The sequence below is a fragment of the Thioclava sp. 'Guangxiensis' genome, from assembly GCF_045348365.1.
GTDB lineage: Bacteria > Pseudomonadota > Alphaproteobacteria > Rhodobacterales > Rhodobacteraceae > Thioclava > Thioclava kandeliae.
The window spans coordinates 1,586,029-1,643,573 of the sequence record NZ_CP155822.1; the positions used below are offsets into that span (position 1 = coordinate 1,586,029).

A 57,545-nucleotide genomic window follows, 5' to 3' on the forward strand; every position below is an offset into this window, starting at 1 on the left:
AGAACCAGATCGAGAGCCGGGATCAGCTCGTCGCTTTTCAGCAGAAGGGGCGCCTCGTCGGGAAGAGGGGTCGTCAGCCTGTCCTCGGCGGCTATGCTCTGGTCCATCATCGTCTCCCTTGCGCCCTGTCGGTAGCGCTTCATGGAAAAGGGGCGGCCCGCAGATGCGTGGCCGCCCCGTTATGCGTTATGTCCTTGTTACCAGCTGGCTGGCACGCGGAAAAGGGCGATCAGAAGCCTGCGCCCGAGAAGCTGCGCGGTGCAGGGTCGATGACCTGAACCTGACCGTTGGCAACCTGAGCCACGGCCAGACCGCGCTCGTTGGTGCCATCCGAGCGCAGACGGAAGACGCCGTTTACGCCCACAAAGCCCGAGCGCTGGGTCAGTCCCGATTTCGACAGCGCATTGGGATTGCCGGATTTCACCAGCGCCCCGATGGCCGCGATCCCGTCATAGGCCAGACCCGAGATGGGCGAGGGAGCCTCGCCGAAGGCTGCCTGATAACGGGCACGGAACTGCGCGTTCAGGTTCGGATCGGGGGTGGCGAACCAGCCGCCCTGCAGACCCGGCAGCGAGAGCGTCGCTTGCGGGATATCCCAGCGGGTCAGACCCATGAATTTCTTCTGGCTGGTGTCCACGCCACGCTCGGGCAGCAGCTGCGACAGGAGCGGCAGCGCGCCTGCGGTATCGGCAGTCATGAAGACGGCATCGACATCATCGGCCTTAGCACGGTCGGCGATCTGGCCTGCGGCATTGATCACGCCCTGCTGCGAGAAGGGATAGCTCATCGTGCCGGCGAGGCTTGCGCCCGAGCCGCTGATCGCGTTCTGGATGGCCTGTGCCCCTGCCTGACCGGCCGTGTTCTGCTCATGCACGACGAGGATGTTGCGCTTGCCCGTGCGGGCGGCATAGCGCACCAGACGGTTGGCGGTATTCTCGAAGGTCGGGCCGAGCACGAACACGTTGCCACCTGCAATCGAGGTATTGTTCGAGAAGGACAGCACATTCACATCGCGCGGGGCCACGGCCCGGCCGACGGCATTGGCCGATTGGGCGAAGACCGGACCAAGGATGATCTTGGCACCTTCGTCCACCGCTTTGGTGGCCATGGCGGCGGCTTGATCGGGGCTAGCGCCGGTATTGTAGACGCGCAGGTCGATCTTCACGCCATCGAGATCGGAGATGGCGAGGTCGGCGGCCTGCTTGAGCGAGCGGGCAAGGGTTTCATCACCGGAATTGCCTGAACCGCCCGGAAGCAGTAGGGCGACAGGCACCGGTTTGGAGGTGTCGATTCGCTGACCCGACCCGCTGCCCGTCATCGCGTTCGGGTCACAGGCGGCGACCCAGAACGCAGACATCACAGCTGCGATACGGATCAGTGGGTTGCGGCGCTTTCGTAAAATCGCGAACATGCGGGGTCCTCTGATCATTCGGCAGGGATTGAATTAGGACGAACCCTAGGTGTTTCCATAGGGGAAGTAAACTTGACGAAAGGTGCGCGATGAGCGGGAATTGGCAGGCCGGACAACCGGCCGTGGTGGGCGCGAAAGCGAGCCCGAGCAAACTGGCTGCGGGGTTGCACTTTATCGCCACCCCGATCGGAGCCGCGCGCGACATCACCTTGCGGGCGCTCGACATCCTCGCGACCGCCGATGTGCTGGTGGCGGAGGATACGCGGTCTTTGCGGCATCTGATGGAAATTCATGGGGTTAGCCTGGATCATCGGCCGCTGATTTCCTATCACGACCAGAATGGCGATCAGGCGCGGCCCAAGGTGATGGCACATCTGGCCGAAGGGAAATCCGTGGTTTATGCCTCTGAAGCCGGGACACCTCTGGTGGCCGATCCGGGCTATCAGCTGGGGCGCGCGGCCATCGAGGCGGATGTGTCCGTTTTTACCGCGCCGGGCCCTTCGGCGGCACTGGCCGCGCTGACCATCTCGGGTCTGCCTTCGGACCGCTTCCTGTTCGCAGGCTTCCCGCCGCGGACCTCGAAGGCAAAGCAGGAGTGGTTCCGCACGATGGATAACGCCTCCGCGACGATGATTTTCTACGAAAGCCCGAAGCGGGTGAAGGACACGCTCGAGGATCTGGGCGCGGCTTACGGGTTCGATCGTCAGGTGGTGATCTGCCGTGAACTGACCAAGCGTTTCGAGGAGGCGTTGCGCGGCACCGTGGCGGAATTGCAGGCGGCTCTGGCCGATCGCGAGATCAAGGGCGAGATCGTGATTCTCGTGGATCGTGCGGGCAAGCGCGAGGCGGTGCCCGAGGATATCGAGGCGGCGCTGCGCAAGCTGTTGCCCGATATGAGCGTGAAGGATGCCTCTGCCGAGGTGGCCCAGCATTTCGGGCTCAAACGCCGTGAGGTCTACCAGATCGCGCTCGGTATGGCCGAGAAATGAGCCAGGCGCCCGGCGATACGCCCGAGGACCGACGCCGTCATGCGCGGGGTCTTCGGGCGCATCTGTCAGGCGAGGTGGCCGAGGCGCAGGTGGCCCGTCACTATGAGGCCCTGGGTTTTGTCTGCCGCGAAACCCGCTGGCGTGGCCCCTATGGCGAGATCGACCTGATCATGGAGGGGTCGTGCCTTGCCTTTGTCGAGGTGAAGCGCGCCCGAACCTTCGCGCAGGCGGCCCCGAGGCTTGCGCCCGCGCAAGTGGCCCGTATCGGGCGGGCGGCGCTTGACTACATTGCCCGCCATCCCGATCTGCGCGTAAAAGCGATGCGCTTCGATCTGGCGCTGGTGGATGGCAAGGGCGAGATCCGGCTGATCCCCGATGCCTTCCGTTTCGATCAAGGGCTGTGATCTGTGGAAATTCGAACATCCCCTCCGATCACAGCAAGATTGCATGTGCTTATCATTTCGGTGCACTAAGTCTGCAAACGAAAGGGGGCGCGTATGGCCTTGAAAGTTGCAATCCAGATGGACCCGATCGGTCCGATCAATATCGACGCGGACAGCACCTTCCGCATTGCCGAGGAAGCGCAGGCGCGCGGGCACGAGCTGTTCTACTACACGCCCGACCAGCTGAGCTACCGCGAGGGCGCGATCTATGCCCGTGGCTGGCCGCTGACCGTGCGTCGCGAGAAGGGCAACCATTTCACGCTTGGCGAGAAGCAGGATGTCGACCTGTCGACCTTCGATGTGGTCTGGCTGCGGCAGGATCCGCCTTTCGACATGGGCTATATCACCACCACCCATCTGCTGGACCGCATCCATCCGAAGACCCTCGTGGTCAACGACCCCTTCTGGGTGCGCAATTCGCCGGAGAAGCTCTTGGTGCTGAACTTCCCCGAGCTGACGCCGCCCACCATGATCGCCCGCGATCTGACCACGCTGCGTGAGTTCAAGCAGAAGCACGGCGATATCATCCTCAAGCCGCTCTATGGCAATGGCGGAGCGGGCGTGTTCCGTCTGGACCCGAACGATCGCAACCTCGCCTCGCTGCACGAGCTGTTCTCGGGCATCAACCGCGAGCCGCTGATCGCGCAGAAATTCCTCCCCGCCGTGTCCAAGGGCGACAAGCGCATCATTCTGGTCGATGGCGAGCCCGTGGGGGCGATCAACCGCGTGCCTGCCGAGGGCGAGACGCGCTCCAACATGCATGTGGGTGGCCGCCCCGAGAAGGTGGAGCTGACCGAGCGTGACCGCGAGATCTGCGCCAAGATCGGCCCCTATCTGCGCGAGAAGGGCCAGATTTTCGTCGGTATCGACGTGATTGGTGACTGGCTGACCGAGATCAATGTGACCTCGCCCACCGGTATTCAGGAACTCGAGCGGTTTGATGGTGTGAATATCACCTGCAAGATCTGGGAGGCCATCGAGGCCCGCCGTTCGCAGACCGGCGCCTGAGGCGCATACCAGAGGAACCGGCGGATGAGCTTGCGCGTGCGGATGTTCAACATGATGCTGCGCCATATGGTCAAACGCCGGTTCCGCAGGATTACAGGCCCCCATGAGGCCCGTGCGGCACTCGAGGGGGGCACCCACCGGCTCCCCATCCCGTCGGGCCTGCTGGTGCAGCGACGCGATCTGGGCGCAGTGCCTGCGCTTTCCGTACGCGCGGGCGTGATCCGCGATTATACTCATGCCGTTCTCTATCTGCATGGCGGGGCCTATCTGGCGGGTTCGGCATGGCATTACCGCGGGCTTGCGGGCGAGATCTCACGCCATCTGGGCGCGGAGGTGATCCTGCCCGAATACCGTCTGGCTCCCGATCATCCGCTGCCTGCCGCCCCCGAGGATGCGCTGGCGGCATGGGACGGGCTGCTGGCCAAGGGCTTCCTGCCGCAGGATATCGCGATTGCGGGAGACAGTGCAGGGGGCGGGCTGGCATTGGGGCTGTTGGCGCGGCTCTGTGCGCGGGGCACGCCGCCTGCCGCGACCTGTGTGATGTCACCATGGACCGATCTGGCGGGGCAGGGCGCCTCGTTGCGCGAGAATGCGGAGGCCGACCCGATCCTGCCCGCCGAGCAGTTCGGCACGCTGGTCGATATGCTGCTGGCGGGGGCTGCGCCGGATGATCCGTTGATCTCGCCGCTCTATTCGCGGTTCGATGGTGCGGGGCCGGTGCTGATCCAGCACAGCCTGACCGAGATCCTATGCGATGACAGCCTGCGCATGGCCGACCGGCTGCGCGGTTTCGGGGTGGATGTCACGGTGCAGAGCTGGCCCGACACGCCGCATGTCTGGCAGATCTTTGCCCGCTACCTGCCCGAGGCCGAAGAGGCGATCGAGGATCTGTCACGCTTTATTCGCCGGGCATGGACTGCGGGGCCGCCAGCAGAAGGCGGTAGCTGACCGCCTCTGAGATATGCGCCTTCTGCACATGCTCGACGCCCGCCAGATCGGCAATGGTGCGCGCAACCCGCAGGATGCGGTGATAGCCCCGCGCCGAGAGCCTCAGCCGCTCGGCAGCGCGGGCCAGCACCGCCTCGCCCTCTGCATCGGGGCGCGCGATCTCGTCCAGAAACTGGCCGGAGACATCGGCGTTGGCGCGGATTTCCGGGTGATCGGCATAGCGCCGCGCCTGTCTGTCGCGTGCGGCAGAGACACGGGCCCGCACCGTGTCACTTGCTTCCCCCGTAGGCAGGGCCGCAAGCTCGCTATAGGCGACGGGGGGCACCTCGATACGCAGATCGAACCGGTCCAGAAGCGGCCCAGACAGCTTGCCCAGATACTCCGCCCCGCAGTCGGGCGCACGCGGGCAGGCGCGGGAGGCCTCCCCCAGATGGCCACAGCGACAAGGATTGGCCGCCGCCACCGCCAGAAACCGCGCCGGATAGGTCAGATGCGCATTGGCGCGCGACACGCTGACCTCGCCGCTCTCGATGGGCTGGCGCAGGGTCTCCAGCACATTACGCTGGAATTCAGGCAGCTCGTCCAGAAACAGCACCCCGTTATGGGCCAGACTGATCTCGCCCGGCCCCGCGCCGCGTCCGCCCCCCACAAGGGCGGCCATGGAGGCGGTGTGATGGGGCGCGCGATAGGGGGCAGTGCGCGAGAGCCCCTCCTCGGGCAGCTGTCCGGCGACCGACTGGATCACCGATGTTTCCAGCGCTTCGGAGGCGGTTAGAAGCGGCATGATGCCGGGCAGACAGCGCGCCAGCATGGATTTTCCCGATCCGGGCGGGCCGACCATCAACAGGTGATGGCGGCCAGCGGCAGCAATTTCCAGCGCCCGGCGGGCGCGGGCCTGCCCTTTGACATCAGCGAGATCATGTCGGCTCTGCGCAATTGCCGCAGGGGAAGGCGTGGCGGGTAACAAAGGGGCAGTGCCGCTCAGATGGCGCACCATCGCATCCAGATGGCTGGCGGCAAAGACCAGATCGCGCCCGGCCCACGCAGCCTCTGCCGCGCAGCCTGCGGGGCACAGAAGGACACGGTCATGGGCTGCGGCACTCATCGCGCTGGGAAGCGCGCCGGGCACGGCGACGAGCCGCCCGTCGAGCGATAGCTCGCCAATTGCCGTCACGCCGATGGTCCGGTCTCCGGGCACGATCCCCATCGCACCCAGCAGGGCCAGCGCGATCGGCAGATCGTAATGCGCACCGGATTTGGGCAGGTCGGCAGGGGCCAGATTGACGGTGATCCGTTCCAGCGGCAGCGCGATCGACAGTGCCGAAAGCGCAGCCCGGATCCGCTCGCGTGCCTCGCTCACGGCTTTGTCGGGCAATCCCACGATGGAGAACCCGGGCAATCCGGGCGACAGGGCGCATTGGATCTCGACCGGCACGGCCTCCACCCCTTCGAATGCGGTGGTATATATCGTTGCAACCATGCTCCGGCCTCTCGGGAAGGGATCTGACGATAGTAGATGAAATCATCATTCACGCAATGGTTGTGTTTATTTGCGGCTTTTTGCCGATGCGGCCCGGTTTTTTGCGCGGCAAGGCTTGACCCGAAAGATTTTTATTAGAGCTATGAATATAAATGATTTTATAGCAACTTTTTGAAAGTACTGCCGCGGTTTTCCGGCAAATATTAAGATTTTCTCGCGGTTTCGCGGAACCGTTCCGCGCGTTGCGCATTGTGTCCGTGTGAAACGGATTTGAATGCGGGCGTCTGCCTTGCTTGAGCCCCGGGAGACGATTTGATGGCACTCGATGGTATGACGGATGAAACCCTACCGCGTCGCGCAATGAAGGCGGAATTCCTTGATGCGGAGACCGAGCTTGCGCTGGCAAAGGCATGGCGCGACAATCGTGACGAGGTTGCCCTGCACCGTCTGATCAATGCTTACATGCGGCTGGCGATCTCGATGGCGGCCAAGTTCCGCCGTTATGGCGCCCCGATGAACGATCTGATCCAGGAAGCGAGCCTCGGCTTGATGAAAGCCGCCGAGAAGTTCGACCCTGAACGTGGCGTTCGTTTCTCGACCTATGCGGTCTGGTGGATCAAGGCTTCGATCCAAGAATTCGTGATGCGCAACTGGTCGATGGTGCGCACCGGTTCGACCTCCTCGCAGAAGGCTTTGTTTTTCAATATGCGCCGTGTGCAAGCCCAGATCGAGCGCGAGGTCGAGGCCGAGGGTGGCAAGATCGACGCGGCGACGCTGCGCAAGCGTGTGGCCGAGGAGATCGGCGTTCCGCTGGCGGATGTGGAAATGATGGAAGGTCGTCTGTCGGGCAGCGATTTCTCGCTGAACGCCACGCAATCTTCCGAAGATGAAGGCCGCGAATGGGTCGACACGCTCGAGGACGAGAATGCCGACACCGAACGCACTGTCTCTGCCGACCAGGATGGTATTACCCTGCGGGCATGGTTGGGCGAAGCGATGGGCCGTCTGACCGAGCGCGAGCGCTACATCATCCGCGAGCGCCGTCTGATCGAGGATCCGCGCACGCTGGAAAGCCTCGGGCAGGAGCTTGGTCTCTCGAAGGAGCGTATCCGCCAGCTCGAGGCACAGGCGTTCGGCAAGATGCGCAAGAGCCTCGAGACGCATGGCTCCGAGGTACAGACCCTCTTCGCCTGAGCGGACCGGTTTCTCCGTCGTAAAAGGTGATACCTATTGTTCTCCCTGTTGGAAGCAGCTTCCAGCTTGTCTCGGCCCGGCGTTCTGCGTCGGGCCATTTTTCATTGATGGGCTCCCGAGACGCTTCGGGGCAGGCGGGGCGCTTGCACGCCCGCCCGCTTGGCCTTAGACCTGAAGATCGTTTCGGGAAGATCGGTTCGAGCGGAGACAGACCATGCTGGACGGCAAACGCATAGCACTGATCATTGGCGGCGGGATCGCGGCATTCAAGGTGCCGGAGCTGATCCGGATGTTGCGCGCGCAGGGCTGTGCAGTGACGCCGATTGTCACGAAGGCGGGAGCCGAGTTTGTAACGCCCCTGACGATTTCGGTCGTGGCGGGCGAGCCTGCGCATGACGATCTCTTTGATGTCAGCCGCGAGGCCGAGATCGGCCATATCCAGATGTCGCGCGATGCCGATTTGCTGGTTGTGGCGCCTGCGACCGCCGATCTGATGGCGAAGATGGCGCAGGGGGTGGCCAATGATCTGGCCTCGACGTTGCTGCTGGCCACCGACAAGCCCGTGCTGATCGCGCCCGCGATGAACGTGCGCATGTGGGACCATCCCGCGACGCAGCGCAATATCCGTCAGCTACAGGCCGACGGGGTGCTGTTTGCGGGGCCGGCCGACGGCTCGATGGCCTGTGGTGAATTCGGTCCGGGCCGGATGAGCGAGCCCGCCGATATTCTGGCCTCGATCCGTGCGGCGCTGGCGCATGGCCCGCTGAAGGGCCGCCATATCGTGGTCACTTCGGGCCCGACCCACGAGCCCATCGATCCGGTGCGCTATATTGCCAACCGCTCCTCGGGGGCGCAGGGCACGGCGCTGGCGGGGGCATTGCGCGATCTGGGTGCGCAGATCACCTTCATCACGGGGCCTGCGAGCGTTCCGCCGCCCATGGGAGTGAAGGTGGTGCGGGTCGAGACCGCGCGACAGATGCAGGCAGCCGTCGAGGCGGCGTTGCCCGCCGATGCGGCCGTTTTTGCTGCGGCCGTAGCCGATTGGCATGTGCTCAATGCAGGTGCGCAGAAGATGAAGAAGGACGGTACGGGCCGTGCGCCCGCGCTCGAATTCGGCGAGAACCCCGATATTCTGGCGCAGGTCGCGCAGATGGAAACGGGGCGGCCCCCCTTGGTGGTGGGCTTTGCAGCCGAGACGGAAAAGGTTATGGAGCACGCGACCGCCAAGCGGGCACGCAAGGGCTGCGACTGGATCGTGGCCAATGATGTGAGCCCCGCGACCGGTATCATGGGTGGCACCGAGAATGCCGTGACGATTATTGATGCGCAGGGTCCCGAGACCTGGCCGCGCCTTGCCAAGGAAGAGGTGGCCCGCCGTCTGGCCGCGCGCATCGCTTCCGCTTTGACGACGAAGGAATGACGATGGAAATCCGCTTCAAACGCGCCGAGGGCAATCTGGATCTGCCTCTGCCGAGCTATGCGACCGCCGGTGCCGCCGGTATGGATCTGCGGGCCTTCCTGCCCGACGGGCCGATCACTTTCGAGCCGATGCAGTTCGAGTTTATCTCGACGGGGTTCCATGTGGAACTGCCCGCAGGCACCGAGATGCAGATCCGCCCGCGCTCGGGCCTGGCGCTGAAGCACGGCTTCATCATTCCCAACAGTCCCGGCACGGTGGATGAGGATTATCGCGGCGTGGTGCAGATCGGGCTGATGCTTCTGGGCAAGGTGCCGTTCCGCATCTCGCATGGCGACCGGATCGCGCAGGCGGTGATCGCGCAGGTGCACCGCTTTGATGTGACCGAGGTGGGAACGCTGTCCGATACCGCCCGTGGTGCAGGTGGCTTCGGCTCGACCGGTATCGGCTGATGACGGGCCTCTCCGACCGCGAGCTAGAACGTTATATGCGCCACATCCTGTTGCGGGAAGTGGGCGGCACCGGCCAGCGGCGGTTGAAAGAGGCGCATGTTGTTGTTGTGGGCGCAGGCGGGCTTGGCGTGCCTGTGCTCATGTATCTGGCCGCAGCCGGTGTGGGGCGGATCACGGTCATCGATGATGACCTCGTGTCGCGGTCGAACCTCCAACGGCAGGTGATCTATACCGAAGCCGATATCGGCCAGCCCAAGGTCGGGGTCGCCGCCCGCTGGTTGGCGGCACAAAACCCCGATGTTGAAATTCTGCCAGTCGAGGCGCGTCTGACGCCCGATATGGCGACGGATATGTTCGGAACCTGCCAGCTCGTGGTGGATGGGTGCGATAATTTTCCGACCCGCTATATGGTCAATCAGGCTTGCGTCACGGCCCGCGTGCCGCTCCTTTCAGGGGCGATCACGCAATGGGAGGGGCAGCTCTCGCTCTATGATCCGGCCCGTGACGCGCCGTGCTTTGCCTGTATCTTCCCCGAAGCTCCCGCCGAGGGGCTGGCACCTACCTGCGCCGAGGCTGGTGTCATTGGCGCATTGCCGGGCGTGGTGGGGGCGCAGATGGCCGCCGAGGCGATCAAGGAGATCACAGGGACGGGACAAAGCCTGCGCGGCCGGTTGCAGCTGATCGATATGCTCTGGGGCGAGAACCGGCGGATCAGCTTGGCGCGGCGTGCCGATTGTGCGGTCTGCGGGGGAATTCACCCGCCCGTGTAAAGCGGCCCCTTTCCATAGCTGCGCCAAGCGCCTAGCTTCATTGGAAAGGAGATCCGCATGACAAATCCGCTTCTGGCCGACTGGACCGGCCCGTTTTCGCTCCCCCCTTTCGCGCAGATGGAGGATGACCAGTTCGGTCCCGCCATCGAGACCGGCCTGACTGTTGCCCGAGCCAATATCGCGGCGATCGCGGCCAATCCCGAACCGCCGACATTCGCCAATGTCATCGAGGCGCTGGAGGAGGCCGAGGCGCTCCTGAACCGAGTCGCGGGGCTGTTTTATACTGTGTCGGGTGCCGATAGCACGCCTGCGCGTGAGGCGCTGATGCGGGATCTGGCGCCCAAAATGGCGGCCTTCTCGTCGGAAATCATCATGAACGAGGCGCTCTACCAGCGGATCGCTGTGCTCTGGCGGGCGCGGGAGGCGCAGGGGTTGACGCCCGAGCAGGACCGGATGCTGGAGCTGTATCACCGTATGTTCATCCGTGCGGGGGCGGCGCTTTCGGGGGCGGAGGCCGCGCGGATGGCCGAGATCAAATCGCGTCTTGCGGTGCTTTATACCCAGTTCTCGCAGAACCTTCTGGCCGATGAACGCGCATGGTCGCATCCCCTGACCGAAGAGGATCTGGCAGGGCTTCCGTCCTCGCTTGCCGCAGCTGCGCGGGCAGCAGGCGAGGAGCGCGGCGAGGCAGGCCCCGTCCTGACGCTCTCGCGCTCGCTGGTGGTGCCCTTCCTGCAGTTCTCCGACAATCGCGAGCTGCGCCGGATCGCCTACGAGGCATGGACCGCGCGCGGGGCCAATGGCAACGAGACCGATAATACCGAACTGCTGAACGAGATCCTCAGCTTGCGCGAGGAACGCGCCAAGCTGCTGGGATACGAGAGTTTTGCGGCCTACAAGCTCGAGACCGAAATGGCGGGCAGCCCAGATAATGTGCGTGGGTTGCTGATGGGCGTCTGGGGGCCTGCCAAGGCGGCGGCCGAGGCCGATGCCGACGTGCTGACCGAGATGCTGCATAAGGATGGCACCAATGGTCCACTCGAGCCGTGGGACTGGCGCTATTATTCGGAAAAACGCCGCGTGGCGGAGTTCGATTTCGACGAGGAGGCACTGAAACCCTATCTCTCGCTCGATGCGATGATCGGCGCGGCCTTCGACGTGGCCAACCGGCTCTTCGGGCTGGAATTCAGCGAGATCGACGGGCCGTTCTACCACGCGGATGTGCGCGGCTGGGAGGTGACCCGCAAGGGCCAGCATATCGCGGTGTTCTTGGGGGATTATCATGCGCGCGGGTCCAAACGCTCGGGCGCGTGGTGCACCGCGATGCGCTCGCAGAAGAAGCTCGGTGGCGAGACCCGGCCCATCGTGATGAATGTGTGCAACTTCGCCAAGGGCGATCCGACGCTTCTGAGCCATGACGATGCGCGGACCCTGTTCCACGAATTCGGCCATGCGCTGCACCAGATGCTGTCGGATGTGACCTACGAGTTCATCTCGGGCACTTCGGTCGCGCGGGACTTCGTGGAGCTGCCGAGTCAGCTTTACGAGCATTGGCTGGATGTGCCGGAGGTGCTGCAGAAACACGCCCGCCATTACAAAACGGGCGAGGCCATCCCGCAGGACCTTCAGGACAAGCTGAAGGCTGCCGCGACCTATGATCAGGGATTCTCGACGGTGGAATATCTGGCCTCGGCGCTGGTGGATCTGGACTTCCACGAGGGGGCCGCGCCCAAGGATGCGCTGGCCCGTCAGGCGGAGGTTCTGGCGGAGATCGGCATGCCCCATGCGATCCGTATGCGCCATGCCGCGCCGCATTTCGGGCATGTCTTCTCGGGCGATGGCTATAGCGCGGGCTATTACAGCTATATGTGGTCCGAGGTGATGGATGCCGATGCCTTCGAGGCGTTCGAGGAAGCGGGCGGGCCGTTTGACCCTGCCATGGCCGAGAAGCTCGAGGACTGGATCCTTTCGAAAGGCGGCTCGCAGGAGGCCGAGACGCTCTATAAGGGCTTCCGTGGACGGATGCCGGGCGTCGAGGCGTTGTTGAAGGGGCGTGGCCTGCTGGACAAGGTCTGAGTAAAGAGCCAGCCCTTCGGGGCTGGTTTTTAATTGGCGGGGCGCCAGACATCCTTGTGGATGATAACATCCGCATTGGGATAGGCGTCGATGATCTCGTGCTTCAGACGGGCGGCGATATCATGCGCCTCCTCGAGGGTCTGCCCGCCCTCCAGCTCCACATGCAGCTGCACGAACATGGTCGCGCCTGCGGTGCGGGTCTTAAGATCGTGGAAGGCCATGACCCCCTCATGCTCGGTGGCGATGCGCTCGATATCGGCGATGATCTCGGGCGCGACCGCCCCGTCCATCAGCGCGTTCCAGCCCCCCGTGCCGATGCTCCATGCGCCCTTGAGCATGACGAGCGCCGCGATCAGTGCCACGATCGGATCGACGCGCTGCCAGCCGAAGGTCTGGGCCGCCCAGAGCGCGAAGATCGCCCCGAGTGCGGGGATCATATCGCCGACATAATGCAGCCGGTCAGCGGCGACGACCTTGTTGCCGGTCTTCTTTGCCACGCGGCCCTGCCAGATCACCAGCGCGAGCGTCAGCACGATCGAGACCACCATGACGGTGATCCCTGCGCCTTCCGAGCCGATATGCTGGGTGCCCGGCGTCAGCAGGCGCTCGATGGAGGTCCAGATGATGATGCCGGCACTGGCCGCGATGAAAAGCGACTGGCCGAGCGAGACGAGATCCTCGGCCGAGCCATGCCCGAAACTATGGTCGTGATCGGCGGGTTTTGCGGCATAGAGGATAGTCAGGAGGCCAAGAACCGAAATCAACAGATCCAGCGCACTATCGGCCAGCGAGGCCCCGATCGAGAGCGACCCCGTTTGCCAGAGCGCCCATGATTTGAGGACCACGAGGATGCTGGCAACCGCGACAGAGGCCAGACCGGCAGAGCTGTTGAGTTTAACGCTTTCGGAATCATACATCCTGAAAGTCCTTCGTTGCGCGCGGATCTCCCTGCGCGAAGACCTAGCCCAACCTCCCCGAGCCGTAAAGGTTCTTAGTCCCTGATCTCGTCGGGATCGACGCCCCAGATCGCGGATTTCTTGACCCAGCCCTCGGCCCCGTCGGCGCGGATGTCGCACCAGTTCAGGCTGCATTTTCCCAGATGCAGGATGGCCCCCGATTCCGCACGCGCCGTAATGGCCGAGGTGTCATCGGGCTTGGCATGCAGATCGGCGACCGCGTCCTGAATGACCACGGTCCGCACGCCGGAAATCAGTGCGTAATGCACCCAGCCGCCCGCACCGTCACGGTCCTCGACGCGGCGCCAGTTGCCATATTCGGCGGTGACCTTCAGGGGCATGCCGCGATGCTTGAACACCCAGTCGATCCGGTGCGAGAGCGAGGGCCCGCGGCGCGCATTGCCCGCCGAGGTCTTTAGCGAGACGAAACGCGGGATCGGCAGGTTGGTATTGGAACCCAGCTTCACCTTGCCCGCGTCCTTGCCCGCCGGTGCCAGATCCATTTCGGGCGCGGGACCACTATCCTCGTCGGATAATATACCACTTTCGTCCGCGCTCTCTTGCGCATGGGAGTAATGGCCATAGACTAGTGTCAGGAATGTGGCCGAAAGTATGGTCATACAAATGGCGCGCAAAAGTGCCTGTTTCGTAATCATGCTGTTACTGCCCATATGGTGGTGGTTTCGGTGCGCAACAAAATTGCGACAATATGGTGTATTTTGCCATTTTCTGCCTCGGTGGGTCTTGTATCTTCAACCCTTGAGGCGCAGTTTGCCCTTAAGCACGGAGAGTTGGAAGAGGGGGAGGAGGCGCCATGCCGAACCAGCGTTTGAGTGTTGTCGTCACGCGACGGTTGCCCGAGGTCGTGGAGACGCGGATGAAGGAACTGTTCGATGTAGAATTGCGCGACACCGATGCGCCGATGACGCGCGACGAGCTGGTCGCGGCGATGAAACGCGCCGATGTTCTGGTCCCGACGCTGACCGACAAGATTGATGCCAATATGCTGGCGCAGGCCGGTGAGGGGTTGAAACTGATCGCGAATTTCGGGGCAGGGATCGACCATATCGATGTGGCCACGGCCCGTCAGCGCGGCATTCTGGTGTCGAACACTCCGGGCGTCGTGACCGAGGACACCGCCGATATGACGATGGCGCTGGTGCTGGCGGTGACGCGGCGCATCCCTGAAGGTCTCGCGATTATGCAGTCGGGCCGCTGGGAGGGCTGGTCGCCTACCGCTTATTTGGGCGGACGAATCGGTGGCAAACGGCTGGGGATTCTGGGCATGGGCCGGATCGGGCAGGCGGTGGCGCGGCGCGCGCGCGCGTTTGGCATGCAGATCCATTACCATAACCGTCGCAGGCTTCGCTCCGAGATCGAGGAGGGGCTGGAGGCCACTTATTGGGAGAGCCTCGACCAAATGGTCAGCCGTGTCGATGTGATCTCGGTGAACTGTCCGCATACGCCCTCGACATTCCATCTGCTCAATGCCCGACGGCTCAAGCTGATGAAACCTTCGGCGGTGGTGGTGAATACCTCGCGCGGCGAGGTGATCGACGAGAATGCCCTGACGCGGATGCTGCGTTCGGGCGAGATCGCCGGTGCTGGGCTTGATGTCTTCGAAGGACGCCACGAGATCAACCCACGCCTGCGTGAGCTGCCCAATGTGGTGCTGCTGCCGCATATGGGCTCTTCGACCATCGAGGGGCGCATCGAGATGGGCGAGAAGGTGCTTCTCAATATCAAGACCTTTGCCGATGGCCACCGGCCACCGGATCAGGTTCTGCCCTCGATGTTGTAACCGGAGCGGCTGCCGTTAATGCGGTAGCGCCTGATACAGGGTGATGGCGTGATCATGCGGCAGCGCGATGGCGTCCATGGGGCTCGGGCGGCGTTGGCAGAATTCGAGATAGGCCATGACCGCCGGATCCTCCGCCAGGCCCAGCAGCCAGAACGGGCCCTCGGGGCAGGGCCGGACCAGCTGTGTCGCAGGGTCATGCCAAGTCAGCTCCGGAAACCGCAGCGCCATATTGCCCGCGATGATCTCCTTGGCCAGCACTGTGCCGGTCAGGTTTTCTGCCGCCAGTGCCTCCTGCAGACCGTCGAGATCAAGGCTCTTGAAGGGCGGGTCGGTTTTCAGCATCACACCCATCGCCACGCAGAGCAGCACGGGCAGACAGAGGGTTGCGGCAACAAGGCCGATGCGCCGTCGGCGCCCGAGCCGGTCCAGCACCCAGAGCGCGGCCATCGGCACGAGTATCACGAGGATCGGCAAGAGCCAGCGCAGTCGCAACTCGGTCGCGCCGCTGAGGAGCCCGCCTGCGAGGATCAGCATCAGGGTCAGCCCCACGATGCCGAGCACGACGCCCAGTTCGGTGCGGCGCAGCGGTCCGCTTTCTCCTGCATCGTGTCTGGTGGGTTTGTGCAGCGTGCTGAGCGCGAAGGCGCCAAGCACGAGCATGGGAAGCGCAAGGAATGTGAGGACGGATGTGGCGGTGCTGCTCAGGAACAGCCCCGCCGAGACGAGCGGCCCTTGTCCTCCCTCGAAATCCAGCTTGTCAGCGGAGGCGAGGGCCACCGCCGCATGACGGGCGATCCAGCTGAAGGTGGGCAGGCAGATCGCCAGCGGCAGCACCAGCCAGAGAAGTGCCTTGCGGTCGTGGAGCAGTCTGCGGCCGCCCGCGCTCAGGAGAAGGCTGCCGAACCCTGCCAGCAGCAGGGGGGCGAACGACCATTTTGTCAGAAGACCCAGTCCCGCAATCAGGCCGAGCGCCGCGTAATTGCCAAGGCTCGGGCGTTCGCGCAGCCGCAAGAGCGCCCAGAAGAAGGCCAGAGCGGCGATGGTGACGGTGACATTATGGGTCCGGATGCGTTGGCTTTCCCAGACCAGCTCGGGTAGCCAGAACAGCATTAGCGTCGCAAGCCCAGCCATCCAGATCCGCGTTGGCGGCACCCAGCGTCGCATCAGCGCGAAGCTCAGAGCGAAGGTGGCCCAGAGGGTCAGCGCCTTGAGGATGGCCAGCCCGGCCACCGAGGGGCCTGTGAGCAGAAACACAAGACGCTGTAACCAGATATATAGCGGGGGCTGGGGGCCGTAGCCCCATGACCATCCCTGAGCCCAGAGAAAGGCCTCGGCCTCGTCGATATTCAACCGGTCTCCGAACAGGATACGGAGTGCTGCCTGCACTGCGAAATACAGCCCGAAAAGGCCCAACCAGATCGGGGATTTGTTCAGCAGTGACACGACAGGCGGGCTCCGGAGCAGAAACGGTTCTGTGATGTTTGAAGCCTAAGCCGCGTGGGCGCAAATGAAAAAGGCCCGGAGAGTGCTCCGGGCCTTGGTCAAATGTGTATACTATCAGCCGGTGTAGGCGGGCATCTGCTCCAGCTCGTCCTGAGTGGCGGCCACATGGATCGAGAGGCCGTCATCGGCTTTCATCACTTCCATCTGGTCGGGCGTCAGCGCGACGGATTTTGCACCCATCCCGAGGAAGCCACCGACACTGACCACCACTTGCGTGACACCATCATTGCTGTCGGTCACAACATCGGTGACCTTGCCGATGGACTCGTCATTCGGGCCGTAGACAGTCTGACCCTCCAGGTCTGCAGCCTTGACGGTGTTCCAGTCGGTCACCGGCGTGCCCTCGGGGTTGGCGGGCGTATCGGCTGCGGTCGTCATATCGGCCTTGGTATCATCGGCTGCATCGGCCATGTCATTGCCGGCCTGATCCATCGCGGTGCCCGCCTCGGCGGTTTTGTCCTTGGTCCAGTCAGCGGCATCTTTGGCAGCCCCCGAAACAGCGGCACCCGCAGCGGCAGCTTTTTCCTTGGTCCAGTCGGCAGCATCGCCTGCCGCGTCGGCTACGTCATTGCCGGCATCGCTGGCCACAGTCGTGGTGTTCTCAGCGGCATTCTCCATGCCGTTTCCAGCGGCATTGGCGGCCTGATCCATGTCATCCATGGCCGGCGAATAAGCTGGAGCGTTTTCCAGCGAAGCTTTGTCGCCCTTCATCACCAGGCGGTAATCCGAGCCCATGCTGCCTTCGGCCGAGACCATCTGCAGCGCATCGAGGTTAACAGCCACGGTTTTCTCGCCAATCCCGAGGAATCCGCCGACATCAACCAGGACAGCTTCGACATCGCCATTATTTCCGACGATCATATCACTGACCTCGCCGATATCATCCATATCGGTATCCGCCGTCACATCCGCATCGGTCGAGGCGGTCGCATAGACGCGCTTACCGATGAAATCGGACGCCATGACGGCATCCGGTACGGACTTGAAGAACGTATCATTGCCTTGGACCTGCGCGGAGGCGGCAGCATTGGTATCGGTCGACTGGGCCATAACCGGCAAAGCGGCCATGACGGTGATTGCGGTGGTTGCAAGAAGCTTTTTCATAGTCTCTTCTCCCTTAAACTCTGCAGGGCCCGGCGAGTGTTTCGCAGCGGGTGTGGCCTGCTGTATCGGGGAAGAAACTGCGACCGGTGCGTTTTGGATCCCTGCAGACCGGTCACAAGATTTTCAGGCATGTGCGGGCGTGTCGGTGGGAACCCGCCGATGCCCGCTTTACCGCAGCGGTGGGTGGACCGGTCAGAACGACATCGCCAGATGGGTGGAGACCAACCCGTTGGCATCGAAGATCTGTGTGCCACCACCGGTGCGCGGCGGGCTGGTCGCGGTGTCGCCGCCGACGCTCCAGACGGGGCCAGTGGCGTTGAGGCTCTGATATGCGCTTTGCGCGCGCAGGCTTGTGGTCCTGTCCTGCAGGTTGCCATCGAGCCCGATGGTGAAGATGTTCTGCGCGGTATTGGTGTTTGCGCCGGAGGGCGTCTCCGTGCGGTTGGCGACCTGTTCGACGGGCACCACCACCGGTGCGGTGTAGGAGGGCGTGCCGGAGCGGGGACGTGTGGCGCTGCCTTTATCCGCGGTGGTCAGCATGCCGCTCAGCGCGGGTTCGACCACAAGCCCCACCTGCGCGGTCTCCGTCTTCACGCTGGTCTGGGCAGGCGTCACCCCCTTGGTCAGCTGCTCGGGGGTGGCACCTGACAGGCTTGCAGGCGCGTCGCTCTCGTCCATCTGGGCGGCAAAGCCCTGCGCGGCATTGCCGCTTTTCTGCTGGTTGAGCCAGAGCTTATGAACGGAGCTGACGAGGCTGGAAAGATAGTGCGACAGCGACATGACGGGCCTTTTGGTTAAAAGGGGGCTAAAGAATTAGGATGTTATTGATATATCCCGATGCGGCTTCCCTTGCGACAGTTTCATGTGCAGTTGGTAAACGCCCGCAGCCACGGCCGCTCCTTTATCACGCGGGACATCACGAGGGGACGCTTTGTCGTTTTTTGCCGCCAAAGGTCGGGCGCGGCGCTCCGCTTCTTTTGGCTTCTGCCAGAAATGGGTGAAAGGCCAACAGGAGATGCCCCCTATGAAAACCCATGTCAAAGCTCTGGTCGTCGGTGGCGGCGCCGTCGGCTGTTCGATCGCCTACCACCTTGCGAAGGCGGGCTGGAAGGATGTGATGCTTGTCGAGCGTGACGAGCTGACCGCAGGTTCCACCTGGCATGCGGCGGGGCTGCTTCCGCTGTTCAACATGGGTTATGCGACGACCCATATCCACAAATATTCGGTGGATTTCTACAAGACGCTGGAGGCCGAGACCGGTCTGAATGCGGGCTTCTCGATCTGCGGCAACCTGCGTATGGCGCAGACCCAGGAGCGGATGGACGAATATCTGCTCTATAGCTCGATCGCCGAGACCGCGGATGTCTACCACGAGTTCCTGACGCCGAAGGAAATGAAGGACCGCTGGCCGCTCCTGAATACCGAAGACCTGATTGGCGCGCTCTTCCACCCGCAGGACGGCTATATCAACCCCGCCGATGTGACGCAGGCCATGGCCAAAGGCGCGCGCCAGCGTGGTGTGGATATTGTCCGTAAACTGCAGGTCAATGCCTATAAGTGGACTGGTTCGGAATGGATCGTGACGCTCGAGAAGATGGTGGACAAGGGCGGTAACCTTGTGGGTTCGGGCGAGATGGTCGATATCCATGCCGAGCATGTCGTCACCGCCACCGGCAACCACGCGCAGCGCACAGCAAAACTTCTGGGCATCAAGATCCCCGCGATTCCCGTGGAACACCAGTTCATCGTGACCGAGCCCGATCCGGCGCTGCTGGCTTACCGTGAGGCGGGCAACCCCGAACACCCGGTGCTGCGGGATTCCGACAGCAAATGGTATGTGCGTGAAGAACGCGGCGGCTGGATCTTGGGCCCCTATGAGCGTGGCGCACCGGCCTGCTTCCGTCATGGCGTGCCCGATAGCTTCCGCGCCGATCTGTTCCCGCTCGATCTGGAGCGGATCGAGGAAGAATATATGTCGATGATCCACCGGATCCCGACCACCGAGACCGCTGGCCTGAAAGACGATTTCAACGGCCCGATCTGCTACACCCCCGATGGCAACCCGCTGGTGGGTCCGGCACCCGGTCTGCGCAATATGTGGCTGGCCGAGGGCTTTAGCTTCGGGATCACTGCCGCAGGCGGCACCGGCTACTATCTGGCGCAAATGATGGTCGAGGGCGAAGCCGAGATCGATATGGCCTCGCTGGACCCCAAACGCTACGGCCAGTGGATGACCAATGAATGGGCGGTGAAGAAGAACGAGGAATGCTACGAGCACGTCTTCATCCTGCACCATCCCGACGAGGAGCGCGAGGCGGCCCGCCCCCTGCGCACCACGCCCAACTACGACGCCCAGATTGCGGAAGGCGCGCAGATGGGTCAGGTCAATGGCTGGGAACGCCCCAACTATTATGGCCCGAAAGATGCGCCCTCGAACTTCGACCATGAAGCGCGTTCGTTCCGCCGTGGCGGCTGGTGGCAATATGCCAAGGACGAGGCCGAGGCGATCCGCAACACGGCCGGTCTGATCGACGCCTCCGCCTTCACCAAGCATCTGGTGCGCGGCCCCGGTGCGACGGCCTTCCTTGATATGTTCACCTGCAACAAACTGCCGAAAGTGGGCCGGATCAACCTGACCTATGCGCTGACGCCTGCAGGCACCACCCGCACCGAATATACCATCGTGCGGATCGCCGAGGACGAATATTACCTGATCTCGGCCGGTGCATGGACGGATTACGACGCCGATTACCTGAAGAAATCGGCCGAGGACTTCCGCGCCAATGGTGGTGACTATCTCGACATCCACGACATCACTACGCAATGGGGTGTCTTCGCGCTGGCAGGGCCCAATGCGCGCGCCATTCTCAACGAGCTGGTCGTGGATGCCGAGCCGGAAACCGTCCTGTCGAACAAGCGCTTCCCGTGGCTCTCGATGCGCAATATCGAGCTGGGCATGTGCCCTGTCCGCGCCGTTCGCGTGGCCTATACCGGCGAGCTGGGTTGGGAGCTGCACTTCCCGATCGAGTTCTCGCGCTATCTTTGGAACGCGCTGCAGGAAGCCGGTGCGGAACATGGCATGAAGCTGGTCGGCGCCCGCGCCCAGAACTGGCTGCGTCAGGAGAAATCCTACCGCGCCTTCGGCAACGAACTGGGCCGCGATGCGACCCCGCTCGAGGCCGGCCTCAACCGCTTCGTGGATCTGGATAAAGAGTTCACCGGCAAGCAGGCGATGCTCGACAAAGGTATCCGTGCGATGTGCGTGACGTTGCTGATCGACGGTCCGGCCGATGCCGATCCGTGGGGCCGCGAGGCGATCAAGCTCGATGGCGAAAAGGTCGGGCGCCTGACCTCGGGTGGCTATTCGGTCGCCTTCGGCAAGCAGATCGGCATGGGCTATGTCCGCCCCGATCTGGCCGAGCCGGGCACCAAGCTGACCGTGCGCATGATGGGGCAGGACTATCCGGCGGAAGTCACCGTCGACAGCCCGCATGACCCCGAGAACACGCGCATCCGCGTGAATGGCTAAAGACAAAGGCCGCCCCTCGGGGCGGCCTTTTCGATTGCGGCGGGTAAGGCTCAGGGCTGCTGGCGGGCGCTATACCAGTTGGCCCAGCCGGTGGGCGATCCTGCAAAGGCGTTCAGATCCACGGTCCCGCCAATCCCCGGCGCGATGCCGGTGCCGGTATATTGCCAGAAAGTCCAGCGCACGCCCGGATAGCGGTCGCGTGGGTGATCTGCCACCGAGCGCAGCCAGAAATCGTAATTCCCCAGCAGTTCCAAATCATTGTCATGCCAGAAATCCACGGTGGAATAGATTACGGGGCGGGTGCCATAATGGGCGGTCACGATATCGAGGAAGGTGCGCATCTCGGCGCGCACCGTCTGCGGATCAGGGAAGCGGCGGCAGGTCTTGGACTGGTGGTTCCATTCGATATCCAGCACGGGCGGCAGATCCCCACGCACACGGGGCACGCGGCTGATATACCATGCGGCCTGTTCCTGCGGGGTGCGGCAGAAGTAATAGAAGTGATACGCGCCCACGGCCACGCCAGCCGCGCGCGCTGCATTGGCGTTCATCCCGTAGCCCGGATCGATATAATCGCCGCCTTCAGTCGCCTTGAGCCACGCGAACCGGATGCCCGAACTGCGAGCGCGGCGCCAGTCGATCAGCCCCTGATAGCGTGCCGCATCGATTCCGTGGATCGGATAATCAGACGGGGATAATTCCCCCCACGGGTGCGGCGACCGGTCTCCGAATTGTAGCGGAATACCGGGCGCGCGATAATTGGCGGCGTCGAGCGAGGACGGATTGGCGAGTTTGCCAACCGTCGGTCCGCTTCCTCCACCACAGCTTGCAAGAGAAAGGGCGAGGCCGCAGGCGGCCAGCAACTTTCGGATAGGGATCATAACCATCTCCATAAGGGATGGCTCAACGTCTCGTATTTTTGTGGAAATGTCATCCCCCGTGAAGGGCGGACATTAATCATATATCGCCGATGCGCATTATTTCGCGAATTCGTCCCATGCCGCGAGTGCATGGCCCGAATACATCACACCCGGACCGCCACTCATCTGGATCGCGACACCGAGAATATCGCCCAGTTCCTCACGCGTGCCGCCGGCTTTGCGGAAGGACTCAACATGCAGGAGGATGCAGGGTTCGCAACGCTGGACAATGGCCATGCCCAGTGCCAGCATCTCTTTCTGTTTCCTGTCAAGAACGCCCGCGCCCTCGACATTTTCAGAGAGCGTACCGAAACCCTGCATCGTTTCGGGAATGGCTTGGACTATGCTGCGCAGCTCCCCGCGCACGGTCGATATCTTGTCTGTATAGCTCATGATGCACCTCACATATTGCATCATGAATATGGCATGGTGAGGCCCTCACTGCGTTGACCTGAGTCAAATGCATATTTTCTAATTTGGAAACGAGGAGGGGTTTGTAAATTAATTGTCCACCAATCCGGCGCAATCTTGGCGATAGAGGAGAGAGCATGGGAGAAACGGATGATTGTGCGACTGGCAGTGATGATACTGGTTCTGGCGAGTGCGACGGGCGCTCGCGCGCAGGATGATCGCACGCAGCAACTTGTGGGCTGCCTCGATGTGCTCTCGGCCTATAGCAGCTGGCTCGAACACGTAGAGGCGATGCGGATGCCCGGCATCTCGAGCGGGTTCTATGGCAATATTGCTCGCGAAATGGCGCGGATCGATAACGGGCGTTACCTGTTACTGACGGATCTCTCCCGCAGCCAGAGCCGCGAGCAGATGGCGGTCTATTTCGACACGCTCGCGACACCGCGCGATGGCGGTTGGATCCTGCTCGCCCCCGAGGACTTCGCTGCGGTAGGGCAGGATATGCGCCACCGCGTCACGCTTTGCGGAGCCATTTTTTTGAGGGAGCAGCGCGAGGCGGCACTGGCCCGATGAAACCGGCCCAATGAAAAAGGCGGCACCAGAGTGCCGCCTTCCTATACCATGTCCTGACGGGTCAGGCCTGTAGCGAGCGCACGATAACATCGCCCTCGGCGCGGCTCTTCATCGCAGCGACAGCTGCGATCGACCCTGCGGCGGTGGTGAAATACGGGATGTGGTCATAGAGCGCGACCGAACGGATTTCACGAGAATCCGAAATCGATTGGTTGCCCTCGGTCGTGTTGAACACGAGTGCGATCTCGCCATTTTTCATGCGGTCCACGATGTTCGGACGGCCTTCATAGACCTTGTTGACCAGCTCCGCTTCAACGCCTTTCTCGGCCAGCCATTTGGCGGTGCCGCGAGTGGCGATAACGGTGAAGCCCATCGAGATGAGATCCTTGGCGGCATCGGCCAGATCTTCCGACTTATCGGCATCCTTGATCGAGATGAATACGCGGCCTTCGACTGGCAGCTGCGTCCCGGCACCCATTTGCGCTTTCAGGAAGGCGCGCGGGAAGTTGCGGTCCCAGCCCATAACCTCGCCGGTCGAGCGCATCTCCGGACCAAGCAGCGTGTCCACACCCGGGAAACGGGCGAAGGGCAGGACCGCTTCTTTCACCGAATACCAAGGGGTAATCGGGTCGGCCAAGGTCATCTCGTCGGCATAGGGCAGGTCGTCTTCGGGGCCGGCATCCGCCGGATAGGGCGCACGCTCGGGGAAGGCCGACATCGGCTCGCCCGCCATCAGGCGCGCCGCGATCGACGCAATCGCCGAGTCGGTTGCTTTGGCCACGAAGGGCACCGTGCGCGAGGCGCGCGGATTGACTTCGAGCACATAGATCACGCCGTCCTTGATCGCGAACTGGACGTTCATCAGACCTTTGACGTTCAGACCAAGCGCAAGCTTGACGGTTTGCTCCTTCAGCTCGGCGATCATCTCTTTCGAGAGCGAATAGGGGGGCAGCGAGCAGGCCGAGTCGCCCGAGTGGACGCCCGCTTCCTCGATATGCTGCATGATCCCCGCAACATGGACGGTCTCGCCATCCGACAGCGCGTCGACATCGATCTCGATAGCGCCGGTCAGATAGCTGTCGAGCAGCACGGGGCTATCACCCGACACCACCACGGCATTGTTGATATAGCGCTTGAGGCTTTCCAGATCGCGCACGATTTCCATCGCGCGGCCACCCAGAACATAGGACGGGCGGATCACCAGCGGATAGCCCACACGGCCTGCGATCTCGTAGGCTTCGGCTTCCGAATGCGCGATGCCGTTGACCGGCTGTTTCAGGCCCAGATCGTTCAGCAGCGCCTGGAACCGCTCGCGGTCTTCGGCCAGATCGATGGCATCCGGCGTGGTGCCGAGGATCGGAATACCTTCCGCTTCGAGCGCATTGGCCAGTTTCAGCGGCGTCTGGCCACCGAACTGCACGATCACGCCGTGCAGAGTGCCCTTGTCCTGTTCGACGCGCAGGATCTCGAGCACATGTTCGAGCGTCAGCGGTTCGAAATAGAGACGGTCCGAAGTGTCATAGTCGGTCGAGACGGTCTCGGGGTTGCAGTTGACCATGATGGTCTCGTAGCCCGCATCCGACAGCGCGAAACACGCATGGCAGCAGCAATAATCGAACTCGATGCCCTGACCGATCCGGTTCGGGCCGCCGCCCAGAATAACCACTTTCTTGCGGTCGGACGGGCGTGCCTCGCATTCCACATCGCCCATCGCGGGCGCTTCATAGGTGGAATACATATAGGGGGTCTGGGCCTCGAACTCGGCCGCGCAGGTATCGATGCGCTTGAAGGCCGCAACGACGCCCAGATTGCGGCGGGCGCGACGGACCTGACCTTCGGTGCGGCCGGTCAGGCGGGCAAGGCGGGCATCGGTGAAGCCCATCATCTTGATCTTGCGCAGACCTTTTTCGTCCATGGGCAGGCCGTGCTTGCGGATCTCAGCCTCGGCGTCGATGATCTCGCGGATACGGTCGAGGAACCACGGATCGAAAGCGGTGGCCGCGATGATCTCGTCATTGGTCAGGCCGTGGCGCATGGCCTGCGCGATCAACAGCAGACGGTCTGGGGTCTGTTTGGAGATTTCCTTGACCACAGCGGCTTTATCAGGGGCGCCGGGGATCTCGATTTCGTCGAAGCCCGACAGGCCGGTCTCCAGCGAGGCTAGTGCCTTTTGCAGCGATTCCTGGAAGGTCCGGCCAATCGCCATTGCTTCGCCTACCGATTTCATTGCGGTGGTCAGCGACGGCTCGGAGCCCGGGAATTTCTCGAAGGCGAAACGCGGGATCTTGGTGACGACATAATCGATGGTCGGCTCGAAGGAAGCCGGCGTGACCTTGGTGATGTCGTTATCCAGCTCGTCGAGCGTATAGCCCACAGCCAGTTTGGCTGCGACCTTGGCGATCGGGAAGCCGGTGGCCTTGGAGGCCAGCGCCGAGGAGCGCGACACGCGCGGGTTCATCTCGATCACGACCATACGGCCATCGGCGGGATTGACCGCCCATTGCACGTTCGAGCCGCCGGTCTCCACACCGATCTCGCGCAGCACGTTGATCGAGTGGGTCCGCATCAGCTGGTATTCTTTATCGGTCAGCGTCAGGGCAGGGGCGATGGTGATACTGTCGCCGGTATGCACGCCCATCGGATCGATATTCTCGATGGCGCAGACGATGATCGCGTTATCCGCCTTGTCGCGGACCACTTCCATCTCGAATTCTTTCCAGCCCAGAAGGCTTTCATCCACGAGGATCTGCGCCACAGGCGAGGCATCCAGACCCGAGCGGCAGATGCGTTCGTAATCATCGCGGTTATAGGCCACGCCGCCGCCGGTGCCGCCCATGGTGAAAGCAGGACGGATAATTGCCGGAAGGCCGATGTTTTCCAGCTCGCCCAAGGCGATCTGCACACCCGCATTGATGTCGAACTTGCCGTTCTCTTTTTTGGGGGCGGTGACGATGGTCGCGCGCGGGTTCTCGATGCCGAGGCGGTCCATCGCCTCGCGGAACAGCTTGCGGTCCTCGGCCATCTCGATGGCCTCGCGGTTGGCGCCGATCAGCTCGACATTGAACTTTTCGAGCACACCCATATCGGCAAGGGCCAGTGCGGTATTCAGGCCGGTCTGGCCACCCATGGTCGGCAGGATCGCATCGGGGCGTTCCTTCTCGACGATCTTGGCGACAACCTCGGGGGTGATCGGCTCGATATAGGTGGCATCGGCCATGTGAGGGTCGGTCATGATCGTGGCAGGGTTCGAGTTCACCAGAATGACCCGGTAGCCCTCTTCGCGCAGAGCCTTACAGGCTTGGGCGCCCGAATAGTCAAACTCGCAAGCTTGCCCGATGATGATGGGCCCTGCACCGATAATGAGGATGGACTTGATGTCAGTTCTCTTCGGCATGGTGCGGTTCCTTCGATTCGGCGCATAACAAAGGGCGCGGGCCTTGGCGGCCTCACGCAAATTGGTGCGGGTTATAGTCAGACTACGCCTCGGCGCAAGTCCTGATCTGGCGCGCGGCGGAGGTTAGACGCAAAAGCCCTGCCTAAATATTAGGCAGGGCATAAACTTTGTCCGAAGGGTCAAAATCCGCAATCTCTACGGGGGTCTCATTCGGCGGCGTGACGAACCTCCTCCCGGAGTTCGGCGTCTTGCGCCTGACCGTTCTGCATCGCAGCAGCAGTGAACGGGGCTACCGCGCGGGTCGGCTCGATGGGGGCGTCATACATATAATCACGGGTCAGCGGCGCATCCTCGACCTTATGGGTCAACTGGTACTGAAACACGACCTGACCGCCGTAGCGGAAGGTCATTTCCGATGCGATCAGATAGTAACGCCACATCCGCGTGAAGGTCTCGTCATAAATGCCTGCGGCGCGGGCCTCGTTGGCCTCGAACCGTTTGCGCCAGTGCAGGAGGGTTTCGGCATAGTGGTTGCGCCAAACCTCCAGATCGGAGACCACGAGGTTCTCGTGTTCGATGGCGGCCGAGGATTCCGACATGGCGGGGCAATAACCACCCGGGAAGATATATTTCGTGATCCAGTTCGAAGTGGTGCCAGGAGGGGTGACCCGACCGATGAAGTGGATGAGCGAGATGCCTTCGGGGTTCAGCATCTGGCGCACATGGCGGAAATATTCGCGATAATGCGGCACGCCCACATGCTCGAACATTCCGACAGACACGATGCGGTCGAATTTTTCCTCGACCTTGCGGTAATCGGTCAGGCGGATATCGACCAGATGCTCGAGCCCCGCCTCCTTCACACGCCGCCGGGCCAGACCGAACTGCTCGCGCGACAAAGTGACGCCCACCACTTTCGCGCCGTAATCGCGCGCGAGCGTCAGCGCCATGCCCCCCCAGCCACATCCGATATCGAGCACGGTCATGCCCGGTTCGATGCGCAGCTTGCGGGCGATATGGTGTTTCTTGGCCGATTGCGCCTCTTCCAGCGTCATGTCGGGGCGGGTGAAATAGGCGCAGCTATATTGCCGGTCCTCATCGAGGAAAAGGTCATAGAGCTTGCCGGACAGATCGTAGTGATGGGCGACATTCTGTTGCGCGCGATTGACCGGATTGAACTGGCTGAGCGAGCGCCCGAGGAATTGCAGGATATTGAGCGGCTTCTCGAACCAGGGCAGCCCTTCTCGGTTGAGATTGAGGATCAGTGTCTTCAGGAAATTCGGAAGATCGTCATCCTCGATGGTGAAATCGCCGTTCATATAGCCTTCGCCCACACCCATATCGGGGTTCATGACGATATGGCGCGACAGATCAGGGCTTTTGATCTGTATCCTGACCGGTTTGCCGGTGCCATCCCCGTAGAGGCGGGTGGTGCCATCGTGGTAAGTGATTTCCAGAACGCCACGATGCATCATGTGGCGGACGATCTGATCCATCATGCGGTCCCAAAGCGTCATGATCGTACCCCTCTAACTGTCTCAAACAAGTTAATGGCCGGAATGAGTGGGCGGCCGTCGGCGGGGCATGAATTTTCCCCGCAGTTTCCTTAACAACTGAAATTTATTGTTAGCGCCCTATGGAAATGAATCGAGGGGATGGGTTGTGTGCTGGTGCAGAATCCAGTGGGCCTATCGGCACAAACCGCCAAAAAATCGGCTTTTGACGTAATTTTAAGCGCGGCTCGGGCCGCTCTGGCTCAAAGGATGCGCGGAGCCGGATGCCTAAAGCCAGCCCTTTGCGGGCTCCGGAGCGTTCCGGCCTTGACTTTCCGGCCCCCAGAATGTGTATCGGCGCAAAGCTGAAAGCCCATGTTTCATGGGCCGATTTCGCGAGCCTAAACACTGAGGGAAGCCACATGCACGCCTATCGTTCCCATAATTGCGCCGGTCTGAGCGCAGCCAATGCCGGTGAAACCGTCCGTCTGTCGGGCTGGGTGCATCGGGTCCGCGATCATGGTGGCGTGCTGTTCATCGACCTGCGCGACCATTACGGCATGACGCAGGTCCTATGCGATGGCGACAGCCCTGCCTTCAAGGCGCTGGAAAAAGTGCGCTCGGAATGGGTGATCCGTATCGACGGCACCGTGAAGCTGCGCGATGCCTCGCTCGTTAATCCCAAAATCCCGACTGGCGAGATCGAGGTCTATGTCCGCGATATCGAAGTGCTGGGGGAGGCTGCCGAGCTGCCGCTTCCGGTCTTCGGCGAGCAGGAATATCCCGAGGAAACGCGCCTGACCTACCGCTTCCTCGACCTGCGCCGCGAGAAGCTGCATAACAACATGATGCTGCGCTCCAACGTTGTGCGCAGCCTGCGGAACCGTATGTGGGACGCAAACTTCAACGAATTCCAGACGCCGATTATCACCGCCTCGAGCCCCGAAGGCGCGCGCGACTTCCTCGTGCCCTCGCGTCTGCACCCGGGTAAGTTCTATGCGCTGCCGCAGGCGCCGCAGCAGTTCAAACAGCTGATCATGGTCGCGGGCTTCGACCGTTACTTCCAGATCGCGCCCTGCTTCCGTGACGAGGATCCGCGCGCCGACCGCTCGCCCACCGATTTCTACCAGCTCGATGTCGAGATGTCCTTTGTAAGCCAGGAAGACGTGTTTGCCGCCGTGCAGCCGGTCATTCAGGGCGTGTTCGAGGAGTTCGGTAAGGGCAAGGCCGTTGACGGCAACTGGCCGCTGATCGCCTATAAGGACGCTCTGCTGAAATACGGCTCCGACAAGCCCGACCTGCGCAACCCGATCGAGATGCAGGTCGTGTCCGAGCATTTCGCAGGCTCGGGCTTCGCGATCTTCGCGAAACTCCTCGAGCAGGACGGCACCGAGATCCGCGCCATCCCCGCGCCGACCGGCGGCTCGCGCAAGTTCTGCGACCGTATGAACAAATTCGCGCAGGAGCAGGGCCTGCCGGGCATGGGCTATATCTTCTGGCGCAAGGCCGAGGATGGCTCGGTCGAGGCCGCCGGTCCGCTGGCGAAGAATATCGGCCCCGAGCGCACCGAAGCGATCCGCACCCAGCTGGGCCTGGGCGAGGGCGATGCGGCCTTCTTCCTGGGTGGTAAGCCCGAGAGCTTCGAGGGCGTAGCGGGCCGTGCCCGCAACGTCATCGGCGAAGAACTGGGCCTGACCCAGAAGGATTGCTTCAAATTCGCCTGGATCGTCGATTTCCCGATGTACGAGAAAGACGACGAGGGCAAGATCGACTTCAGCCACAACCCCTTCTCGATGCCGCAGGGCGGGCTGGAGGCGCTTGATGGCGATCCGCTCGAGGTGCTGGGCTACCAGTATGACCTTGCCTGCAACGGCTACGAGCTGATCTCGGGTGCGATCCGGAACCACGATCTGGCGACCATGTATAAGGCCTTCGAGATTGCGGGCTATGGTCATGACGAAGTTGAGAAGCGCTTTGGCGGTATGGTCAAGGCATTCAAATACGGCGCTCCGCCCCACGGTGGTTGTGCAGCCGGTATCGACCGGATCGTGATGCTTCTGGCCGAAGAGCAGAATATCCGCGAGGTCATCATGTTCCCGATGAACCAGCGCGCCGAAGATCTGATGATGAGCGCACCGTCGGAGCCGATGAACGAGCAGCTACGCGAGCTGAACCTGCGCGTGATCCCGCAGGACTGAGCCTTGCGTCAGATACGGAAAGGGCCCCGTTTCGGGGCCCTTTTTCGTTATCGCTTCATAGCTTACACATGCGCGGCTTTGGGTTCGCGGGCGATCACCCAGACGGCGTGGACGATACCCGGAATATAGCCGAAGATCGTCAGCAGGATGTTGATCCAGAAATGTTTGCCAAGGCCTACCTGCAGGAACACGCCCAGCGGCGGCAGGATGATGGCGAAGATGATGCGGATGAGGTCCATGTCGTTTCCTCCGTTGATTTGGACAAGAAACAACGGCGCGCGGGAAAAGGTTCCCTCAATCCAGCCGAAAGACCTTCTGGCGGCTGGTCTGCCCACGCACAAGCGTCAACCGCGATTTGGCCACGCCTAGCGATTTGGCCAGCAGTTTGGTGACGGCGGCATTGGCCTTGCCATCCTCGGGCACGGTGGTGACATAGGCGCGCAACCCGTCCTCGGCCAGCACGATGGCATTGCGCGAGGCTTTGGGCGTCACGCGCAGGTCTACCTCGGCTCCGCTGGCAAAGAGGTCCGCGATGGTGTCCATCACACCTGTTCCAGCTCGATCAGGCAACCGTTGAAGTCCTTGGGGTGCAGGAACAGGACGGGTTTGCCATGGGCGCCGATCTTCGGCTCGCCCGTGCCCAGCACCCGCGCGCCCTCGGCCTTGAGCCGGTCACGCGCGGCAAGGATGTCCTCGACCTCGAAACACATATGGTGGATGCCGCCCGAGGGGTTCTTCTCCAGAAAGCCGGTGATCGGGCTGTTCTCCCCCAGCGGATAAAGCAGTTCGATCTTGGTATTGGGCAGTTCGATGAAGACGACCGTCACTCCGTGATCGGGCTCGTCCTGCGGGGCGCCCACGGTGGCGCCGAGCGTGCCGCGATACTGGGCACTGGCCGCCTCCAGATCGGGTACCGCAATGGCTACATGGTTAAGTCGACCGATCATCCTGCGTCCTCCTCTGCGCCCCGTCTGATGGGCAAAACGCCTGAAAGAGACGTTGCACCCCTTTGGCCGCGGGGTCAATTGCTCGATCGCGTTGGGAAATTAACCGACTGTTCACTCTATCTCGGCTTAACTCTCTATAGACGCCGATTCACCTGACTGTGGAGACCGAGATGAGTGATGACCTTGCCGGCCTTATCGGCCAGCGCCCCGCAAATGCGTCCCGCCCGCTTCTGGGGCTGACCATTCTGGTTGTCGAGGACAGCCGCTACGCATCCGAGGCGATGCGGCTTCTATGTTTGCGTTCAGGGGCGCGGATCCGCCGTGCGGATTGCCTGCGCTCGGCACATCGCCATCTGCGGACCTACCGCCCTTCGGTGGTGATCGTCGATCTGGGTCTGCCCGATGGCTGTGGCGATGATCTGATCCGCGAAATCAAGAACTCCGACCAATCGTTGCCGGTGGTGCTGGGAACTTCGGGCGATACGGGGATGGAGGCGCTGGCCCTTGCGGCTGGGGCCGACGGGTTCCTGCCCAAGCCTGTGGAAAGTCTCGCGCTTTTCCAGCAGGCCGTGCTGTCTGTCCTGCCGCCGAGCGAACGGCCGAAGACTCCGATGGCGCTGAACGACGCCATGATCAGTCCCGATCCGATTGCGCTGCGCGATGATCTCAACCTTATGGCCGAAGTGCTGTCAGGCGCGCAGGATGCGGCCTCTCTTGGCTATGTCTGCCAGTTCCTGAGCGGTGTGGCCCGGTCCGCACGCGATGACGCGCTCGAGGACGCCGCGAGTGCCTTGGGGCGCGAGGGCGGGCCATCCAGCGCCGATATCTCGCGCCTGTCGGGTATGGTGCAGGAACGTCTGGCGGCGGGCAGCGCCTTCTGATCTCAGCCGGCAAGCTGCGGGTCGGACGAGACCCGCACAAGGCGCGTCAGATCGGATAGCCTCTCGATCTGGTTGCCTTCCGCGTCGAAATTCTTGAGGTCGAGCCATGCCGAATAGGCCTCACGCAGGGCGGGCCAGTCCTTGTCGGTGGCGGCAAACCATGCGGTATCGCGGTTGCGCCCCTTGTAATGGGTCGCCTGCCGGAAGGTGCCCTCGTAGCTGAGGCCCAGCCGTTGCGCCGCACGGCGCGAGGGGAGGTTGCAAGCGTCGCATTTCCACTCGAAACGGCGATAGCCCGCATTGAAAGCCCATTCGATCATGCGGATGAAGCCCTCGCTGGCGGCGCGGCTGCGCTGGAGCTGTGCGCCCAGCGTGATAAAGCCCAGTTCGATGGTGCCGATGGCGGGCGATATCCGCAAAAAGCTCTGCATTCCCGCGGCATGGCCGGTAACAGGGTCGATCACCGCATAGAATAGCGGGTCATTTGATGCGATCTGCTCATTGATCCAGCGGATAAAAGCGGTCTCGGCATGGAATGGGCCGACCGGCATGTAATCCCACAGCTCGTCATGGTTTTCGGCCAATGCTGCATAGAGATCATGGGTATGGGCCGAGGACAGGCGCTCCAGATGCATATACGTTCCCTCGATCCGCTCCGGTCCCGGAGCAGGAGGGGCAACCCAATCGCCAAGTGGCGCACCAAAGGATTTCTGCATGGTCTCTCCTGCATTTTGCGGAACGCTAGCGGGAGTTTGCCGAGCTGGCAATGCGCATCTTGTGCAGGAGTTAGCGCAGGCCCAGTTCGGCCAGCGCGCTCATCAGCTCGCGCGGCAGAGGATCCTCGCGGGTGCGGCCAGCGGGCAGGTCTTTGGGCGCATCCTCCGGTTTGAGATAGCGCCAGCCCTGGAAGGGACGGCGGGTCAACGCCTCCGTGCGGATGATTTCGCGGTCGAGCACGATGGCGCAGCGGGTGATGCCGTCGGCCCCCACGCGCTCCTCCAGCCCGATCACCTTCTGGCGTGCCAGAACCGCGCCCTTGAACACCCAATAGAGCGAACCGCCCTCCAGCACCTCTTCGGCACGTTTGGGCCACATACGGGTGACGTGTTCGGCGGGGCCTGTTCCAAAGCGCGCCTCCTGCCAATTCGCAAGATCCTCGACCTTCTCGGCGCCGACGCAGAGTTTGATGAGATGTTGGGGCATGGGCAAGCGTTCCGACTGTATCTGGTAGGTCTGATATAGGATAGGCGGCTGTGTGTGCAACCGCTCAGGCCCCGCGTGCGAGCGTCAGGGTGACCCGCAGCCCCAGCGGCCCCTGAGCAAAAGCCAGGTGGCCATTATGGCTTTCGGCCACCGTTGCGGCAATGGTCAGGCCCAGCCCGTGGCCCGAAACCTGCGCGTCCTGCCCGCCACGCTCGAACGGGGCGGTGAGGGCGGCCATCAGTTCGGGGCGCGCCGTGCCGCCCTCATCCTCGACGACGATGCGCGCCTCGCGGGAATCCGCTTCAAGGCGCAGATGTGCGCGATGGCCGTATTTCAGGGCATTCTCGACAAGGTTAGAGATCGCGCGTTGCAGCGCCATTGGCCGTGCGGTGACCAGAACCGGCCTGTCGCCCAGATGGAAATGCCCGATCCGTCGGGAGAACAGGGTCTGCCCGCCGGTGCTTTCGAGCTCGGCCATCGGGGCTAGATCGACGGGCTGGCCGGAATCGCGATAATTATCGGCCAGCGCCTCGACCAATGCGCTCAGGCTCAGTTGGCGCGGTGCTTCGATATCCAGCTCCGAGCGGGTATAGGCCAATACCCCGTCGATCATTTCGCTCATCCGCTCGATATCGGCGCTCAGCCTGTCGCGCAGCTGGGCATCCTCGATAAGGGCCGCGCGCAGCCGCAACCGCGTGGCGGGTGCGCCCAAATCGTGGCTGACCCCCGACAGCACCATCAACCGTTTGGCGAGCCGCTGTTTTTCCGTCACCAGATGCTGGTTGACGGCGGTGACGATCGCCGCCAGCTCGGCCGGCCCGTCGTTTTCGTAACTATCGGGACCGCCCTGTATCCGGCGCAGTCCCAGCTGTGTGCCGAAATCGCCAAACCGCTGCGCCACGCGCCCCGAGGTAATGAGGAGCGCCAGCAGCGCGAAGCCTCCGAGCCCGAGCGCAAGCAGCCGGTTGTCACGCGGAGTGGCCGCGCAGCTCCAGATTTCATGGCCTTCAAGGCGGTACCATTGCCCGTCCGAGGCCCGCATGATCACGAGGGGGGCGCCGCAATAGGTGGCCAGCAGCTTCGTGACCTGCCCGAACATCTGTGCCGCCGTGACTTCCGGCCCGCTTTTCAGCCGCGCGACCGGATAGGTCAGATCGGGCGACAGCACCTCGATCACGGTCTGGGGCGCGTTGGTGCCGGTGGGATGGAGGCCGGGGACGGGGATATGGGTGATACGGGCGGGGCGGGGTACACCGGCCAGCGAGAGAAACTGCCCCGCCTCGGCCAGCAGCGCCTGATCGGGGGGCAGGGAGGTGGCATCGAGGCCAAAAGGCCTGTCGGTGCCGCTTTCAATGGCGGCAAAAAGCAGCTGGCCTGTCAGATCCGCCTGCGCCAGATGGGCTCGCCATGCGCTCTGGCTCTGCACCCAGAGCGCCGCTGCCAGCGCACCGGCCAGAAAGCCCGCCACGATCCAAAACGCCGACATCGCCTTCAGACTGGGATGGCGGAACACGTTCATTCCGCCTCACGGGTGACATCGCAGGCCAGCACATAGCCGATACCGCGCTCTGTGCGCAAAAGCGTGGGTGCCTTGGGGTTGCGCTCGATCTTCGAGCGGAGCCGCCCGACCAGCACATCGATGGCCCGCCCTGCGCCATCGGCATCGGGCTGGTCGCTGAGCGCCGCGGCGATCTCCTCGCGCGACAGCGGGATGCGCGGATTGGCCAGTAGTGTTTTCAAAAGCGCGGTCTCGCGGGTCGAGAGGATCACCTGATAGCCGTCGGGGGCGTGGACCTCGTCGCGCTGCCCGTCATAACGCCAGCCGTCAAAATGCCAGATACCGCTCGAGCGGCGATAGCTGAGCGAAGGAGTGCGCCGGACACGCCTCAGCACTGCCTTCACCCGCGCGATCAGCAGATCGGGGTTGAAGGGCTTGGCGATATAGTCATCGGCCCCCACCTCGTAGCCCGCCATGCGCTGGTGATCCGCCGACAGCGCCGAGACCAATATGATCGGCAGCTCCAGCTCGCTGCGCAGACGGGCGCAGATCTCCACACCGTTCTCGTCGGCCAGCATCACATCCAGAAGGATCAGATCGACGCGATGCGTCTGCATATGAGCGCGGATCTCGGCCTCGGTGCTGGCCGGATGGGCGGCAAATCCGTTACGCTGCAGGAAGGTCACCATCATCTGCTGCATATCGGCATCATCATCGACGACCAGAAGATGCGGTATCGCCATGGTTGTTCCTCCCTCATGCGGCCTTCTTGGTAACAAGTTGTAACAAAGCGGGCAAGAATCCCGTGCCGCAGCGCAGAAGGGGGGCGCTAACAGCATTGCGCAAACCATTAAGGGTCGCGCTATACTGTGGGCGATATGCGCTTGGGGAGAAGCGCATGTATTTGGGAGGATTACCAATGAAACATATGACTGCATTCGCGGCGCTGTCTGCTGCTGCCCTGACCGCAGGGGCCGCGTGGGCCGAGCCGCAGGCCGAGGTTCTGCACTGGTGGACGTCGGGTGGCGAGGCCAAGGCCGTGGCCGTTCTGCAGAAACAGTTCTCCGACCGTGGCGGCGTCTGGACCGATATGCCGGTGGCCGGCGGTGGTGGCGATGCGGCCATGAGTGCGCTTCGGGCCCGTGTCCTGTCGGGCAATGCGCCGACCGCCGTGCAGCTGAAAGGCCCTGCCATCCAGGAATGGTATGATGAAGGCGTGCTGGCCGATATTTCGGATGTGGCCGATGCGCAGGGCTGGGCCGATGTGCTGCCCGCGCAGATTGCCGAGCATATGAAATGCGACGGCCATTGGTGCGCCGCACCGGTCAATGTGCACCGCGTGAACTGGGTCTGGGCAAACAAGTCGATCCTCGAGGCCAATGGTATCGAGATGCCCACCACCTGGGACGAGTTCAATGCCGCCGCCGACAAGCTGAAAGCCGCAGGGATCACGCCTTTGGCCCATGGCGGTCAGGCCTGGCAGGACGCGACCATCTTCGAGACGGTTGTGCTTGGCATCGGTGGTGCCGATTTCTACCAGAAGGCGCTGGTCGATCTGGATCCGGATGCGCTGAGCTCGGATACGATGAAATCCGTCTTTGACGAGATGCGCACCCTGCGCGGTTATGTCGATGACAATTTCTCGGGTCGTGACTGGAACCTTGCCACCGCGATGGTCATGAATGGCGAGGCCGCCTTCCAGATCATGGGGGACTGGGCGAAGGGCGAGTTCCTGGCCGCAGGCAAGGAGCCGGGCGTCGATTTCGTCTGCGCACCCACCCCGGGGGATGCGGGCTTCCTCTATAACGTCGACAGCTTCGCGATGTTCAAGGTGGATGGCGAGGACAAGCAGGATGGCCAGAAGCTGCTGGCAGAGCTGATTGTCGGCCCGTCCTTCCAGGAGACCTTCAACCTCAACAAGGGGTCCATCCCGGTCCGCACCGATGTCAGCCTGGACAAGTTCGATGATTGTGCCAAGAAATCGGCCGCCGATATGAAGGCCGATGGCGAGGCGGGCTCGCTTCTGCCCTCGATGGCGCATGGTATGGCGCTGCATGGCGCGCAATCGGGCGCGATCCTCGATGTCGTCACCGCGCATTTCAACTCGGATATGTCCTCGGATGATGCCGTGAAGATGCTGGCCGACGCCGTCGCCAACTCGATGTAATCTGACGATTACGATGGCCGCTCTGCCCTGCGGGGCGGCCCCAAACTCTCAGGACCACTCTTATGACCGACTGGCTTTCCCGCCATGTCCCAAAGATCGTGCTTGCGCCGACCTTCTTCGCGGTGCTGCTGTTCGTTTATGGTTTCATCGCTTGGACCGCTTGGGTGTCGCTTACCCGCTCGAAGCTGATGCCGCGCTATGAAATCGACGGGCTGATCCAGTATGACAGGCTGTTCTCGAACCCGCGCTGGGATACGGCGTTCAACAATCTCTTCATCTTCGGCGCGCTGTTCATCATCATCTCGATGGTGCTGGGGCTGATGCTGGCGATCTTCCTCGACCAGAAGATCCGCATCGAAGGCGCTTTGCGCACGATCTACCTGTATCCGATGGCGCTCTCGATGATCGTCACCGGCACGGCCTGGAAATGGATACTGAACCCCGGTCTGGGTATTCAGGCGATGGTGCAGGGCTGGGGCTTCCCAAATTTCAAATTCGACTGGCTGATCGATCCCAAGATGGCGCTCTATACCATCGTGCTGGCGGCGATCTGGCAGGCCTCGGGCTTCGTGATGGCGCTGTTCCTTGCGGGGCTGCGTTCGGTCGATGGCGAGATCATCAAGGCCGCTCAGGTGGATGGCATTCCCACATGGCGTGTCTATACCGCGATCATCATTCCCTCAATGGCACCGATCTTCCTCTCGGCCTTCATCGTGCTGGCGCATCTGGCCATCAAGAGCTTCGATCTGGTCATCGCGCTGACCGGCGGCGGTCCGGGCTATGCGACGGATCTGCCCGCGACCTACATGTATGCGATGGCCTTCTCGCGCGGCGATCTGGGGCAGGCGGCCTCGAGCGCCATGGTCATGATGGGCGTCGTCTTTGCCATCGTGGTTCCCTATCTCTATTCGGAATTGAGGGCGAAACATGACTGATATGCCACTCACCCGCTCCTCAGGCTCGCTGATCGGGCGTCGTGTTCTGCGTTGGGCGCTGTATGCGATGCTCTGTGTCTTTGCGCTCTACTACCTGCTGCCGCTCTTCGTGATGGTGACCACCTCGCTGAAAAGCCTCGAGGAAATCCGCACCGGATCCTTGGTGGCCCTGCCGCGCGAGATCACCTTCGACGCATGGTCCAAGGCCTGGTCGGGCGCCTGCACCGGTATCCAGTGCGAGGGGCTGAAACCCTTCTTCTGGAACTCCATCCTGATCTCGGTGCCCGGCGTGCTGATCTCGACGCTGATCGGCGCGATGAACGGCTATGTCTTTGCCCAATGGCGCTTCAAGGGCGCGAACCTGTTCTTCGCCTTCCTGCTGTTCGGCTGCTTCATCCCGTTTCAGGTCGTGCTGCTGCCGATGGCGCGGATGCTGGGCATTTTCGGCATGGCCGGCACCATTCCGGGGCTGATCTTCGTGCATACGATCTACGGTCTGGGCTTCACCACGCTGTTCTTCCGCAATTACTATGTCACCATTCCGCACGAGCTGGTGCGCGCGGCCAAGATCGACGGGGCAGGGTTCTTCCGCATCTTCTGGTCGATCTTCCTGCCGCTCTCGCTGCCGATCTGCGTGGTGACGATCATCTGGCAGTTCACCCAGATCTGGAACGACTTCCTCTTCGGGGTCTCCTTCAGCTCGGCGGGCAGCCAGCCGGTGACCGTGGCGCTGAACAATATCGTCAACTCTACCACCGGTGTGAAAGAATATAATGTGGATATGGCGGCTGCGATCATCGCGGGCCTGCCGACGCTCCTCGTCTATATCGTCGCTGGCAAATATTTCATCCGCGGGCTGACCGCCGGTTCCGTGAAAGGCTGATCTCATGGCTCCTATCCTTGACATCAAACATCTGCGCAAAAGCTATGGCGCGACCGAAATCCTGAAGGATATCAACGTCTCCATCGAAAAGGGCGACTTCCTCGTGCTGGTCGGACCGTCAGGTTGCGGCAAGTCCACGCTGCTGAACTGCATCGCCGGTCTCGAGGACATCTCGGGAGGCACGGTCGAGATCGACGGGCGCGACATGACCAATGTCAGCCCGAAAGACCGCGACATCGCGATGGTGTTCCAGAGCTATGCGCTCTATCCGACCATGTCGGTGGCCAAGAACATTACCTTCGGTATGAAGGTGCGCGGTATCCCGCAAGACGAGCAGGATCGCAAGCTGGCCGAGGTGGCGAAACAGCTGCAGATCGAACAGCTGCTCAAACGCCGTCCGGGGCAATTGTCGGGCGGTCAGCGCCAGCGGGTTGCAATGGGACGTGCGCTGGTGCGCGATCCGGCACTGTTCCTCTTCGACGAGCCGCTATCGAACCTCGATGCGAAACTCCGCGTCGAGATGCGCTCGGAAATCAAGAAACTGCATCAACGGCTTGGCGCGTCGATGGTCTATGTGACCCATGACCAGATCGAGGCGATGACGCTGGCCACCAAGATCGTGGTCATGAAGGGCGGCGTGATCCAGCAGATCGGGACGCCGGCCGAGATCTATAACCATCCCGCCAACACCTTTGTGGCCGATTTCATGGGCAGCCCGCCGATGAACCTGATCCCTGCAAAGACGTGGTCCACCGGTAACGGGGCGCAAGTCGAGATTGCCCGCGACGGGATGGAGCCGATTATCCTGAACGTGCCGCGTGCCGATCTGCCCACCGATGTGCTCATGGGGGTCCGTCCAGAGGATCTGGCCGAGGCAGGCTACCGCGCGGGAAGTGCGGTCCAGCGCGCTCAGATTCTTGTGGATATGGTCGAGCCTGCGGGTGCCGATACCTATGTCACGACCCATATGGGTGGGCGTCAGATCACCGCGCGGTTGCATGCGGAGACGCAGGCGAATTCCGGCGCGTTACTGGATCTGGAATTCGATCTCGACAAGGTGACCTTCTTCGAGCCGTCGAGCGGCGCGCGTCTGTAACCCTGTTCCGGCTGGCGGGATCCGCTGGCCGGACGGCCCTAGCCCACGGGCAGGGCCATCGGTTCAATGACCCGCCATAGGGTCTGGTCTGTCGCATGGCGCCTTTGCAGCATGCGAACCGTGCCCGAAGGGCCGTCTGGGATACAGTTCAACTGCTCGATCGCGCAGATGCGGTCGACCATCAGGCCGATGGTCTCCTCCCCGAATTTGATCAGCACGATCGCGGTCGCAGTCTCGCAATGATCGCCATACTGCCCGAGCAGTGTTGCCAGGCAATAGGTCGGGATCAGCCGCCCGCTGCGCGAATGGAGATTGCCACGATAGGCGCTGTAACTGCCCGCATTCATGGGCGCTTCCGGCATCGCGACAATTTCCTCGATTACTTCGATGTTGAAGGCGAACTGACCGCCCGATTGCACGAGGAGCGCGGTTGCCAGATCATGGCCCAGCGTGCTCGTGCCGGTTGGTTTGCTCGCGGCGATATCGGCGCTGCGCTGTTCGAGCTTCGACAGCATCGCCAGCGTCTCGTCGGCGATCAGCGCCTTGCCATCCAGCACATAGACCTCCCGCCCGCCCGATGTCAGATGCACGCCTGCGAACAGATCGGAACGGTAGCTGAGCACCGAGGGCATCGGGGTGATCTGGCCTCCGGACAGGGTGCTGATATCAAGCACACGATCCGCCCGGAGGGCGAGAGACTGTCCTGCGCCGAAGGGCAGAAGCACCGAGGATACCGTTGTCACGGGCTGGTCACGTCCGCTCATCCCCAGAAGAGCGTTGAGATTGACTAGCGCGCGTTCGGTGCCGTGATGGGTGACGCTGCCTTCGCAAAAACCCGATCTCATCACGCGGGTGTCGATCTCCGTATCGGGCAGGGTCGCGCCGATATCGCAGAGCGGCAGACAGTAATGGACGCCGTCCATCTCGAAGGTGAGATAGTTGTTCTGGGACGACTGGACCTGCCTCTGGCTGCGTTCGGCGCGCGATTGCGGCACGCCGTGGCGCGGCAGGACCGTCGGGTCGAGAATTCCGATGGGCTGGCTGTCGATCAGACGGAATTCCGGCAGCAGCTGATCGGCTAGCGCTCCCTGATCACGCGAGATCTGCTGCATAATACCGTCCTGCGCAGGCACGATTCTGAGCGCGGTTTTCGCCAGCATGCCATAGACATGCTCTCCCCGACCCAGAATGACGATCACATTGCCATCGGTTGCCGTATCCACCGGTGTAAGCCCGAGAACGGGTGCGATATCCACGACCGGAATGATCTGCCCACGCAGTGCGACACAGCCGATCACCGCAGGTTGCGAGGACTGGAATGCCTGGAGTTCCCTGGGCGCGGACATCACCTCGCGCAGATCACGCACATGGATGCCGATCACTATCCGCCCCAGATCGACCAGCGCCAGTTTGCTGTCCTGCGTCATGGCGCAGGACGGGGCGGGCTCACCGTCAAACTCTGCCGTCAACTCCGTCATGCGCGGTCGCTCACCACATCGCTCAGAGCCGAGATCATGTTGACGACATTTTTCGAGACGTCCTTCTGTTCGGCGACCGAACCAAAGATTTCATCGACCGCGCCGCCGGTTTCCTTCACCCGCTCGACGATGCGCTCGAAGGCGGTGCGGGCGCTGCTCGAGCGCTCTTTGCCCAGCTGCACCTGCGCCCCGCTCTCATTGACCAAACGGGTGATCTCGAGGGCTGCCGTGGAGCTGCGCTCGGCCAGCTTGCGCACCTCGTCGGCCACGACAGAGAAGCCTACGCCATATTCACCGGCCCGGGCTGCCTCGATGGCGGCGTTGAAGGCCAGCAGGTTGGTCTGGTTGGCAATATCGCTGATCACCCGCGCCATCTCTGTGACATCCTTGGAGGATTTCGCAATAGTTTCGATGACCTCGATAGCACGGTTGAGCTCTTCGAACCCGCCTGATGCCGCTTTCTCGGTATCGCGTGACACCGAGATGGTGAAGCCTGTTGAGGTGTCGATCTTCTTGATCGATCCCTCGAGCTGGGCGACCATCCGTCGCATCGCATGGGCCTTCTCGCGGATCAGCTGCTCGAGCTGCACCTGCGAGGTTACATCATGGGCGTATTTGATGACACCGATCGGTTCTCCATGAATATCGAGGAGCGGTGCATAGGTGGCCTGTATCCAGAAATCACGGTCGAATTTTGCCATCCGGTGGAAGCGGCCATCCTGCTCCTCCCCCTTGCGCAGAGAGATCCAGAAATCGCGGTATTCCTGCGATTTGACGTGGTCCGGGGTGCAGAACATAGAATGGTGCTGGCCCTGCAGCTCACGCATCGAATAGCCGGTGACCCGCAGGAAATTCTCGTTGGCGGCCATGATGTTGCCTTCGAGATCGAACTGGATCACTGCCTGTGCGCGGTCGATGGCGTTGAACTTGCACTCGAATTCCGCGTTTCGCTTGCGCTGTGCGGTGATGTCGGTCGCGAATTTGATGATTTTGAGCGGACGGCCATCGGCATCGAAGACCGGATTGTAGCTGGCCTGAATATAGACCTCCTCGCCGCGACGGGTGAGGCGGACAAATTCATTGGCCACATATTCGCCCCGCCCCAGCGTTTCCCAGAAACTGCGATAGGCCTCCGAACCCGCGTGATCCGCCTTGCAAAAGATCCGGTGATGCTTGCCGAGAATTTCATCGGCCTTATAGCCCATCAGTTCTAGGAAATTCTTATTGGCGGCGAGAATTTTGCCGGACAGGTCGAATTCGATTACCGCCTGAGCGCGGTTGATCGCCATGACCGTGCCCTCATGCTCGGCCGCGCTATAGCGCTCTTTGGTGATGTCGCGGCTCAGTTCGATGATGCGGATGATTTTGCCCTCGGCATCATGGATCGGGCTGAAATTCGAATAGAGATAGAAATCGCTGCCCGATTTGGAGTAGCGGCGATAGGTGCCACAAAGGCACTCGCCGGTAGCGAGACGCTGCCAGAAGCGCTCGAATTCCAGCGTTTCCTCGCCGCTACGTTCCCAGATTTTGTAGACAGGTTTGCGGAACAGATCTTCCAGTTCATAGCCCGACGCTTTGAGATAGGGCGCGTTCATTTCCAGCAGCAGACCTTCAGGCGTATATTCAGCCACCAGCTGGCAACTTTTGACCGCATCCATCCGGCCTTGGATCTCGTTGGCGGCATTGCGCTCGGCGGTCACATCGAGTGCGGCTTTCACAACCTTGAGCACCTGTCCGTTGGGGGCGATGACAGGGTTGTAGCTGGCACGGATCCAGATGCGTTTGCCGTCTTTGCCAATGCGCATATATTCGCCCGCATCCGCCTTGCCGGACGAAAGCTTGGCCCAGAAGAGACCGTAATCCGGCGAGGCGGTATACAGCTCGCTACAGAACATCCGGTGGTGCTGGCCCTTGATTTCCTCGAGGCGGTAGCCGGTGAGTTTAAGGAAATTGTCATTGGCGGTGAGCACCTCGCCCTCAGGCGTAAACTCGATCATCGCCAAGGCACGGTCGACGGCGCTCAGTTTGCCATCCACCTCGGCTTGCGCCAACTTGTTCTCGGTGATGTCCATCGCGAATTTGGCGACGCGCACGACACGGCCATTGGGGCCGAAAATCGGGTTGTAATTCGCCCGCAACCAGACGGTCGCGCCATCTTTGGTAATCCGCTCGAACTCGCCATCCACGGCCTCTCCCGCGCGCAGGCGTTTCCATAGCTGCTGATACTCTTTGGAGGAGGAAAATTCGGGCGTGCAGAAGATCTTGTGGCTCTGGCCCTCGATCTCGGCCACCTCGTAGCCCATCTGCGACAGAAAATTTTCGTTGGCGCGGATGATGGTCCCATCGGTCTCGAACTCGATCACCGCCTGCGTGCGCTCGACCGCATCGAGGCGCGAGCGGGTCTCGTCATCCATCGGGATCAGACGCCCGTCCACAATGACGGTCGGTTCCTCGCCCACCTTGTTGGCGATGCCGAAGAAGGTGATGCTCGAGCGTTCGTCGATCAGATGCACATGGAATTCGACCGCCTCGCCGGTGGCGTTCGCCCGTTCCAGACATTCTTTCACATAGTCGGCTTCGCGGAAGAACGAGGGGAAATGGGCGTTGATCGGTGTGTTGTTGCCGCCGCCCACAAGCTGGTTCGCCGTTTTGTTGGCGGTTTGGACCTTGCCATCGGGCATGCCGACACGCATCAAAATACTCGCTTTGATCAGAAGCTTACGGGCAGCTTCCAGATCCAGATCCGACATATCGGCGCTCATCGGCACGAATCTCCTCAATCATATACAATTGTCGGGATAAAGCACTTGCCTTAAATTCTCCCTAAAGGAGATCTGCATTTCCATCGCTTTCGTGATGGCTGTAACGGGCCGGAATGTGGGTGATGGCTTGACGCTCGCGGCGCGAGAGGGGACAAACGGGCAACCGCCCGTGCAGCCGGTCCGGATCGGCGGGTGACCTGGATGGCGCAATGCCCCGTGCCATCGCTCAAGGAGAGTTTGATGAAGTTCCGTTTCCCCATTGTCATCATCGACGAGGATTTCCGCTCGGAGAATTCCTCCGGCTTCGGCATTCGTGCTCTGGCGCAAGCGATTGAAACCGAAGGGTTCGAGGTGCTGGGTGCTACAAGCTATGGCGATCTGTCGCAATTTGCCCAGCAACAATCGCGCGCCTCGGCTTTTGTTTTGTCGATCGATGACGAGGAATTCACGCCTGGCCCCGATCTGGACCCTGCGGTGATGAACCTGCGCAACTTCATCGAGGAAGTGCGCTGGAAGAACCCCGATGTGCCGATCTATATCTATGGCGAGACCAAGACCTCGCGCCATCTTCCCAATGATATCCTGCGCGAGCTGCACGGGTTCATCCACGCCTTCGAGGACACGCCCGAATTCGTGGCCCGCCATATCATCCGCGAGGCGAAATCCTATCTGGAGGGTATCCAGCCGCCCTTCTTCAAGGCGCTTCTGGACTATGCCGAGGACGGGTCCTATTCGTGGCATTGCCCGGGGCATTCGGGCGGCGTGGCTTTCCTGAAATCACCGATCGGCCAGATGTATCACCAGTTCTACGGCGAGAACATGCTGCGCGCCGATGTGTGTAATGCGGTCGAGGAGCTGGGCCAGCTTCTGGACCATAACGGCGCGATCGGAGCCTCCGAGCGCAATGCCGCGCGGATTTTCAACTCCGATCACTGCTTCTTCGTGACCAATGGCACCTCGACCTCCAACAAGATCGTCTGGCACCATACGGTCGCGCCCGGCGATGTGGTGGTGGTGGATCGCAACTGCCACAAGTCGATCCTGCATTCGATCATCATGACCGGGGCTATACCGGTCTTTCTGAAGCCCACGCGCAACCATTTCGGCATCATCGGCCCGATCCAGAAATCGGAATTCACGATGGAGTCGATCCGCGCCAAGATTGCCGCGAACCCGCTTCTGAAGGATGCGGATAAAGAGGCCACCACGCCGCGCATCCTGACTATCACCCAGTCGACCTATGACGGGGTCCTGTATAATACCGAAGAGATCAAAGGGATGCTCGACGGTCATATCGAAAACCTCCATTTCGACGAGGCATGGCTGCCGCATGCGGCCTTCCACCCGTTTTATGGCCAGTTCCATGCGATGGGCCGCAAGCGCGGGCGCACCAAGAAATCGGTGACCTATGCGACGCAATCGGTGCACAAGCTCCTCGCGGGGATCTCTCAGGCGAGCCATGTGCTGGTGCAGGATAGCGAGGAGATCAAGCTCGACCGCAGCCTTTTCAACGAGGCCTATCTGATGCACACCTCGACCTCCCCGCAATATTCGATCATCGCGTCCTGCGATGTGGCCGCGGCCATGATGGAACCTCCGGGAGGCACGGCGCTTGTCGAGGAGAGCATTGTCGAAAGCCTCAATTTCCGCCGCGCCATGGCCAAGGTCGACGAGGAATACGCCTCCGACTGGTGGTTCAAGGTCTGGGGGCCGGAAGATTTCGACCACAATTCCGACGGGATGGGTCAGGCGCGCGACTGGGTTCTGAAGAAGACCGATGCCGAGGGTGTGGAAACCGGCGGTGGTGATAGCTGGCATGGCTTTGGCGATATGGCGCCCGGCTTCAACATGCTCGACCCGATCAAGGCGACCATCGTCACTCCCGGTCTCAACCTTGATGGCCGCTTCGACGAATGGGGTATTCCGGCCTCCATCGTGACCAAATATCTGGCCGAACATGGCGTCGTGGTCGAGAAGACCGGCCTCTATTCCTTCTTCATCATGTTCACCATCGGGATCACCAAGGGCCGCTGGAACACGCTCCTGACCGCGCTCCAGCAGTTCAAGGACGATTTCGACAAGAACCAGCCCCTATGGAAGGCGATGCCGGAATTCTGCCAGAAGCAACCGCGCTACGAGCGGATGGGCCTGCGTGATCTGTGCGAGCATGTCCACAAGCTCTATGCCAAATATGACGTGGCCAAGCTTTCGACCGAGATCTATCTCTCGGATCTGACGCCGGCGCTGACGCCCTCGGATGCGTTCTCGCATATCGCGCGGCGCACCACGCAGCGCGTGCCGATCGACGATCTGGAAGGGCGCATCACCACGAGCCTCGTGACGCCCTATCCGCCGGGCATCCCCTTGCTGATCCCGGGCGAGGTCTTCAACAAGCGGATCGTGGATTACCTCAAGTTCAACCGCGAATTCGCCCGTGAATGTCCGGGCTTCGAGACCGATATCCATGGGCTCGTGCAGGAGACCGGCCCCGACGGCCAGATCCAGTATTTCGCCGATTGCGTCGCGGAATAAGAACGGCCTCACGCGTCATCCGGTCCGATCTGCCGGTCTGATCGGGTGACGCGACCCGATTTGGGCGCTATGCTTGCCTTGTTGTGACTATTGCCGCCCAAAAGACAGGAGCCCCTATGAGTTTTCCGCATCAGGCCATTTTCTGGGATATCGACGGGACGCTGGCCGATAGCGAGCCGGTGCACGAGCGCTCCTTCCATCAGGCCATCGACGGGCTCGGCCTCGACCTGCCCGACGATCTGCATGACCGCATTCTGGGCATGAGCGAGGAGCGCTGCCATGCCTATCTGGTTCAGAAATGCGGGCTGGAGCTGGGTCTTGCCGAATGGACCGCGCGTCGGCATGCGCTTTATATGGCGATGCTGGACGATGTTCATGCCTTCCCGAAGGCAATGGAGATCTGGGACGGGCTGGCGGCGCAGGGGGTCAGACAGATGGCCGTCTCCAATTCCGACCGTCGCCTGCTGATGGCCAATCTGGTGCGTCTGGGGCTCGATCTGCCCGGCACATTGCTCGTCAGCCGTAATGATGTCCGTCAGGGTAAACCAGAGCCGGAACCCTATCTGCGTGGCGCGTGGCTTCTGGATGTGGACCCCGCGCAATGTGCCGTGGTCGAGGACAGCCCCACCGGCGTGCAGGCAGGGCAGGCGGCGGGTATGACCGTCTATGCCGCCCCCGATATGGCGCCGGGCTTGCGCGAGACGCTGGGCCTGCCTTGTGCCAGCCGTCTACTGGAACTGCTGCCTGCCTGAGCGGTGGGTGGCATAAAGTCGCAAATCCGCGTGCAAGCGTCGGTTTTGCGTAAAAATCACTTGCTCTGCGACACGGGATCGGGCATCCCACCTGCAACAGCCGCTACGGGAGAATCCGGCCATCGCGCCGGTGCCGAAGGAGCAACCGCCCCGGGAAACTCTCAGGCAAAAGGACCGAACGGCTACAGACTCTGGAGAGAGGCGCGGGAAACTGCGTCCGCCGAAGGAATAACATTCTCAGGCGCCTGAGACCCGTACGGGGTCGGGCAGGGACAGATGGGGCATCGAGCGGTCGCGGGATTATCCTGCGACGAAACACATCGATGCCGGAGATCCGGCTCTATATAGGGAGATCCCGATGACGGAGCTCTTGCGCACGGATCTGTATGATCTGCACGTCTCTCTGGGCGCCAAGATGGTGCCCTTCGCTGGCTGGGAAATGCCGGTGCAATATCCCATGGGCGTCATGAAGGAGCACCTCCACACCCGCGCCGAGGCGGGGCTGTTCGATGTCTCGCATATGGGGCAGGTGATCGTGCCGCTTTCGGCCATCGACGCGCTCGAGGCGCTGATCCCCGTGGATATCGCGGGTCTCAAGGAAGGCCGCCAGCGCTATGGGATCTTCACCAATGAAGCGGGCGGCATTCTGGACGATCTGATGATCGCGCGGAAATCGGACCATCTCTTCCTCGTCGTCAATGCCGCTTGTGCCGAGGCCGATATCGCGCATCTTCAGGCGCATCTGCCCGAGGTGACGGTGATCCGTGACCGTGCGCTCATCGCACTGCAAGGGCCCAAGGCCGAAGCCGCGCTGGCCCGCCTGATGCCCGCTGTGGCCGGGATGCGCTTCATGGATGTGGCGGAGGCCGGATGGCAGGGTCAGACGCTCTGGATCTCGCGCTCGGGCTATACCGGCGAGGATGGTTACGAGATTTCGGTGCCTTCCGCCGTGGCCGTGGCCTTCACGCAGGCACTTCTCGATATGGACGAGGTTGCCCCCATTGGTCTGGGCGCGCGCGACAGCCTGCGCCTCGAGGCGGGGCTGTGCCTCTATGGCCATGATATCGACACCACCACCACGCCGGTCGAGGGCGATATCGCATGGGCCATCCAGAAGGTCCGCCGCAAGGGCGGCGCCCGCGAGGGCGGCTTCCCCGGCGCGGAGCGCATTCTGTCCCAGCTGGACAGCGGCGCAGACCGCCGCCGCATGGGCCTGCGCCCCGAGGGCCGCGCGCCGATGCGCGAGGGTGTCGAGATCTTTGACGCAGCCGAGGGCGGCACCATGATCGGCACGATCACCTCGGGCGGTTTCGGCCCCTCGGTGGGTGCGCCTATTGCGATGGCCTATCTGCCCTCGAGCTTCCATGACGGCGATACCGTCTGGGGCGAGGTCCGCGGTAAACGCCTGCCTGCCACCGTGTCGGCGATGCCCTTCCAGGCGCAAACCTACAAACGTTAAACCTACCTTCGTGTCATAGGCACAAGCATCATCATACAGGGGAACGCATGATGAAATTCACCGAAGAGCATGAATGGCTCCGCGTCGAGGGCGATCTGGTTGTTGTCGGCATCACCGAGCACGCCTCCGAGCAGCTTGGCGATGTGGTCTTTGTCGAACTGCCCGAGCCCGGCACGCAAGTGGCCAAGGGTGACGAGATCTGCGTGATCGAGTCGGTCAAGGCGGCATCTGACATCAGCGCCCCCGTTGATGGCGAGATCGTCGAGGTCAATGACGCGCTGGCCGACAATCCCGCGCTGGTCAACGAAGACCCGCTGGAAGGCGCTTGGTTTTTCAAGATGAAGCTGGAGGATATGGACCAGCTCGACGCCTTCATGGACGAAGACGAGTATAAAGACTTCATCGGCTGATTGGCCTGTTGGACGGGCCCTTCGCGGGCCCGTTCGCATGATGGTCCGCCCATTCCAGCCTGCATGTTGCGGGCTGGACGATTCCCCTATTGGAACAGGTGCTGCGCTATGCCCTTTACCCCTTCCGCCTATAATACCTATGATTTCGCCAATCGCCGCCATATCGGCCCCAGCCCCTCGGAAATGGCCGAGATGCTGAAGGTGGTGGGTGTCCAGACACTCGACCAGCTGATCGACGAGACCGTGCCCGCGGCCATCCGCCAGAAGGACGCGCTGTCCTGGGCGCCTCTGTCGGAATACCGTCTGCTGGAGAAGATGCGCGGCGTGGCCGCCAAGAACCGCGTGATGACCTCGCTGATCGGGCAGGGCTATTACGGCACCGTCACCCCCCCCGCGATCCAGCGCAATATCCTTGAAAATCCGGCATGGTATACGGCCTATACGCCCTACCAGCCCGAGATCGCGCAGGGCCGTCTCGAGGCGCTGCTGAACTACCAGACGATGGTATCGGACCTGACCGGCCTGCCGGTGGCCAATGCCTCGCTTCTCGATGAGGCGACGGCCGCCGCCGAGGCGATGGCGATGGCGCAGCGTTCGGCCAAATCGAAGGCGCAGGCCTTCTTCGTCGATATCAATTGCCACCCGCAGACGATTGCCGTGATCGAAACCCGCGCGCATCCGCTGGGCATCGAGATCATCAAGGGCGAGCCCGAGGATCTGGTGGCCGAGCAGGTCTTTGGCGCGATCTTCCAGTATCCGGGCACTCTGGGCCATGTGCGCGATTTTACCGCCCAGTGCGAGGCGCTGCATGAGGCCAAGGCCGTGGCCGTGGTCGCGACCGATCTTCTGGCGCTCTGCGTGCTGAAAGAGCCAGGTGCGATGGGCGCGGATATTGCCGTGGGGTCGGCGCAGCGTTTCGGCGTGCCGATGGGCTATGGTGGCCCGCATGCGGCCTTCATGTCCTGCCGCGATGCGTTCAAACGCTCCATGCCGGGGCGGATTGTGGGTGTGTCGATCGACGCCAATGGCAACAAGGCCTACCGCCTTGCGCTGCAGACGCGCGAGCAGCATATCCGCCGCGAGAAGGCCACCTCCAATGTCTGCACCGCGCAGGCATTGCTGGCGGTGATGGCCTCCTTCTATGCCGTCTTCCATGGTCCGATGGGCCTGAAGGCGATTGCCGAGAGCGTGCATTACCATGCCGTGCGCCTGCGCGATGCGCTGGTGGCCGCAGGGGCCGATGTGCAGCCCGAAGCGTTCTTCGACACGCTCACCGTGCGCGTGGGTGTGGGCCAGCAGGGCATCATGGCCGCCGCCCGTCACCGTGGGCTGAACCTGCGCAAGGTCGGCACCGACCGCGTGGGCATCTCGGTGGACGAGATCACCGATGAGGGTGTTCTGGTGCGTCTTCTGGATGCGTTCGGCATCACCGAGCCCGCGCCCATGGAAGTCGAGCGTGGCTTCCCCGAAGGGCTGGTGCGCGAGAGCGATTACCTCACCCATCCGGTCTTCCAGATGAACCGCGCCGAATCCGAGATGATGCGTTATATGCGCCGCCTGTCGGACCGCGATCTGGCACTGGACCGCGCGATGATCCCGCTCGGCTCCTGCACCATGAAGCTCAATGCCGCCGCCGAGATGATGCCGATCACCTGGCCGGAATTCGGCTCGCTGCATCCGTTCGCGCCGCGTAATCAGGCCGAGGGCTATCACGAGGCGATTGCCGATCTGACGGAGAAACTCTGCGAGATCACCGGCTATGACGCGTTTTCCATGCAGCCCAATTCGGGCGCGCAGGGTGAATATGCGGGGCTTCTGACCATTGCCGCCTATCACAAGGCACGCGGCGAGGAGCACCGCAACATCTGCCTGATCCCCGTCTCGGCGCATGGCACCAATCCGGCCTCGGCGCAGATGGCTGGTATGAAGGTCGTGGTGGTGAAATCGGCGCCCAATGGCGATGTGGATATCGAGGATTTCGAGGCCAAGGCCACGGAAGCGGGCGCCAATCTGGCGGCCTGCATGATCACCTATCCCTCGACCCATGGCGTGTTCGAGGAAACGGTCCGCACGATCTGCGAGATCACCCATAAACATGGCGGTCAGGTCTATCTGGACGGGGCCAATATGAACGCGATGGTGGGTCTGGTGAAACCGGGCGAGATCGGGTCGGATGTGAGCCACCTCAACCTGCACAAGACCTTTGCCATTCCGCATGGCGGTGGTGGTCCGGGCATGGGTCCAATCGGCGTGAAGGCGCATCTGGCGCCCTATCTGCCCGGTCACCCCGAGGAAGGCAGTGATGGCACCGTGTCGGCGGCCCCCTATGGCTCGGCCTCTATCCTGCTGATCTCGTGGGCCTATTGCCTGATGATGGGCGGCGAGGGGCTGGCCCAGGCGACCCGTGTGGCGATCCTGAACGCCAATTACATCGCCTCGCGTCTCAAGGGCGATTATCCGATCCTCTTCATGGGCAACCGTGGCCGTGTGGCGCATGAATGCATCCTCGACACGCGCGGATTCGCCGAATTCGGCGTGACGGTGGATGATCTGGCCAAACGCCTGATCGATAACGGCTTCCACGCGCCGACCATGTCCTTCCCCGTGGCGGGCACGCTGATGGTGGAACCCACCGAGTCGGAAACCAAGGCAGAGATCGACCGCTTCATCACGGCGCTTCTGGCGATCCGCGAGGAAGTGCGCGCGGTGGAGAATGGCGAGATCTCGGCAGAGGACAGCCCGCTGCGCCATGCGCCGCATACGGTCGAAGACCTCGTGGCCGAATGGGACCGCGCCTATAGCCGCGAGGCAGGGTGCTTCCCTGCGGGCTCGTTCCGCGAGGACAAATACTGGCCGCCGGTGGGCCGCGTGGACAATGTCCATGGCGATCGTAACCTGATCTGCATCTGCCCGCCACCCGAGGCCTATGCGGCAGAGTGATCTGTGAAAGGGGGCGCTTTCGCCCCCTTTTTCTATGCTCGGCGACGGGGTAGAACCCTGAAAACAGGTGGAGGACCCCGATGCTTTACGACATGCGCAAACTCGACGCCCAGATCGCGCTTTGGCTTGATGAGGATTGCGGCCAGTTCGATCTGACCGCCAAGATCATGGTGGAGGATGACGCGACGGGGCGGTTTGCCTTCAATGCGCGCGAGGACATGGTGCTGGCGGGGCTGCCGATGGCAGCGCGGGTGTTCCGGCATCTGGACCCGAAGCTGAAGCTCGAGGTGCTGGCCGAGGAGGGCGAGAGGATCGATGCGGGCACCACCTTTGCCATTATCGAGGGCAACGCGCAGGCGATCCTGACGGGCGAGCGTGTGGCGCTCAACCTGTTGCAGCGGATGTGCGGGATTGCCACGCTGACCGCCGCCTATGTGGCAGAGATCGAGGGGACGGGTGCGTTTCTGGTGGACACGCGCAAGACCACGCCGGGGCTGCGCGGGCTCGAGAAATACGCGGTCACCTGTGGTGGCGGGCGCAACCACCGCTTGAGCCTCGATGGGGGTATTATGCTGAAGGACAACCATATCGCGGTGGCCGGATCGATCACCTTGGCGGTGGCCAGAGCCAAGGCGAAGGCACCGGTCCTGACCAAGATCGAGGTCGAATGCGACCGTCTGGAACAGGTCGAGGAAGCGCTTTCGGCAGGGGCCGATGTGATCATGCTCGACAATATGACCAACGACGAGATGCGGGCGGCGGTGGCGCTCGTGGGCGGGCGCGTGCCTCTGGAATGTTCGGGCGGGGTGCGTCTGGAGACGATCCGCGCCAAGGCCGGGACTGGCGTCGATTTCATCTCGGTCGGGCGGATCACCCAATCCGCGCCTTGTGTGGATATCGGGCTCGACGATCTCTGATCGTTTTTGTTGGACAGAACGGACCCTTGCTTTAGGTTAAGTCATGACCGCCGAGGGAGGATCTGGTTCATGCAGACTATCTCAGGCCTCGCGCCTGCCAAATCGCGCCGTTCCACATCTCGCGGGCTGTCGACTCCAGAGGAGATCGAAGCCCTTATCGCGCGGGTCGTTCTGCGTGATAAAGCCGCCTTTTCAGCGCTTTACGATGCCACCAGTGCTAAGCTGTTCGGGGTTTGCCTAAAGGTGCTCGACAACCGTGCCGAGGCCGAGGAGGCGCTGCAGGAGGTGTTCCTGCGGATCTGGCGCAAGGCCGACCGCTATAGTGTGACCGGCCATAGCCCGATGACATGGCTGATCACGCTCGCGCGCAATCTGGCCATCGACCGGTTGCGCAAGCGTCAGCGCGGGCGCACGGATATTGACGAGGTCTATGATCTGTCCGACGATAGGCCGGGGCCCGAAGCCTGCATGATCGCCAACTCCGAGGCCAAGCGCATCGGCTCCTGTCTGGAGATGCTGGAGGATGGGCGCGCCGATGCCGTGCGCGGGGCCTATCTCAACGGCGACAGTTATGCCGATCTGGCCGAACGTCACAATGTGCCGCTGAACACGATGCGGACATGGCTGCGCCGCAGCCTGATGAAGCTGAAGGATTGCATGAGCCAATGAGTGCGACGCCCGAATTCGATGATGATCTTCTGGCCGCCGAACAGGCGCTACGCCTTTTGCCTCCCGAGGAACAGGCCACCTTCGCTGCGCGTTTGCGCGACGAGCCCGCCTTGCGCGCGCGACTGCGCGATTGGGAGAGCCGTTTCGCGCCTCTGGCCGAGGACTTCCCCGAAGTGATGCCGCCAGCCTCGGTAAAGCGCCAATTGATGACCGAGATCGGTGCTCCGGCATCGCGCAGATCGCTGATGCTCTGGGGGTGGCTTGCAGGTGGTGTCGTGGCGGTGGGTATCACGGCGACCTTCTTCGTACCCGATATCATCAATACCCTGAATAACCCCGCTATTCCGGCCCTTCCCGGCTTTACACCGGGCATGCAGGCCAGCCTGATGGGCGCGGGCGACCAGCTTCTTGTGCAGGTGCAATATGATACCGGCACCGGCGAAGTGCGCTTGGTGCAAATGGCCGGGGTGCAGCATGCGACAGACCGGTCGATGGAGCTTTGGGTGATCCCTGCAGGGCAGAAGCCCGTCTCGCTGGGTCTTATGCCCGAACAGCGCGATGCCCATATGCCGATGCCCGATGAACTGCGCCCGATGCTGGCGGGCGCAACCTTCGCCATCACGGATGAGCCCAAAGGCGGCGCGCCAGACGGTGTGGCAACAGGTCCGGTCATCGCCAAGGGCGATATGACCTCCGTATAATCCACTCCGATTGCTGGAAGGGCCGCACATGAGGCGGCCCTTTTTTATGCGATGATCCGGACGGGGGTGCCCTTATAGGCGGGTGTGCCGGAGCGGAGTTCGTGATATTCCAACGGGATCAAAGGGTTCAGCTCGGGATAATAGCCCGCAACACAGCCATCGGGCAGATCGAAAGCGGTGACGCTCAGTCCCTCGACACGGCGCTCGCGCCCGTCCTCGATATCGCAGACCAGCGTGACTTTCTGACCCTCCGAAAGCCCCGCCCGTTCCATTTCGCCGCGGTTGATGAGCACCACCATACGCGAGCCCGAAAGTCCCCGCAGGCGGTCCGAATGCCCGTAGATCGTGGTGTTGAACTGGTCGTTGGAGCGCATGGTATTGAGCGTGTAGCTCTGGCCACGCGCGGTGGTGCCGGGCTCTTGACCCAGCGCCGAAAGGGTCGTGGGCGTGGTGAAAAGCGCCTTTCCGGCCTCGTTGTTCCAGCGCCGCTCGCGGGCTGCATTGCCACGGTAGAACCCGCCCGCCTTCGACATGCGCAGGTTCATCTCGTGGAACTGCGCGGGCCAAGTGGCGGCGATCAGATCGCGCACATGGTCGTAATTCGCGGTCCAGTCATCCCATTGCAGCGCAGGATTGGCGGGTAGGGTGGCTTTGGCGATGCCCGCGATAATGGCAAGTTCGGATTTCAACTGGTCGCTTGGCGGCTTGGCGCGGCCCAGCGAGGCGAAGATATGGCTCATCGTGTCCTCGACGGTCTGCACCTGCGGTACGCCGTTCTGCAGATCCTCGTCGGTCCGTCCCAGACAGGGCAGGATATAGGACACCTTACCCGGATTGAGATGCGAGCGGTTGAGTTTGATCGCGATCGAGACGGTGAGGTTCTGCTTGCCCCATGCCTCTTCCAGCCGCTCGATATCGGGCATGGCGCGCAGGAGGTTGCCGCCGAGCGCGATGGTGGCTTTCACCCGGCCCTCGATCACGCCCTTACCGGCCTTCACGATATTCATCCCGCGTGTGCGGGGCAGGGTGACGCCGAACATCTTCTCCTGTTTGTCGAGCGGGAAGAGCGCGGGATTCTCGCCGATCCCCACGGTGCGCTGCCCCTGCACGTTGGAGTGCCCGCGCACGGGCGAGATGCCCGCACCCAAACGGCCCATATTTCCGCGCAACAACAACAGGTTGACCAGCATGCCGAGGTTCAGCCACCCGTTGACATGCTGGGTCAGGCCCATGCCATAGACGCCGATCACGCGCTTGGCGTCGACATAGATTTCCGCAGCCTGCTCGATCATGGCGCGGGTCAGGCCCGAATGGTGCTCGATCTCCGCCCAGTCCATAGTGCGGATTTCTGCCATCGCCTCCTCGAGCCCCTGCGTATGCTCGGCGATGAAGTCATGGTCCAGCACTGTGCCGGGGGCGGCATCTTCGCGCGCGAGCACATATTTGATCATGCCCGCCAGCACGGCGATATCCCCGCCGGGACGGACCTGATAGTAATGGTCCGAAATCTTGGTCGATTTGCCGGTGACCATCTGCTTGGGGCTCTGCGGGTCGGTGAACTCCAGCAGGCCCTTTTCGCGGATCGGGTTGAAGGTCACTACCTTGCAGCCGCGATCCACAGCCTCTTTCAGAGTGTGCAGCAGCCGCGGGCTGTTGGTGCCGGTATTCTGGCCAAAGAAGAACAGCGCATCGCAATGGTCGAAATCTTCCAGCGTGCAGGTGCCTACAGGAACGCCAAGATAGGTGTTGAGGTTCACCGAGGTGGTCTCGTGGCACATATTCGAAGATTGCGGCAGGTTGTTGGTGCCATAGATCCGCGCCAGTAACGCGTAGAGATAGGAGGGCTCGAGGCCCGCATGGCCCGAGGCATAGAAAACCGCCTCATCGGGGGTGATCCCGTTCAACTCTCGCCCGATCTCGGCAAAAGCTTCCTCCCACGCCACAGGCTGATAGCTGTCGGTGGTGGCATCATAACGCATCGGATGGGTCAGGCGACCTGCGGCTTCCAGATCATGATCGGTCCACTGGCGCAGGTCGCTGACCTTATGCGTAGCGAAGAAGGCAGGGCCCACCTTCTTCGTGGTCAGCTCCCACAACGTTGCCTTGGCGCCGTTCTCGCAGAATTCGAATGTTCCGGGATTTGCGGGCTTGGCCCATGCGCAGGACGAGCACATCGCGCCGCCAGTCTTGTTCAGCTTGGCAAGGATCTGCAGCGCCAAGGGCGTTGGAGGCTCTTTCTTCATGATCCGCGCGACGCCCTCAAGCGATCCCCATCCCCCTGCGGGTCGTTTATAGACAGGGGTGCCGGCATCGGCTTCAACGGGCGAATGGCTGTAATCTTCGGGTTTCATCGGCATCTCCCAGCGCGCAAGGCTCCTCTTTTGTGACGCGCCCAATGCGCAGGCACAAGTCTGGATGCGACAAATCATAGCACATCCCGAACCAATGGAACGAAATGCTGCGATACTACGTTCCTTCACGGTTGCAAAAATCTATGTGACGGCAAACGAGCGGAAGGAACCGAAGTTGTCAGAGCGAGAACAGGCCGCAGCGGATCAGGAGCATGCGGAAAAGAAACATGAAGCCTCGTTCGACGAGCACGAGCTTCGGGCCATCGAGAAAACGGGGGCGATGAGCCCGCCTGCCATTTTTGAATCGATCCGCCGCTCGGGGGTGGAAGAGCTGATGCGTCCGGCCTCGGCGCTGGTCATGTCCTCGCTCATTGCCGGGATCGCCATCGGGTTCTCGGTTTTCACCGAAGGTCTTCTGCGGTCTCATCTGCCTGATGCCGAATGGCGTCCACTTGTCGAGAATTTCGGTTATACGGTGGGCTTCCTGATCGTGATCATGGGGCAGATGCAGCTGTTCACCGAGAACACCATCACTGCGGTCTGTCCGGCGCTGGATGAGCCCGGACCGGAGGTGTTCCGGCGCCTTGCGCGGCTATGGGGGATCGTTTTCCTCTTCAACCTGATCGGCGCGACATTGTTCGGGATCGTGCTCTATCTCATGCGCGGCTATGATCCGGCGCTCTGGCAAGCGGTTCAGGAGCTTTCGGAAGAGGCCACCCATTTCCCGTGGCTCGAAACCATGTTGCGGGGGATTGGTGCGGGCTGGCTGATCGCGGCGCTCGTCTGGATGTTGCCCAATGCCCGCCAGTCCAAGCTGCTGATGATCGTCATCGTGACATGGATCATCGCGACGGCGGAATTTACCCATGTGGTGGCAGGCTCGACCGAGGCGAC

At 62.1% G+C, this 57,545-nt stretch carries 49 protein-coding genes and 1 riboswitch (2 of these 50 only partly in view); of the genes, 27 read left to right on the forward strand and 22 right to left on the reverse strand.

The window, feature by feature from the left end; translation table 11 throughout:
• Positions 1–107, reverse strand: partial view of a [protein-PII] uridylyltransferase gene (locus ABEB22_RS07865; protein ID WP_406870003.1) — the 5' portion only. The gene continues 2,683 nt to the left of window position 1, outside the view; 107 of the gene's 2,790 nt are visible here — the first part of the coding sequence; the start codon lies at positions 105–107; its stop codon lies off the left edge, out of view.
• 122 nt (positions 108–229) lie between these two features.
• The gene (locus tag ABEB22_RS07870; RefSeq protein WP_406870004.1) at positions 230–1,411 is read right to left on the reverse strand and encodes a penicillin-binding protein activator; all 1,182 of its coding nucleotides are present in this window, start codon (positions 1,409–1,411) and stop codon (positions 230–232) included.
• A gap of 89 nt (positions 1,412–1,500) precedes the next feature.
• Here ABEB22_RS07870 and rsmI point away from each other — a divergent pair, with 89 nt between their 5' ends.
• The 4 genes from rsmI (at position 1,501) to ABEB22_RS07890 (ending at position 4,799) form a co-directional block, all read left to right on the forward strand.
• Positions 1,501–2,400, forward strand: a complete 900-nt coding sequence (gene rsmI / locus ABEB22_RS07875) for a 16S rRNA (cytidine(1402)-2'-O)-methyltransferase (RefSeq protein WP_350935064.1) — start codon at positions 1,501–1,503, stop codon at positions 2,398–2,400.
• On the forward strand, positions 2,397–2,804 hold the full coding sequence (locus ABEB22_RS07880) for a YraN family protein (protein ID WP_406870005.1): 408 nt from the start codon (positions 2,397–2,399) through the stop codon (positions 2,802–2,804). Before rsmI ends, ABEB22_RS07880 begins: the two co-directional genes overlap by 4 nt.
• A 93-nt stretch (positions 2,805–2,897) precedes the next feature.
• Entirely contained in the window at positions 2,898–3,851 is a 954-nt protein-coding gene (gene gshB, locus ABEB22_RS07885) for a glutathione synthase (RefSeq protein ID WP_406870006.1), read from the forward strand.
• Between the two features lie 24 nt (positions 3,852–3,875).
• Positions 3,876–4,799, forward strand: coding sequence for an alpha/beta hydrolase fold domain-containing protein (locus ABEB22_RS07890; protein WP_406870007.1), 924 nt, complete (start codon positions 3,876–3,878; stop codon positions 4,797–4,799).
• On the opposite strand, the gene ABEB22_RS07895 is transcribed toward ABEB22_RS07890, so the two are convergent.
• Positions 4,750–6,279: a YifB family Mg chelatase-like AAA ATPase gene (locus ABEB22_RS07895; RefSeq protein WP_406870008.1), complete on the reverse strand. Its 1,530-nt coding sequence runs from the start codon at positions 6,277–6,279 to the stop codon at positions 4,750–4,752. The genes ABEB22_RS07890 and ABEB22_RS07895 overlap by 50 nt on opposite strands.
• Before the next feature lie 315 nt (positions 6,280–6,594).
• On the opposite strand from ABEB22_RS07895, the gene ABEB22_RS07900 reads away from it, so the two are divergent.
• From ABEB22_RS07900 to ABEB22_RS07920, 5 genes are all read left to right on the forward strand, one after another.
• Positions 6,595–7,473 (forward strand): RNA polymerase factor sigma-32, encoded by an 879-nt coding sequence (locus ABEB22_RS07900; protein WP_406870009.1) that lies wholly within the window; start codon positions 6,595–6,597, stop codon positions 7,471–7,473.
• Positions 7,474–7,687: 214 nt separating this feature from the next.
• Positions 7,688–8,893: a bifunctional phosphopantothenoylcysteine decarboxylase/phosphopantothenate--cysteine ligase CoaBC gene (gene coaBC, locus ABEB22_RS07905; RefSeq protein ID WP_406870010.1), complete on the forward strand. Its 1,206-nt coding sequence runs from the start codon at positions 7,688–7,690 to the stop codon at positions 8,891–8,893.
• Entirely contained in the window at positions 8,890–9,342 is a 453-nt protein-coding gene (gene dut, locus ABEB22_RS07910) for a dUTP diphosphatase (protein WP_339113419.1), read from the forward strand. The genes coaBC and dut overlap by 4 nt, the downstream gene beginning before the upstream one ends.
• The gene (locus ABEB22_RS07915; RefSeq protein ID WP_406870011.1) at positions 9,342–10,112 is read left to right on the forward strand and encodes a HesA/MoeB/ThiF family protein; all 771 of its coding nucleotides are present in this window, start codon (positions 9,342–9,344) and stop codon (positions 10,110–10,112) included. Before dut ends, ABEB22_RS07915 begins: the two co-directional genes overlap by 1 nt.
• A 57-nt stretch (positions 10,113–10,169) precedes the next feature.
• The gene (locus tag ABEB22_RS07920; RefSeq protein WP_406870012.1) at positions 10,170–12,188 is read left to right on the forward strand and encodes a M3 family metallopeptidase; all 2,019 of its coding nucleotides are present in this window, start codon (positions 10,170–10,172) and stop codon (positions 12,186–12,188) included.
• 29 nt (positions 12,189–12,217) lie between these two features.
• On the opposite strand, the gene ABEB22_RS07925 is transcribed toward ABEB22_RS07920, so the two are convergent.
• Together ABEB22_RS07925 and ABEB22_RS07930 are read right to left on the reverse strand one after the other, a co-directional pair.
• Positions 12,218–13,105 (reverse strand): cation diffusion facilitator family transporter, encoded by an 888-nt coding sequence (locus tag ABEB22_RS07925; protein ID WP_406870013.1) that lies wholly within the window; start codon positions 13,103–13,105, stop codon positions 12,218–12,220.
• Between the two features lie 74 nt (positions 13,106–13,179).
• The gene (locus ABEB22_RS07930; RefSeq protein ID WP_406870014.1) at positions 13,180–13,764 is read right to left on the reverse strand and encodes an SH3 domain-containing protein; all 585 of its coding nucleotides are present in this window, start codon (positions 13,762–13,764) and stop codon (positions 13,180–13,182) included.
• Between the two features lie 194 nt (positions 13,765–13,958).
• On the opposite strand from ABEB22_RS07930, the gene ABEB22_RS07935 reads away from it, so the two are divergent.
• Positions 13,959–14,945: a D-glycerate dehydrogenase gene (locus tag ABEB22_RS07935; protein ID WP_339113415.1), complete on the forward strand. Its 987-nt coding sequence runs from the start codon at positions 13,959–13,961 to the stop codon at positions 14,943–14,945.
• A gap of 15 nt (positions 14,946–14,960) precedes the next feature.
• Here ABEB22_RS07935 and ABEB22_RS07940 read toward each other — a convergent pair whose 3' ends face one another.
• The 3 genes from ABEB22_RS07940 to ABEB22_RS07950 all read right to left on the reverse strand — a co-directional run bounded on the left by ABEB22_RS07940 (position 14,961) and on the right by ABEB22_RS07950 (position 18,332).
• Positions 14,961–16,388, reverse strand: a complete 1,428-nt coding sequence (locus ABEB22_RS07940) for an ArnT family glycosyltransferase (protein ID WP_406870015.1) — start codon at positions 16,386–16,388, stop codon at positions 14,961–14,963.
• A gap of 114 nt (positions 16,389–16,502) precedes the next feature.
• Complete coding sequence (locus ABEB22_RS07945; RefSeq protein WP_406870016.1) at positions 16,503–17,552, reverse strand: PRC-barrel domain-containing protein; 1,050 nt, start codon at positions 17,550–17,552, stop codon at positions 16,503–16,505.
• Between the two features lie 192 nt (positions 17,553–17,744).
• The gene (locus ABEB22_RS07950; RefSeq protein ID WP_406870017.1) at positions 17,745–18,332 is read right to left on the reverse strand and encodes a hypothetical protein; all 588 of its coding nucleotides are present in this window, start codon (positions 18,330–18,332) and stop codon (positions 17,745–17,747) included.
• A 244-nt stretch (positions 18,333–18,576) separates the two neighbouring features.
• Between ABEB22_RS07950 and ABEB22_RS07955 the strand changes: the two genes are divergently transcribed.
• Positions 18,577–21,081, forward strand: a complete 2,505-nt coding sequence (locus ABEB22_RS07955; RefSeq protein ID WP_406870018.1) for an FAD-dependent oxidoreductase — start codon at positions 18,577–18,579, stop codon at positions 21,079–21,081.
• Between the two features lie 50 nt (positions 21,082–21,131).
• On the opposite strand, the gene ABEB22_RS07960 is transcribed toward ABEB22_RS07955, so the two are convergent.
• On the reverse strand, positions 21,132–21,962 hold the full coding sequence (locus ABEB22_RS07960) for a GH25 family lysozyme (protein ID WP_339113410.1): 831 nt from the start codon (positions 21,960–21,962) through the stop codon (positions 21,132–21,134).
• 96 nt (positions 21,963–22,058) lie between these two features.
• The gene (locus ABEB22_RS07965; RefSeq protein WP_406870019.1) at positions 22,059–22,394 is read right to left on the reverse strand and encodes a carboxymuconolactone decarboxylase family protein; all 336 of its coding nucleotides are present in this window, start codon (positions 22,392–22,394) and stop codon (positions 22,059–22,061) included.
• Positions 22,395–22,562: 168 nt separating this feature from the next.
• Here ABEB22_RS07965 and ABEB22_RS07970 point away from each other — a divergent pair, with 168 nt between their 5' ends.
• Positions 22,563–22,985, forward strand: a complete 423-nt coding sequence (locus ABEB22_RS07970) for a hypothetical protein (RefSeq protein ID WP_406870020.1) — start codon at positions 22,563–22,565, stop codon at positions 22,983–22,985.
• Positions 22,986–23,046: 61 nt separating this feature from the next.
• Here ABEB22_RS07970 and carB read toward each other — a convergent pair whose 3' ends face one another.
• Complete coding sequence (gene carB / locus ABEB22_RS07975; protein WP_406870021.1) at positions 23,047–26,379, reverse strand: carbamoyl-phosphate synthase large subunit; 3,333 nt, start codon at positions 26,377–26,379, stop codon at positions 23,047–23,049.
• Between the two features lie 206 nt (positions 26,380–26,585).
• Positions 26,586–27,896 (reverse strand): cyclopropane-fatty-acyl-phospholipid synthase family protein, encoded by a 1,311-nt coding sequence (locus ABEB22_RS07980; protein ID WP_339113406.1) that lies wholly within the window; start codon positions 27,894–27,896, stop codon positions 26,586–26,588.
• A gap of 398 nt (positions 27,897–28,294) precedes the next feature.
• On the opposite strand from ABEB22_RS07980, the gene aspS reads away from it, so the two are divergent.
• On the forward strand, positions 28,295–30,070 hold the full coding sequence (gene aspS / locus ABEB22_RS07985) for an aspartate--tRNA ligase (RefSeq protein ID WP_339113405.1): 1,776 nt from the start codon (positions 28,295–28,297) through the stop codon (positions 30,068–30,070).
• Between the two features lie 62 nt (positions 30,071–30,132).
• Here the strand turns inward: aspS and ABEB22_RS07990 are convergent, their stop codons facing one another.
• The 3 genes from ABEB22_RS07990 to mce are packed head-to-tail and all read right to left on the reverse strand — an operon-like array spanning position 30,133 to position 31,017.
• Positions 30,133–30,309, reverse strand: a complete 177-nt coding sequence (locus ABEB22_RS07990) for a YqaE/Pmp3 family membrane protein (RefSeq protein WP_339113404.1) — start codon at positions 30,307–30,309, stop codon at positions 30,133–30,135.
• Between the two features lie 55 nt (positions 30,310–30,364).
• A complete protein-coding gene (locus tag ABEB22_RS07995) occupies positions 30,365–30,613 on the reverse strand; it encodes a DUF167 domain-containing protein (RefSeq protein ID WP_339113403.1) in 249 nt (82 codons plus the stop codon).
• Complete coding sequence (mce, locus tag ABEB22_RS08000; protein WP_339113402.1) at positions 30,613–31,017, reverse strand: methylmalonyl-CoA epimerase; 405 nt, start codon at positions 31,015–31,017, stop codon at positions 30,613–30,615. The genes ABEB22_RS07995 and mce overlap by 1 nt, the downstream gene beginning before the upstream one ends.
• 170 nt (positions 31,018–31,187) lie before the next feature.
• On the opposite strand from mce, the gene ABEB22_RS08005 reads away from it, so the two are divergent.
• Positions 31,188–31,898 (forward strand): response regulator, encoded by a 711-nt coding sequence (locus ABEB22_RS08005; protein WP_339113401.1) that lies wholly within the window; start codon positions 31,188–31,190, stop codon positions 31,896–31,898.
• Positions 31,899–31,900: 2 nt separating this feature from the next.
• On the opposite strand, the gene ABEB22_RS08010 is transcribed toward ABEB22_RS08005, so the two are convergent.
• The 4 genes from ABEB22_RS08010 to ABEB22_RS08025 form a co-directional block, all read right to left on the reverse strand.
• Positions 31,901–32,614: a GNAT family N-acetyltransferase gene (locus ABEB22_RS08010; protein WP_406870022.1), complete on the reverse strand. Its 714-nt coding sequence runs from the start codon at positions 32,612–32,614 to the stop codon at positions 31,901–31,903.
• Between the two features lie 70 nt (positions 32,615–32,684).
• Positions 32,685–33,101, reverse strand: a complete 417-nt coding sequence (locus tag ABEB22_RS08015; protein ID WP_339113399.1) for a DUF1489 domain-containing protein — start codon at positions 33,099–33,101, stop codon at positions 32,685–32,687.
• Between the two features lie 64 nt (positions 33,102–33,165).
• A complete protein-coding gene (locus ABEB22_RS08020; protein WP_406870023.1) occupies positions 33,166–34,620 on the reverse strand; it encodes a sensor histidine kinase in 1,455 nt (484 codons plus the stop codon).
• A complete protein-coding gene (locus tag ABEB22_RS08025; protein WP_406870024.1) occupies positions 34,617–35,342 on the reverse strand; it encodes a response regulator transcription factor in 726 nt (241 codons plus the stop codon). Before ABEB22_RS08025 ends, ABEB22_RS08020 begins: the two co-directional genes overlap by 4 nt.
• Before the next feature lie 176 nt (positions 35,343–35,518).
• On the opposite strand from ABEB22_RS08025, the gene ABEB22_RS08030 reads away from it, so the two are divergent.
• From ABEB22_RS08030 to ABEB22_RS08045, 4 genes are all read left to right on the forward strand, one after another.
• Positions 35,519–36,766: an ABC transporter substrate-binding protein gene (locus ABEB22_RS08030; RefSeq protein WP_406870025.1), complete on the forward strand. Its 1,248-nt coding sequence runs from the start codon at positions 35,519–35,521 to the stop codon at positions 36,764–36,766.
• A gap of 62 nt (positions 36,767–36,828) precedes the next feature.
• A complete protein-coding gene (locus tag ABEB22_RS08035) occupies positions 36,829–37,701 on the forward strand; it encodes a sugar ABC transporter permease (RefSeq protein WP_339113395.1) in 873 nt (290 codons plus the stop codon).
• On the forward strand, positions 37,694–38,584 hold the full coding sequence (locus ABEB22_RS08040; protein WP_339113394.1) for a carbohydrate ABC transporter permease: 891 nt from the start codon (positions 37,694–37,696) through the stop codon (positions 38,582–38,584). Before ABEB22_RS08035 ends, ABEB22_RS08040 begins: the two co-directional genes overlap by 8 nt.
• A gap of 4 nt (positions 38,585–38,588) precedes the next feature.
• Positions 38,589–39,680 (forward strand): ABC transporter ATP-binding protein, encoded by a 1,092-nt coding sequence (locus ABEB22_RS08045; protein WP_406870026.1) that lies wholly within the window; start codon positions 38,589–38,591, stop codon positions 39,678–39,680.
• 38 nt (positions 39,681–39,718) lie between these two features.
• Here the strand turns inward: ABEB22_RS08045 and ABEB22_RS08050 are convergent, their stop codons facing one another.
• Together ABEB22_RS08050 and ABEB22_RS08055 are read right to left on the reverse strand one after the other, a co-directional pair.
• A complete protein-coding gene (locus ABEB22_RS08050; protein ID WP_406870027.1) occupies positions 39,719–41,158 on the reverse strand; it encodes a chemotaxis protein CheW in 1,440 nt (479 codons plus the stop codon).
• Positions 41,155–43,920 (reverse strand): PAS domain-containing methyl-accepting chemotaxis protein, encoded by a 2,766-nt coding sequence (locus tag ABEB22_RS08055; RefSeq protein ID WP_406870028.1) that lies wholly within the window; start codon positions 43,918–43,920, stop codon positions 41,155–41,157. Before ABEB22_RS08055 ends, ABEB22_RS08050 begins: the two co-directional genes overlap by 4 nt.
• Positions 43,921–44,160: 240 nt before the next feature.
• Between ABEB22_RS08055 and ABEB22_RS08060 the strand changes: the two genes are divergently transcribed.
• The 8 genes from ABEB22_RS08060 to ABEB22_RS08095 all read left to right on the forward strand — a co-directional run bounded on the left by ABEB22_RS08060 (position 44,161) and on the right by ABEB22_RS08095 (position 54,300).
• Positions 44,161–46,452, forward strand: coding sequence for an arginine/lysine/ornithine decarboxylase (locus ABEB22_RS08060; protein WP_339113390.1), 2,292 nt, complete (start codon positions 44,161–44,163; stop codon positions 46,450–46,452).
• A gap of 116 nt (positions 46,453–46,568) precedes the next feature.
• Entirely contained in the window at positions 46,569–47,204 is a 636-nt protein-coding gene (locus ABEB22_RS08065; RefSeq protein WP_350935111.1) for an HAD family phosphatase, read from the forward strand.
• A 95-nt stretch (positions 47,205–47,299) separates the two neighbouring features.
• Positions 47,300–47,391, forward strand: a riboswitch (glycine riboswitch).
• Positions 47,392–47,562: 171 nt separating this feature from the next.
• Positions 47,563–48,663: a glycine cleavage system aminomethyltransferase GcvT gene (gene gcvT, locus ABEB22_RS08070; RefSeq protein ID WP_406870029.1), complete on the forward strand. Its 1,101-nt coding sequence runs from the start codon at positions 47,563–47,565 to the stop codon at positions 48,661–48,663.
• Between the two features lie 50 nt (positions 48,664–48,713).
• Positions 48,714–49,073: a glycine cleavage system protein GcvH gene (gene gcvH / locus ABEB22_RS08075; protein ID WP_339114427.1), complete on the forward strand. Its 360-nt coding sequence runs from the start codon at positions 48,714–48,716 to the stop codon at positions 49,071–49,073.
• A 108-nt stretch (positions 49,074–49,181) separates the two neighbouring features.
• Positions 49,182–52,013, forward strand: coding sequence for an aminomethyl-transferring glycine dehydrogenase (gene gcvP, locus ABEB22_RS08080; protein WP_406870030.1), 2,832 nt, complete (start codon positions 49,182–49,184; stop codon positions 52,011–52,013).
• Positions 52,014–52,093: 80 nt separating this feature from the next.
• Positions 52,094–52,930 carry a carboxylating nicotinate-nucleotide diphosphorylase gene (gene nadC, locus ABEB22_RS08085; RefSeq protein WP_339113386.1) on the forward strand — a complete coding sequence of 279 codons (837 nt, stop codon included), beginning with the start codon at positions 52,094–52,096 and terminating at the stop codon, positions 52,928–52,930.
• 69 nt (positions 52,931–52,999) lie between these two features.
• Positions 53,000–53,599 (forward strand): sigma-70 family RNA polymerase sigma factor, encoded by a 600-nt coding sequence (locus ABEB22_RS08090; RefSeq protein WP_406870031.1) that lies wholly within the window; start codon positions 53,000–53,002, stop codon positions 53,597–53,599.
• Positions 53,596–54,300: an anti-sigma factor domain-containing protein gene (locus ABEB22_RS08095; protein ID WP_406870032.1), complete on the forward strand. Its 705-nt coding sequence runs from the start codon at positions 53,596–53,598 to the stop codon at positions 54,298–54,300. Before ABEB22_RS08090 ends, ABEB22_RS08095 begins: the two co-directional genes overlap by 4 nt.
• Positions 54,301–54,344: 44 nt before the next feature.
• On the opposite strand, the gene ABEB22_RS08100 is transcribed toward ABEB22_RS08095, so the two are convergent.
• Positions 54,345–56,657, reverse strand: a complete 2,313-nt coding sequence (locus ABEB22_RS08100) for an FdhF/YdeP family oxidoreductase (RefSeq protein WP_406870033.1) — start codon at positions 56,655–56,657, stop codon at positions 54,345–54,347.
• Between the two features lie 169 nt (positions 56,658–56,826).
• On the opposite strand from ABEB22_RS08100, the gene ABEB22_RS08105 reads away from it, so the two are divergent.
• Positions 56,827–57,545, forward strand: partial view of a formate/nitrite transporter family protein gene (locus tag ABEB22_RS08105; protein WP_339113383.1) — the 5' portion only. It continues 199 nt past the right edge of the window; the window shows 719 of its 918 coding nt (coding positions 1–719); its start codon is at positions 56,827–56,829; its stop codon lies off the right edge, out of view.

Coding starts and splice junctions, on each gene's coding strand:
- ABEB22_RS07870 (WP_406870004.1), bottom strand. CDS start 1,411: ATGTTCGCGATTTTACGAAAGCGCCGCAACCCACTGATCCGTATCGCA.
- rsmI (WP_350935064.1), top strand. CDS start 1,501: ATGAGCGGGAATTGGCAGGCCGGACAACCGGCCGTGGTGGGCGCGAAA.
- ABEB22_RS07880 (WP_406870005.1), top strand. CDS start 2,397: ATGAGCCAGGCGCCCGGCGATACGCCCGAGGACCGACGCCGTCATGCG.
- gshB (WP_406870006.1), top strand. CDS start 2,898: ATGGCCTTGAAAGTTGCAATCCAGATGGACCCGATCGGTCCGATCAAT.
- ABEB22_RS07890 (WP_406870007.1), top strand. CDS start 3,876: ATGAGCTTGCGCGTGCGGATGTTCAACATGATGCTGCGCCATATGGTC.
- ABEB22_RS07895 (WP_406870008.1), bottom strand. CDS start 6,279: ATGGTTGCAACGATATATACCACCGCATTCGAAGGGGTGGAGGCCGTG.
- ABEB22_RS07900 (WP_406870009.1), top strand. CDS start 6,595: ATGGCACTCGATGGTATGACGGATGAAACCCTACCGCGTCGCGCAATG.
- coaBC (WP_406870010.1), top strand. CDS start 7,688: ATGCTGGACGGCAAACGCATAGCACTGATCATTGGCGGCGGGATCGCG.
- dut (WP_339113419.1), top strand. CDS start 8,890: ATGACGATGGAAATCCGCTTCAAACGCGCCGAGGGCAATCTGGATCTG.
- ABEB22_RS07915 (WP_406870011.1), top strand. CDS start 9,342: ATGACGGGCCTCTCCGACCGCGAGCTAGAACGTTATATGCGCCACATC.
- ABEB22_RS07920 (WP_406870012.1), top strand. CDS start 10,170: ATGACAAATCCGCTTCTGGCCGACTGGACCGGCCCGTTTTCGCTCCCC.
- ABEB22_RS07925 (WP_406870013.1), bottom strand. CDS start 13,105: ATGTATGATTCCGAAAGCGTTAAACTCAACAGCTCTGCCGGTCTGGCC.
- ABEB22_RS07930 (WP_406870014.1), bottom strand. CDS start 13,764: ATGACCATACTTTCGGCCACATTCCTGACACTAGTCTATGGCCATTAC.
- ABEB22_RS07935 (WP_339113415.1), top strand. CDS start 13,959: ATGCCGAACCAGCGTTTGAGTGTTGTCGTCACGCGACGGTTGCCCGAG.
- ABEB22_RS07945 (WP_406870016.1), bottom strand. CDS start 17,552: ATGAAAAAGCTTCTTGCAACCACCGCAATCACCGTCATGGCCGCTTTG.
- ABEB22_RS07950 (WP_406870017.1), bottom strand. CDS start 18,332: ATGTCGCTGTCGCACTATCTTTCCAGCCTCGTCAGCTCCGTTCATAAG.
- ABEB22_RS07955 (WP_406870018.1), top strand. CDS start 18,577: ATGAAAACCCATGTCAAAGCTCTGGTCGTCGGTGGCGGCGCCGTCGGC.
- ABEB22_RS07960 (WP_339113410.1), bottom strand. CDS start 21,962: ATGATCCCTATCCGAAAGTTGCTGGCCGCCTGCGGCCTCGCCCTTTCT.
- ABEB22_RS07965 (WP_406870019.1), bottom strand. CDS start 22,394: ATGAGCTATACAGACAAGATATCGACCGTGCGCGGGGAGCTGCGCAGC.
- ABEB22_RS07970 (WP_406870020.1), top strand. CDS start 22,563: ATGATTGTGCGACTGGCAGTGATGATACTGGTTCTGGCGAGTGCGACG.
- carB (WP_406870021.1), bottom strand. CDS start 26,379: ATGCCGAAGAGAACTGACATCAAGTCCATCCTCATTATCGGTGCAGGG.
- ABEB22_RS07980 (WP_339113406.1), bottom strand. CDS start 27,896: ATGACGCTTTGGGACCGCATGATGGATCAGATCGTCCGCCACATGATG.
- aspS (WP_339113405.1), top strand. CDS start 28,295: ATGCACGCCTATCGTTCCCATAATTGCGCCGGTCTGAGCGCAGCCAAT.
- ABEB22_RS07990 (WP_339113404.1), bottom strand. CDS start 30,309: ATGGACCTCATCCGCATCATCTTCGCCATCATCCTGCCGCCGCTGGGC.
- ABEB22_RS07995 (WP_339113403.1), bottom strand. CDS start 30,613: ATGGACACCATCGCGGACCTCTTTGCCAGCGGAGCCGAGGTAGACCTG.
- mce (WP_339113402.1), bottom strand. CDS start 31,017: ATGATCGGTCGACTTAACCATGTAGCCATTGCGGTACCCGATCTGGAG.
- ABEB22_RS08005 (WP_339113401.1), top strand. CDS start 31,188: ATGAGTGATGACCTTGCCGGCCTTATCGGCCAGCGCCCCGCAAATGCG.
- ABEB22_RS08010 (WP_406870022.1), bottom strand. CDS start 32,614: ATGCAGAAATCCTTTGGTGCGCCACTTGGCGATTGGGTTGCCCCTCCT.
- ABEB22_RS08015 (WP_339113399.1), bottom strand. CDS start 33,101: ATGCCCCAACATCTCATCAAACTCTGCGTCGGCGCCGAGAAGGTCGAG.
- ABEB22_RS08020 (WP_406870023.1), bottom strand. CDS start 34,620: ATGAACGTGTTCCGCCATCCCAGTCTGAAGGCGATGTCGGCGTTTTGG.
- ABEB22_RS08025 (WP_406870024.1), bottom strand. CDS start 35,342: ATGGCGATACCGCATCTTCTGGTCGTCGATGATGATGCCGATATGCAG.
- ABEB22_RS08030 (WP_406870025.1), top strand. CDS start 35,519: ATGAAACATATGACTGCATTCGCGGCGCTGTCTGCTGCTGCCCTGACC.
- ABEB22_RS08035 (WP_339113395.1), top strand. CDS start 36,829: ATGACCGACTGGCTTTCCCGCCATGTCCCAAAGATCGTGCTTGCGCCG.
- ABEB22_RS08040 (WP_339113394.1), top strand. CDS start 37,694: ATGACTGATATGCCACTCACCCGCTCCTCAGGCTCGCTGATCGGGCGT.
- ABEB22_RS08045 (WP_406870026.1), top strand. CDS start 38,589: ATGGCTCCTATCCTTGACATCAAACATCTGCGCAAAAGCTATGGCGCG.
- ABEB22_RS08050 (WP_406870027.1), bottom strand. CDS start 41,158: ATGACGGAGTTGACGGCAGAGTTTGACGGTGAGCCCGCCCCGTCCTGC.
- ABEB22_RS08055 (WP_406870028.1), bottom strand. CDS start 43,920: ATGAGCGCCGATATGTCGGATCTGGATCTGGAAGCTGCCCGTAAGCTT.
- ABEB22_RS08060 (WP_339113390.1), top strand. CDS start 44,161: ATGAAGTTCCGTTTCCCCATTGTCATCATCGACGAGGATTTCCGCTCG.
- ABEB22_RS08065 (WP_350935111.1), top strand. CDS start 46,569: ATGAGTTTTCCGCATCAGGCCATTTTCTGGGATATCGACGGGACGCTG.
- gcvT (WP_406870029.1), top strand. CDS start 47,563: ATGACGGAGCTCTTGCGCACGGATCTGTATGATCTGCACGTCTCTCTG.
- gcvH (WP_339114427.1), top strand. CDS start 48,714: ATGAAATTCACCGAAGAGCATGAATGGCTCCGCGTCGAGGGCGATCTG.
- gcvP (WP_406870030.1), top strand. CDS start 49,182: ATGCCCTTTACCCCTTCCGCCTATAATACCTATGATTTCGCCAATCGC.
- nadC (WP_339113386.1), top strand. CDS start 52,094: ATGCTTTACGACATGCGCAAACTCGACGCCCAGATCGCGCTTTGGCTT.
- ABEB22_RS08090 (WP_406870031.1), top strand. CDS start 53,000: ATGCAGACTATCTCAGGCCTCGCGCCTGCCAAATCGCGCCGTTCCACA.
- ABEB22_RS08095 (WP_406870032.1), top strand. CDS start 53,596: ATGAGTGCGACGCCCGAATTCGATGATGATCTTCTGGCCGCCGAACAG.
- ABEB22_RS08100 (WP_406870033.1), bottom strand. CDS start 56,657: ATGCCGATGAAACCCGAAGATTACAGCCATTCGCCCGTTGAAGCCGAT.